Annotated in this window: 58 protein-coding genes, 1 tRNA gene and 3 pseudogenes (1 of these 62 cut by a window edge); 33 read left to right on the top strand and 29 right to left on the bottom strand. The window is 58.2% G+C overall.

From position 1 onward, the window contains the following. From F7R20_RS17910 to F7R20_RS17900, 3 genes are all read left to right on the top strand, one after another. Positions 1-991, top strand: partial view of a sensor histidine kinase gene (locus F7R20_RS17910; RefSeq protein WP_003203069.1) — the 3' portion only. 68 nt of this gene lie to the left of the window's left edge; the window shows 991 of its 1059 coding nt (coding positions 69-1059); its start codon lies off the left edge, out of view; its stop codon occupies positions 989-991. Next, entirely contained in the window at positions 978-1616 is a 639-nt protein-coding gene (locus F7R20_RS17905; RefSeq protein WP_003203073.1) for a response regulator transcription factor, read from the top strand. Before F7R20_RS17910 ends, F7R20_RS17905 begins: the two co-directional genes overlap by 14 nt. A 74-nt stretch (positions 1617-1690) precedes the next feature. Then, positions 1691-2233, top strand: coding sequence for a hypothetical protein (locus F7R20_RS17900; protein WP_003203076.1), 543 nt, complete (start codon positions 1691-1693; stop codon positions 2231-2233). Between the two features lie 231 nt (positions 2234-2464). On the opposite strand, the gene F7R20_RS17895 is transcribed toward F7R20_RS17900, so the two are convergent. Together F7R20_RS17895 and F7R20_RS17890 are read right to left on the bottom strand one after the other, a co-directional pair. Next, positions 2465-2662, bottom strand: coding sequence for an MbcA/ParS/Xre antitoxin family protein (locus F7R20_RS17895; protein ID WP_003203078.1), 198 nt, complete (start codon positions 2660-2662; stop codon positions 2465-2467). A gap of 223 nt (positions 2663-2885) precedes the next feature. Next, entirely contained in the window at positions 2886-3803 is a 918-nt protein-coding gene (locus tag F7R20_RS17890) for a DMT family transporter (RefSeq protein ID WP_003203080.1), read from the bottom strand. Between the two features lie 102 nt (positions 3804-3905). Here F7R20_RS17890 and F7R20_RS17885 point away from each other — a divergent pair, with 102 nt between their 5' ends. Together F7R20_RS17885 and F7R20_RS17880 are read left to right on the top strand one after the other, a co-directional pair. Beyond that, positions 3906-4772: a LysR family transcriptional regulator gene (locus F7R20_RS17885; RefSeq protein WP_003203081.1), complete on the top strand. Its 867-nt coding sequence runs from the start codon at positions 3906-3908 to the stop codon at positions 4770-4772. Positions 4773-5208: 436 nt separating this feature from the next. Next, positions 5209-5481, top strand: coding sequence for a hypothetical protein (locus tag F7R20_RS17880; protein WP_003203083.1), 273 nt, complete (start codon positions 5209-5211; stop codon positions 5479-5481). Positions 5482-5626: 145 nt separating this feature from the next. On the opposite strand, the gene F7R20_RS17875 is transcribed toward F7R20_RS17880, so the two are convergent. The 6 genes and pseudogenes from F7R20_RS17875 to F7R20_RS17850 all read right to left on the bottom strand — a co-directional run bounded on the left by F7R20_RS17875 (position 5627) and on the right by F7R20_RS17850 (position 9221). Next, complete coding sequence (locus F7R20_RS17875; RefSeq protein WP_033028124.1) at positions 5627-5938, bottom strand: hypothetical protein; 312 nt, start codon at positions 5936-5938, stop codon at positions 5627-5629. Between the two features lie 112 nt (positions 5939-6050). Continuing rightward, a pseudogene (locus F7R20_RS31950) lies at positions 6051-6671 on the bottom strand (tyrosine-type recombinase/integrase). 94 nt (positions 6672-6765) lie between these two features. After that, a complete protein-coding gene (locus F7R20_RS17865; RefSeq protein WP_016984859.1) occupies positions 6766-7065 on the bottom strand; it encodes a MafI family immunity protein in 300 nt (99 codons plus the stop codon). Between the two features lie 118 nt (positions 7066-7183). Continuing rightward, positions 7184-7645, bottom strand: coding sequence for a hypothetical protein (locus tag F7R20_RS17860; protein ID WP_223523108.1), 462 nt, complete (start codon positions 7643-7645; stop codon positions 7184-7186). A 438-nt stretch (positions 7646-8083) separates the two neighbouring features. Further along, a complete protein-coding gene (locus F7R20_RS17855; protein WP_033028126.1) occupies positions 8084-8482 on the bottom strand; it encodes a hypothetical protein in 399 nt (132 codons plus the stop codon). A gap of 37 nt (positions 8483-8519) precedes the next feature. Further along, positions 8520-9221, bottom strand: coding sequence for a DUF2268 domain-containing putative Zn-dependent protease (locus F7R20_RS17850; RefSeq protein WP_003203092.1), 702 nt, complete (start codon positions 9219-9221; stop codon positions 8520-8522). Between the two features lie 448 nt (positions 9222-9669). Here F7R20_RS17850 and F7R20_RS17845 point away from each other — a divergent pair, with 448 nt between their 5' ends. Next, on the top strand, positions 9670-9942 hold the full coding sequence (locus F7R20_RS17845) for a hypothetical protein (protein ID WP_003203094.1): 273 nt from the start codon (positions 9670-9672) through the stop codon (positions 9940-9942). Positions 9943-10604: 662 nt separating this feature from the next. On the opposite strand, the gene F7R20_RS32360 is transcribed toward F7R20_RS17845, so the two are convergent. Then, positions 10605-11075, bottom strand: a complete 471-nt coding sequence (locus F7R20_RS32360) for a topoisomerase DNA-binding C4 zinc finger domain-containing protein (protein ID WP_080756082.1) — start codon at positions 11073-11075, stop codon at positions 10605-10607. A gap of 185 nt (positions 11076-11260) precedes the next feature. Between F7R20_RS32360 and F7R20_RS17830 the strand changes: the two genes are divergently transcribed. Then, the gene (locus F7R20_RS17830; RefSeq protein ID WP_003203096.1) at positions 11261-12316 is read left to right on the top strand and encodes a hypothetical protein; all 1056 of its coding nucleotides are present in this window, start codon (positions 11261-11263) and stop codon (positions 12314-12316) included. A gap of 153 nt (positions 12317-12469) precedes the next feature. Here the strand turns inward: F7R20_RS17830 and F7R20_RS17825 are convergent, their stop codons facing one another. Next, positions 12470-13261, bottom strand: coding sequence for an NAD(P)H-dependent oxidoreductase (locus F7R20_RS17825; RefSeq protein WP_042956561.1), 792 nt, complete (start codon positions 13259-13261; stop codon positions 12470-12472). A gap of 84 nt (positions 13262-13345) precedes the next feature. Between F7R20_RS17825 and F7R20_RS17820 the strand changes: the two genes are divergently transcribed. Together F7R20_RS17820 and F7R20_RS17815 are read left to right on the top strand one after the other, a co-directional pair. Further along, complete coding sequence (locus F7R20_RS17820; RefSeq protein WP_003203101.1) at positions 13346-14263, top strand: LysR family transcriptional regulator; 918 nt, start codon at positions 13346-13348, stop codon at positions 14261-14263. A gap of 85 nt (positions 14264-14348) precedes the next feature. Continuing rightward, positions 14349-14603, top strand: coding sequence for a hypothetical protein (locus tag F7R20_RS17815; RefSeq protein ID WP_033028127.1), 255 nt, complete (start codon positions 14349-14351; stop codon positions 14601-14603). Between the two features lie 168 nt (positions 14604-14771). Here F7R20_RS17815 and F7R20_RS17810 read toward each other — a convergent pair whose 3' ends face one another. From F7R20_RS17810 to F7R20_RS17800, 3 genes and pseudogenes are all read right to left on the bottom strand, one after another. Further along, positions 14772-15548 (bottom strand): SDR family oxidoreductase, encoded by a 777-nt coding sequence (locus F7R20_RS17810; protein WP_003203103.1) that lies wholly within the window; start codon positions 15546-15548, stop codon positions 14772-14774. Continuing rightward, positions 15542-15874: a nuclear transport factor 2 family protein gene (locus F7R20_RS17805; protein ID WP_003203105.1), complete on the bottom strand. Its 333-nt coding sequence runs from the start codon at positions 15872-15874 to the stop codon at positions 15542-15544. The genes F7R20_RS17810 and F7R20_RS17805 overlap by 7 nt, the downstream gene beginning before the upstream one ends. 92 nt (positions 15875-15966) lie before the next feature. Beyond that, positions 15967-16230, bottom strand: a pseudogene (locus F7R20_RS17800) (response regulator transcription factor); the annotation flags it as partial. A 190-nt stretch (positions 16231-16420) separates the two neighbouring features. On the opposite strand from F7R20_RS17800, the gene F7R20_RS17795 reads away from it, so the two are divergent. Continuing rightward, positions 16421-17338 carry a LysR family transcriptional regulator gene (locus F7R20_RS17795; protein WP_003203108.1) on the top strand — a complete coding sequence of 306 codons (918 nt, stop codon included), beginning with the start codon at positions 16421-16423 and terminating at the stop codon, positions 17336-17338. Positions 17339-17361: 23 nt separating this feature from the next. On the opposite strand, the gene F7R20_RS17790 is transcribed toward F7R20_RS17795, so the two are convergent. Then, on the bottom strand, positions 17362-18801 hold the full coding sequence (locus F7R20_RS17790; RefSeq protein ID WP_033028128.1) for an HD domain-containing phosphohydrolase: 1440 nt from the start codon (positions 18799-18801) through the stop codon (positions 17362-17364). Between the two features lie 88 nt (positions 18802-18889). Between F7R20_RS17790 and F7R20_RS17785 the strand changes: the two genes are divergently transcribed. After that, entirely contained in the window at positions 18890-19663 is a 774-nt protein-coding gene (locus F7R20_RS17785; RefSeq protein ID WP_003203112.1) for an alpha/beta fold hydrolase, read from the top strand. 64 nt (positions 19664-19727) lie between these two features. After that, positions 19728-21311 carry a GMC family oxidoreductase gene (locus F7R20_RS17780; protein WP_013693647.1) on the top strand — a complete coding sequence of 528 codons (1584 nt, stop codon included), beginning with the start codon at positions 19728-19730 and terminating at the stop codon, positions 21309-21311. Positions 21312-21399: 88 nt separating this feature from the next. Here the strand turns inward: F7R20_RS17780 and F7R20_RS17775 are convergent, their stop codons facing one another. From F7R20_RS17775 to bdcA, 3 genes are all read right to left on the bottom strand, one after another. Continuing rightward, positions 21400-21825 (bottom strand): GNAT family N-acetyltransferase, encoded by a 426-nt coding sequence (locus F7R20_RS17775; RefSeq protein ID WP_003203116.1) that lies wholly within the window; start codon positions 21823-21825, stop codon positions 21400-21402. Positions 21826-22174: 349 nt separating this feature from the next. Beyond that, complete coding sequence (locus F7R20_RS17770) at positions 22175-22834, bottom strand: NADPH-dependent F420 reductase (protein WP_003203118.1); 660 nt, start codon at positions 22832-22834, stop codon at positions 22175-22177. Between the two features lie 117 nt (positions 22835-22951). Further along, positions 22952-23665, bottom strand: coding sequence for an SDR family oxidoreductase (gene bdcA, locus F7R20_RS17765; RefSeq protein ID WP_003203120.1), 714 nt, complete (start codon positions 23663-23665; stop codon positions 22952-22954). A gap of 73 nt (positions 23666-23738) precedes the next feature. Between bdcA and F7R20_RS17760 the strand changes: the two genes are divergently transcribed. From F7R20_RS17760 to F7R20_RS17720, 8 genes and pseudogenes are all read left to right on the top strand, one after another. Then, positions 23739-24326 carry a TetR/AcrR family transcriptional regulator gene (locus tag F7R20_RS17760; protein WP_003203122.1) on the top strand — a complete coding sequence of 196 codons (588 nt, stop codon included), beginning with the start codon at positions 23739-23741 and terminating at the stop codon, positions 24324-24326. A gap of 206 nt (positions 24327-24532) precedes the next feature. After that, on the top strand, positions 24533-25294 hold the full coding sequence (locus F7R20_RS17755) for an SDR family NAD(P)-dependent oxidoreductase (protein ID WP_003203124.1): 762 nt from the start codon (positions 24533-24535) through the stop codon (positions 25292-25294). Between the two features lie 123 nt (positions 25295-25417). Beyond that, a pseudogene (locus F7R20_RS17750) lies at positions 25418-25617 on the top strand (transposase); the annotation flags it as partial. A gap of 144 nt (positions 25618-25761) precedes the next feature. Beyond that, the gene (locus F7R20_RS17745) at positions 25762-26661 is read left to right on the top strand and encodes a LysR family transcriptional regulator (RefSeq protein WP_003203128.1); all 900 of its coding nucleotides are present in this window, start codon (positions 25762-25764) and stop codon (positions 26659-26661) included. A gap of 178 nt (positions 26662-26839) precedes the next feature. Then, the gene (locus tag F7R20_RS17740) at positions 26840-27175 is read left to right on the top strand and encodes a DUF485 domain-containing protein (RefSeq protein WP_003203130.1); all 336 of its coding nucleotides are present in this window, start codon (positions 26840-26842) and stop codon (positions 27173-27175) included. Beyond that, entirely contained in the window at positions 27153-29069 is a 1917-nt protein-coding gene (locus F7R20_RS17735; protein WP_033028129.1) for a solute symporter family protein, read from the top strand. The genes F7R20_RS17740 and F7R20_RS17735 overlap by 23 nt, the downstream gene beginning before the upstream one ends. 18 nt (positions 29070-29087) lie before the next feature. Continuing rightward, positions 29088-30113 (top strand): carbon-nitrogen hydrolase family protein, encoded by a 1026-nt coding sequence (locus F7R20_RS17730; protein WP_003203135.1) that lies wholly within the window; start codon positions 29088-29090, stop codon positions 30111-30113. Between the two features lie 691 nt (positions 30114-30804). Continuing rightward, on the top strand, positions 30805-31500 hold the full coding sequence (locus tag F7R20_RS17720) for an HAD family hydrolase (RefSeq protein WP_003203137.1): 696 nt from the start codon (positions 30805-30807) through the stop codon (positions 31498-31500). Between the two features lie 14 nt (positions 31501-31514). Here F7R20_RS17720 and F7R20_RS17715 read toward each other — a convergent pair whose 3' ends face one another. Beyond that, the gene (locus F7R20_RS17715) at positions 31515-32408 is read right to left on the bottom strand and encodes a LysR family transcriptional regulator (RefSeq protein WP_003203140.1); all 894 of its coding nucleotides are present in this window, start codon (positions 32406-32408) and stop codon (positions 31515-31517) included. Positions 32409-32502: 94 nt separating this feature from the next. Here F7R20_RS17715 and F7R20_RS17710 point away from each other — a divergent pair, with 94 nt between their 5' ends. Then, positions 32503-33669, top strand: coding sequence for an MFS transporter (locus F7R20_RS17710; protein WP_003203142.1), 1167 nt, complete (start codon positions 32503-32505; stop codon positions 33667-33669). Positions 33670-33733: 64 nt separating this feature from the next. Here F7R20_RS17710 and F7R20_RS17705 read toward each other — a convergent pair whose 3' ends face one another. Beyond that, positions 33734-34588, bottom strand: a complete 855-nt coding sequence (locus tag F7R20_RS17705; protein WP_003203143.1) for a LysR substrate-binding domain-containing protein — start codon at positions 34586-34588, stop codon at positions 33734-33736. A 106-nt stretch (positions 34589-34694) separates the two neighbouring features. Here F7R20_RS17705 and F7R20_RS17700 point away from each other — a divergent pair, with 106 nt between their 5' ends. Continuing rightward, entirely contained in the window at positions 34695-35339 is a 645-nt protein-coding gene (locus F7R20_RS17700; RefSeq protein WP_003203145.1) for an FMN-dependent NADH-azoreductase, read from the top strand. An 85-nt stretch (positions 35340-35424) separates the two neighbouring features. Here F7R20_RS17700 and F7R20_RS17690 read toward each other — a convergent pair whose 3' ends face one another. Both F7R20_RS17690 and F7R20_RS17685 read right to left on the bottom strand, forming a co-directional pair. Beyond that, positions 35425-35769 (bottom strand): cupin domain-containing protein, encoded by a 345-nt coding sequence (locus F7R20_RS17690; RefSeq protein WP_013693659.1) that lies wholly within the window; start codon positions 35767-35769, stop codon positions 35425-35427. A gap of 185 nt (positions 35770-35954) precedes the next feature. After that, on the bottom strand, positions 35955-36842 hold the full coding sequence (locus F7R20_RS17685) for a LysR substrate-binding domain-containing protein (protein WP_003203147.1): 888 nt from the start codon (positions 36840-36842) through the stop codon (positions 35955-35957). Between the two features lie 108 nt (positions 36843-36950). Between F7R20_RS17685 and F7R20_RS17680 the strand changes: the two genes are divergently transcribed. The 3 genes from F7R20_RS17680 to F7R20_RS17670 all read left to right on the top strand — a co-directional run bounded on the left by F7R20_RS17680 (position 36951) and on the right by F7R20_RS17670 (position 40046). After that, positions 36951-37325: a tautomerase family protein gene (locus F7R20_RS17680; protein ID WP_003203150.1), complete on the top strand. Its 375-nt coding sequence runs from the start codon at positions 36951-36953 to the stop codon at positions 37323-37325. A gap of 165 nt (positions 37326-37490) precedes the next feature. Next, positions 37491-39659 carry a TonB-dependent siderophore receptor gene (locus F7R20_RS17675; protein ID WP_003203152.1) on the top strand — a complete coding sequence of 723 codons (2169 nt, stop codon included), beginning with the start codon at positions 37491-37493 and terminating at the stop codon, positions 39657-39659. A gap of 135 nt (positions 39660-39794) precedes the next feature. Beyond that, positions 39795-40046, top strand: a complete 252-nt coding sequence (locus tag F7R20_RS17670; RefSeq protein ID WP_013693663.1) for a hypothetical protein — start codon at positions 39795-39797, stop codon at positions 40044-40046. 167 nt (positions 40047-40213) lie between these two features. Here the strand turns inward: F7R20_RS17670 and F7R20_RS17665 are convergent, their stop codons facing one another. Both F7R20_RS17665 and F7R20_RS17660 read right to left on the bottom strand, forming a co-directional pair. Beyond that, complete coding sequence (locus F7R20_RS17665) at positions 40214-41278, bottom strand: hypothetical protein (RefSeq protein ID WP_170291496.1); 1065 nt, start codon at positions 41276-41278, stop codon at positions 40214-40216. Between the two features lie 47 nt (positions 41279-41325). Beyond that, positions 41326-41437 (bottom strand) — tRNA-OTHER (locus F7R20_RS17660). Positions 41438-41587: 150 nt separating this feature from the next. Here F7R20_RS17660 and F7R20_RS17655 point away from each other — a divergent pair. Further along, on the top strand, positions 41588-42154 hold the full coding sequence (locus F7R20_RS17655) for an RNA 2'-phosphotransferase (protein ID WP_003203156.1): 567 nt from the start codon (positions 41588-41590) through the stop codon (positions 42152-42154). A gap of 83 nt (positions 42155-42237) precedes the next feature. On the opposite strand, the gene F7R20_RS17650 is transcribed toward F7R20_RS17655, so the two are convergent. Both F7R20_RS17650 and F7R20_RS17645 read right to left on the bottom strand, forming a co-directional pair. Then, positions 42238-42642 (bottom strand): acyl-CoA thioesterase, encoded by a 405-nt coding sequence (locus F7R20_RS17650; protein ID WP_013693665.1) that lies wholly within the window; start codon positions 42640-42642, stop codon positions 42238-42240. Positions 42643-42764: 122 nt separating this feature from the next. Continuing rightward, positions 42765-43514, bottom strand: coding sequence for a substrate-binding periplasmic protein (locus F7R20_RS17645; RefSeq protein ID WP_003203157.1), 750 nt, complete (start codon positions 43512-43514; stop codon positions 42765-42767). A gap of 217 nt (positions 43515-43731) precedes the next feature. Between F7R20_RS17645 and F7R20_RS17640 the strand changes: the two genes are divergently transcribed. The 4 genes from F7R20_RS17640 (at position 43732) to F7R20_RS17630 (ending at position 46700) form a co-directional block, all read left to right on the top strand. Continuing rightward, on the top strand, positions 43732-44532 hold the full coding sequence (locus F7R20_RS17640) for a DUF6630 family protein (protein ID WP_003203159.1): 801 nt from the start codon (positions 43732-43734) through the stop codon (positions 44530-44532). A 161-nt stretch (positions 44533-44693) separates the two neighbouring features. Next, a complete protein-coding gene (locus F7R20_RS31665; RefSeq protein ID WP_003203160.1) occupies positions 44694-44846 on the top strand; it encodes a hypothetical protein in 153 nt (50 codons plus the stop codon). 39 nt (positions 44847-44885) lie between these two features. Next, positions 44886-45533, top strand: a complete 648-nt coding sequence (locus tag F7R20_RS17635; RefSeq protein ID WP_003203162.1) for a VOC family protein — start codon at positions 44886-44888, stop codon at positions 45531-45533. 213 nt (positions 45534-45746) lie between these two features. Then, entirely contained in the window at positions 45747-46700 is a 954-nt protein-coding gene (locus F7R20_RS17630) for an alpha/beta fold hydrolase (RefSeq protein ID WP_003203164.1), read from the top strand. A gap of 128 nt (positions 46701-46828) precedes the next feature. Here F7R20_RS17630 and F7R20_RS17620 read toward each other — a convergent pair whose 3' ends face one another. The 3 genes from F7R20_RS17620 to gabT all read right to left on the bottom strand — a co-directional run bounded on the left by F7R20_RS17620 (position 46829) and on the right by gabT (position 49402). Then, the gene (locus F7R20_RS17620) at positions 46829-47317 is read right to left on the bottom strand and encodes an Lrp/AsnC family transcriptional regulator (protein WP_003203167.1); all 489 of its coding nucleotides are present in this window, start codon (positions 47315-47317) and stop codon (positions 46829-46831) included. A 45-nt stretch (positions 47318-47362) separates the two neighbouring features. Then, on the bottom strand, positions 47363-48019 hold the full coding sequence (locus F7R20_RS17615; protein WP_003203169.1) for an HAD family hydrolase: 657 nt from the start codon (positions 48017-48019) through the stop codon (positions 47363-47365). 90 nt (positions 48020-48109) lie between these two features. Then, positions 48110-49402: a 4-aminobutyrate--2-oxoglutarate transaminase gene (gabT, locus tag F7R20_RS17610; protein WP_003203170.1), complete on the bottom strand. Its 1293-nt coding sequence runs from the start codon at positions 49400-49402 to the stop codon at positions 48110-48112. A gap of 288 nt (positions 49403-49690) precedes the next feature. Here gabT and F7R20_RS17605 point away from each other — a divergent pair, with 288 nt between their 5' ends. The 3 genes from F7R20_RS17605 (at position 49691) to F7R20_RS17595 (ending at position 52448) form a co-directional block, all read left to right on the top strand. After that, positions 49691-50617 (top strand): 2-hydroxyacid dehydrogenase, encoded by a 927-nt coding sequence (locus F7R20_RS17605; RefSeq protein ID WP_003203172.1) that lies wholly within the window; start codon positions 49691-49693, stop codon positions 50615-50617. A gap of 224 nt (positions 50618-50841) precedes the next feature. Continuing rightward, positions 50842-51699: a GNAT family N-acetyltransferase gene (locus F7R20_RS17600; RefSeq protein ID WP_003203175.1), complete on the top strand. Its 858-nt coding sequence runs from the start codon at positions 50842-50844 to the stop codon at positions 51697-51699. Between the two features lie 41 nt (positions 51700-51740). Beyond that, positions 51741-52448 (top strand): cupin domain-containing protein, encoded by a 708-nt coding sequence (locus F7R20_RS17595; RefSeq protein ID WP_003203178.1) that lies wholly within the window; start codon positions 51741-51743, stop codon positions 52446-52448. Between the two features lie 925 nt (positions 52449-53373). On the opposite strand, the gene F7R20_RS17580 is transcribed toward F7R20_RS17595, so the two are convergent. Further along, positions 53374-54453 (bottom strand): tartrate dehydrogenase, encoded by a 1080-nt coding sequence (locus F7R20_RS17580; protein WP_003203180.1) that lies wholly within the window; start codon positions 54451-54453, stop codon positions 53374-53376. Between the last annotated feature and the right edge of the window lie 9 nt (positions 54454-54462).

The raw sequence follows: 54462 nt of genomic DNA, 5'->3' as shown, positions 1-54462 counted from the left end.
CGATACCGTCACCGACCTGGAAATCGCGGTCGGGGTCTTCCAGATCGTGGTGGTGCTGATCGCCGTGAGAATCCTGCCAGCGCGCGCCGTGGCCGGGGTCTCGGTCATCTGCATGGTCCTGACGATTCTCAGCTATCGCTTCACTCGTTTTGGCGACACAGAGGCCGGGCTGATCAACGTGCTGATCAGCCTCGCCGCCATCGCCGGCACCACGTACCTGGCGCTGCGTCTCTCGGCCGCCGTGCGCACGGTGCATCAGACCCGCGCCCACCTGGCGCACATCGCCCGCATCAACATGCTCGGCGAACTCGCCGCCTCGATTGCCCACGAAGTCAACCAGCCCCTGGCCGCCGTTGCCGCCAGCGGCAGTGCCAGCCTGCGCTGGATGGCCACCGAGCCGCCCAACCTGCCCAAGGCCCGGCAGGCGGTAGAGCGGATCATCGCCGACACCCATCGGGCCAGCGACATCATTGCAAGGTTGCGCGGCATGGCCCGGCATCAAGCGCCGACGAAGCAATGGCTGAACGTCGCCGACACGGTCCATGCCGCGCTGCGATTGTTGGCCGGTGAACTGAACGAGCAGAACATCACCTTGCGCGTACAGGTCCAGGAAGGCCTGCCGCCGATGCTGGCAGATGAAGTACAAATCCAACAAGTGCTCCTGAACCTGGCGATGAACGCGCTCGACGCCATGCGCCAGGTTGACGTCGACCAGCGGATTCTGCAGTTTCAGGTGACGCTTGAGTCGCCCCAGCAACTGCTCTTTTCGGTGTCCGACCAGGGCAATGGCTTGTCGGCAAGCGACCGGGAACGGGTGTTCGACGCCTTCTACAGCACCAAGCAGGACGGCATGGGGATGGGGTTGGCCATCAGCCGCTCGATCATCGAGGCTCATGACGGGCGGATCTGGGTCGCCAGTAATCCACAGTCCGGCTCAACGTTTCACTTCACCCTGCCAGCCGTTACAAGGGAATCCGATGAGCCAAACTGACGTTCATGACCTGGCCGATTCGATGGTCTACATCGTCGACGACGACCACTCGGTGCGTGCCTCACTGCAAGACCTGCTGACCTCCGTGGGCCTGGCAAGCATGGCATTCGGCTCGGCCCGTGAGTTCATCGACGCCCAACGGCCGGACGTGCCGGCGTGCCTGATTCTGGATGTGCGCATGCCGGGCTTGAGTGGGCTGGACTTCCAGCAGGAAATGGCGCGCTTGAACATCCTGGTCCCGGTGGTGTTCATCACCGCCCATGGCGACATCCCCATGTCCGTCAAAGCCATGAAGGCCGGCGCGCTGGAGTTCCTGACCAAGCCATTTCGCGAACAGGACTTGCTCGATGCCATCACCCAGGGCCTGAACCGCGATCAGGAACGGCGCAAGGCCGCAGCGAGCATGGACGCGTTGAAACGCCGGCATGACACCCTGACTGACGGCGAACGCGAGGTGATGGAACTGGTCGTGTCAGGGCTGCTGAACAAGCAGGTGGCCGGCCAACTGGGCTTGAGCGAGGTGACCGTGAAAGTGCGCCGCGGGTCGTTGATGCGCAAGATGAATGCGGACTCGTTGGCAACGCTGGTGAAGATGTCGGAAAAACTCAAGGAAGCAGATCGCTAGCGGCCCATGATCACGGCTATCATTGCCGCTCGCCCTGTTGACGGGCGATGTCGCAGCCCCTCAAGGACTCAGGTATGAACCTTCTGCCGTCACGCTCCACCCTCTTCGTCTCCAGCCTTTTGCTCAGCTCGCTGTGCTTCGCCGAAGGCGAGCCAACCGACGGCAGCCTCATCAAGGACTCAACCAAAGCAGCCGTCTCAACGTTCATTACCGCCGGCAAGAACCTGCTCGGCGGCGTCAGTGAAGGCGTGCTCGATGGCCGCGAATCGGCCCAAGGCACCGATGGCGCCGCGATCATTTCCTCCAGCGAGCAAATGAAAGACCGCATCGCCGTTGAAGTGCTGAAGCTCGAGCCCAGCGACGACAACGTCAGCATCACCCTCGGCTTCAAGAACAGCACCGACACCCAACTGCGCGTGGTCAACCTCGGCCAGACCGGCGTGCTGCTGGCCATCGACCAGGCGGGCTACTCCAACCGCCTCACCGGCCTGGACAACCCGGATGAAGTCACCATTCCGCCGAAGACTGCCGTGCGGCAGAAGTTTGTTTTTGAAGGCATGAACGAAGCGGTCAGCACGGTACGGGTGTGGGGGCAGGATTATCCGGTCAAGAAATAATGCACCCGCTCGTTCGGACGATCGTTCCCACGCTCCCGCGTGGGCATGCATCCCGTGACGCTCTGCGTCACCCTCCAGAAGCGGAACGCGGAGCGTCCCTGGCGACATTCCCACGCGGAGCGTGAGGAACGATCGTTCAAAGTTGTAGGCATAACGCAACCTGTGGCGAGGGGATTTATCCCCGCTGGGCTGCGCAGCAGCCCCAAAAAACCGCGTAGCAGAACACAGGATTCATTGATAAACCCCAAGCTCAACCCGGGTCAGGTAATCCTCTACTAACTTGAAACCCTGCGCATTATCGATCAGCTCCAATGGCACCTGACCGTCCAGGTACGTACAGGGCTTCCTCAACCAGTCTTCAGCCAACCGCTGGCTGCCGAAAACATTGGCGGCGTGTTCCAAGGCCTTGGCGTATGGGGCTCCAGGCATCGATCTGTCCTCACGATATAAAACCAAGCTGAGCGCGCCAGATGCCACGCTGAGCACTGAGACAATCCAGATCGTAAGGCTGGTACTTCCGAAGGCCAACCCTAAAAAGTTGTCAGAGACTTCTGTGATTTATCCCAAAGCGATCGCCTGTCTGTAGGACGGTGTTCCATGGCACTCCGTGTGGCGACAACATCCAACGTCATTGCCGACACCCACAACAGAATCAACCGACTTTTGCCCCACTCCCCGGCTCAAGCCTCAACGCCAGCACGCTCACCAACACAATCACCGCCCCCACAATAACCATCGTTGACGGGCGCTCAGCCAGCACCAAAGAAGCCATCAACATCGCCGTGGGCGGTATCAGGTAAAGCGCCATGGAAGCGCGGCTCACGTTGCTGTGCGCCAGCACGTAAGCCCAAGCAAGGTACGCCAACGCGCTGGGAAAAATACCCAGAACCAACACCGCCAGATTCACCGAAGCCGAAGCCTGTCGCGCCGCACTCAACATCCCCGGCGCAAAGATGCACAACAGAATCGTGCCCGACCAAACGGTGTAGCAAACCACGGTCAAACCGTCATAACGATGGGCATGGCGCTTCTGCAAAGCGAAATACAAACTCCAGGACAGCGCCGCCAACAGGATCAAGAGCCCATGGGCGTCCATGTCACCCAGGCCACGATCCCCCGCGACCACCACGCCAGCGCCAAGCAAGCCGCACAGCACACACCCCCACTGCCAACCACTGACCCTGTCCTTGAAGACAAAATGCGCCAGCAGCGTGCTGAACAACGGCGTGGACTGGGCCAGCACACTGGCCGCCCCGGCGCTGACGCCCCGCTGACCGTAATTGAGGGCGATGTGATGCAGGCTGACGGCAAAAAAACCCAACACCGCCAGCAACGGCAAATCCCTGAGACGCGGCCAGGAAATACCCTTCACTATCGCAACGAGGGCCATGAACACTGACGCGATGAGAAACCGCACCAACGCCAATTGACCCGGCTCATAAGCCTGCAAGCCAATGCGAATACCAATCGGTGAATAGGCCCAGCAAACGATCACCAACAGCGTCGCCAGGATAACCTTCACACCGGTTTTGCCGGAGGAACCTTCAACCAGCGCAAAACGCGTTTCCATCTAGAGTTCCTGCTCACTGGCCGATTTGCCTCGAAGTATCGAAACCACCCCACCTCAGCACAAGTGACTTAAACTCAGCCAATCATTCACTTCTGGTGAGCTATGGAACTGTCCCAACTGCGCATGCTCAAGACGGTCTGCGACACCGGCAGCATCGCCCGCGCCGCCGAAGTGCTGCACTGCGTGCCGTCCAACATCACCGCGCGCCTCAAGTCCCTGGAACGGGAACTCGGCACGCCGCTGTTTTTCCGCGAAGGTCGCGGGCTGCGGGTCAGCCCAGCGGGCGAAGTGTTTCTGGAGTACGCGACAAAAATACTGAGCCTGACAGAAGAGGCCCGCCGCGCAGTCGCCCCCACCCGCGCACCGAGCGGCCCACTGCGCATAGGCGCCATCGAGTCCAGCGCCACCGGGCGCCTGCCGCAGTTGCTCGCCAAATACCACGCGCAGTATCCGCAAGTGTCACTGGAACTGAGCACCGGCACCTGGGCGCAGCTGCTGGACGATATCCAACATCACCGGCTTGATGGCGTGATCGTAGCGGTGGACATCGAACGGCCTGGACTCAAGCGAGCCGTGATGTACCGCGAAGACCTGGTGCTCATCGCCTCCGAGTCCCACGGCCCGCTGCGCAGCGCCGCCGATTTGCAAGGCAAGGCAATCTTCATGTGGCCCACGGGCTGTCCGTACCGCTTGGCGCTGGAACAGTGGCTGCTGCGTCATGACCAAGTGCAACCGATCATCAGCATCGCCAGTTATGGCGCCATTGTTGGTTGTGTCAGCGCCGGTGCCGGCGTCTCGCTGGTGCCCCGGGGGATCTATGAGCAATATCGCCAGGGCGCTGGTTGGACAGGGTATGAGTTTCCCGAGCTGACGGGCATCGATAACCTTTTTTACTGGCATGAAAACGCCGGCCGGCATCCTGCCAGAGAGGCGTTTTTGGCGATGTTGCAGGCGGAGTTCGAAGGCTAGGTGTAGCACGCTCCCCTGTGGCGAGGGAGCTTGCTCCCGCTGGGCTGCGCAGCAGACCTGAAGCTGACACCCCGGCCTGTTGATGGTTGTGAATCAGTCGAGCCGGCCATGTCAGATCCCTCCGGCAAAAAACGATCGCAACTCCTACGAAGCTTTAGGAACCCATCACCTTCCCCACCCAATCCGGCAAAACCTATAGTGATGCCCATCGCTCAATAGCGATCAGGTTTGGCGACCTGAGGATCGAGTGCAAAAGTACTGCGTTTTTTGCGGAGGCTTTGGCACACTTGCACGGCTGCCCGTTACGGCAGTTGTGCGTGGGAGGCCTTCGGGCCTGCCGGTTTTCGATCCCGGTTCGCCAACCTGCGTACAACTGCCACCTAATTGTTTGGCGACGATTGAGTGGTTAAAACCTCATTAGATCGGAGTTTTTAACATGGAAAGATACGTCCCCATCACCGGCATCGACTGCACCCCCGCCTCCCTACTCATCGATACCGAAGCCCCGCTGGATGTCCTACATGCGACAGCCGATTACCGCATCCGAGTGGTGACCCAGGTACTGGAGAACATTGCGTTTCGCTCTGAAATCACTAGCGATACGGTAGTGCTTTCGGACTTTGCACAGCTTTTGGTGATTCCGTTGCGGGATGGGTGCGATTTGCTGGAGGTGATTGGTCGGCGGCTTCAGGCGCAGGTCGAAAGCTGATGGAACGACGGGCGCCTGAAAGCGCCCGTTTTACGTAATTAGAGGTGGTATCTGCACCGAACCTCAAATCTTGCTACCTAGTTCAAAGGTTCCAACCGGCAGAGATCGGCCAGAATCTGCCTCCCAGAAAGCTAATGCGGAGCGGTCACTCGTCAAACAAGGTCCAGCCATGGCAAATGCCGACAAAGTCCTTTGCCGTAAAAAATAATGTCAGTTCCTCTGGGTCAAATTCTTTGTAGAGCCAGTGCCCAGGAATTGGGCCTCTGGTTATCACGTATTCCAAGCGGTATTTTTGAACAGGTCCAAAACTGAAGGAGCGTGAGTTCAACTCAAACCTGTCACCTCTGTCGAGCGCCCATAGCTTTTCAACAAGGCAATCATCAAGCACCACCTCTCCCGCTATCTCAATGAGATGCTTTGAATGAAGTTTCTTTTGAAGCCTAACGCTTCTGGCCATACATCAACCTACCTATGAACAGTCCGGGCATCGGCATAATAATACTGGAACATGAAGATGACCGCTTTGGGTCGGTTAGCGACGGCTTGACTTCGACCGTCGCTATGCATAGTCAAACCTCAGTTTGTTCCGCCATCTCCAGGGCGTCATCGACCTCAACCCCCAGATATCGAACGGCGCTCTCCAGCTTCGTATGGCCGAGCAGCAGCTGAACCGCCCGCAGGTTCTTCGTCCTGCGATAGATGATGATGCCTTGGTACGTCTCATTGTGTGAGTGCCATACATGGCTGGGTCAAGGCCAACGGCTTTCACACAGTCTTTGACGATACGAGCGTATTGACGAGTGGATAGATGGTTTGAGGTATGCAGCCGGCTAGGAAAAAGACAGTCCTCGCTGCGTAGCTGGGCCTGATGTATCTAGGCCGTGAGAGACATACCGTGTCTGCTCAGTGATCTCGAATTGCACTGGCCGCTGCGTTTTCTGCTGCATCACCATGGCTCGTGATGATATGTACTCACCATGGGCAATGTCGCGCACGCGGAGATTGGTTAAGTCGTAGGCTCGAAGCTTGCTGTCGATGGCCAGATCGAAAAGAGCTAGATCCCGGGTTCTTTTTGCGATTTGAAGCCTTACTCGGATGGCCCAGTTATCTCTCAGTTGGAGTGGAGATTTCTGCCCGACCAATTTTCCTTTGTTCCACGGCTGACGGCTGCAGGTAGCGATGATTTTCATGACAAGTCCTCCACGTGTGGAAGGACAAGGATGGCTACTAAGAGCAACGGTCGCTAACCGACCCAAAGCTGACCTTCAGGTGGGTAAATTTTTGTCACCTCGTGAATGGCATCTTCAAGGACTTTGCGATCCGAGCTAAAATTTTTATGCATTTTTCAGAAACAACGAGCGGTGGTTCGTCAATCATGTAAAGCAGGTGTTCGAACGCTACTCCAGCCTCGTTGTGATCGACATAATCCAGAACTATTTCACCACCATTCTCTAAACCTGCCTGAGCTAATGCATGGTCTTCCGGTACAGGGCCGAGCTGGTCGTATGCAATGGACATCAGCGTCGAGATTTCCTCAAGTGCCTCAACGAAATCGGCCCTCAAGTCGTTGTTAAGGTGGCTCATAACAAACATTCCTTCGATTATGGTGACCTGCGTTCCGTTCCCGTCTGGTCGATTGTTGCCCAAGACCTGGTCTTTGCGCACGCGCTTGGGAAGCTAAGGTCGACTGTCCACTCTTGGGTCACGCTTTACCCATTTCCTCGTACGAAGCATCGACGAACGTGATGTGCTCATCCCAAGCAGCTTCAGCTAGATCCCGGATAATTTCAGCGAGCGTCTCAACATCCACCCCCTGAGCTTCGATGCAGGCCAAGCGTCCGGGCGACCAGTCGATGACGAAACACTGTGGATACTTCCTTAGCAGTGCGGACAGCGCTTCCTGAGGAGGCTCTTTGTGGGTATACATGAAGTCAAAGTACGGGGCACTGGCATTCTGAAGCGGGTACACCAGAGCCCAGGCATTTGATGGGCCGGGAAAGCAAATATGGACATTACGATGCGCCCATTCCGGCCCACTGTGTTTGATGTGGCGAAGTACTTCGATGATCGAATGACAATTGGCTATTCGGATCATGCGATCAGGGTCAAACGTCCAGCCAGACCCAGGCTGGGTTGCTGCGTTACTGGTCAGAGGTGCAGTCATTCTTGTTTTTCTCTTCATCGCATTACCTTAGGTTCGAACGTCTGCTCTTGGCCGATGGTTGCCTGTCGCGGAGGACAGAGAACGACCCAAAGCGCCCGATCAGCATTGGCTGAAATGAGCCGATTGTGGTCTGCTATGAAGCAGCTATCGGACCAACAAAAAGGGGACGGATCTATTTACAAGCAAATAAATCCGTCCCCTTTTTCGTTCCGTATTTCTCGATGCCAGCAGAAACTCAATCTAGATCGACTTTCTTCATCAGTGCGTCACAAACTAGCTTTCTTCACGACCTAACCGATGACTCTTCAGGTCGTGAATTTTGATCAAGGTTAAACTCACGTTCGCGTTGCCACTTCGGGCCGAAGAAGTACATTCCTCCCGTCACTACCGTCAACTACTGAAGCGACAGCGGGAGGCCCTAATGCTTCCATCTTTCTATCAGAGTCCTAGATCTTTGCTCAATTTCTGCACAAAATATTCGTTAGACAGCACGTCATTCATACTCACAGTAGAAGGGATGACCTCTTTCAGTGCAGAGAGAACTTGGAAGCCTGACACTCCAGCAATCTCGAACTTACTGAATACAAACGCGCTATTGAGAGACGGGTCTGATTCCATCAATGTTGCGATTGTTTCCAGGCCCGACAGACCTGTCGAGTGATTCTGATTATTAGCCCCCACAGGCACAAAGGCGTCGCAGATGCCTCTGCCATCAAGGTCTGAGCCCAAAGTTGCCTTGAGGATTTCAGAGCGAAGCACGCAAACTCCGTGCGGACCTGAAACAAAATTATTGATCGCTTCTCTGATGATTTTTACTCGTGCTGTGCTACTCATCATGATTGTTACTGCTCCATTTTACAAAAAGGGGACGGATCTATTTACAAGCAAATAAATCCGTCCCCTTTTTCGTTCCAGCCAACACCAAACCTTCCTCCAGCGCACTAGCCATGATGTCTGCTCCAGGTGCGCTGACCCAGGTCGAAATATCAGTTTCGCCCCTCGACGCAAGCCAGCGTCCGACCATTTGATAGCCTAACGAGTAACCAAGCCATTTGGGTTTGTCGCCAAAACCAAAGAACCACTCGTTGTGATCGTAATACCTCGACTCGAGAATTTGCAGTCCAACCGGTGAGCGTAAAAGATCGGCAGATGCGATGGCATGCTCCCAAGGCTCCGGATCGCTACCAAGCACATGCCGAACAAACTGACCGGCAAGCCCTTCGCTGACCAACGCCTCGCCTAACGTCCAGCCATAACCAGGGCCGCCCATGCGCAGGCAATGGTGAACCTCATGAACAACATGCCGACGCAGTGCGCCGGTGCGCAGGCTGGAAAAGAAATTCGGATTGTCGGGATCAAGGGTCATGGTAAACATGGAGCTGCGATACGCCCGTCCTACCAGGCCCATTTCTGGAATGGTTTCGCCCGGTAGCCGCTGAATCAGGACATCGAGTCGCGGCGGGGGCATCAGGCGAGCAATGGCTTCGTAGGCGGCGTCAAACTCATCAACCAGCTCGCGGCGAAGCTCGGCAAGACTCCCCGAGGCCTCCAGCCAGTGCAGCGTCCATTTCTCCATGTCCCCCTCTCCTTTATTAATCAAATCACCAGGCTCGATGACTCCGGGCCGCTCGCGACGGTAGATCCCCGCCGGGCAACTGTCCAGCGTCGACCAGATTCGACTGCTCCTTTGTCTGCCCGGTTATCTCTGGCAAAAAACTGTCTCGACTCCTACAAGGCTATCGGAAGCAGGTGCCTTGCCTGTCCAATCTGGTGAAATCTATAGTCATTCCCATCGCCGCAGAATGGCGATCAGGTTTGGCGACCTGAGGGATTGGGTGCAAAAGTACTGCGTTTTTTGCGAAGGCTTTGGCACACTTGCACGGCTGCCTGTTATGGCAGTTGTGCGTGGGAGGCCTTCGGGTCTGCCGGTCTCCAATCCCGGCTCGCCAACCTGCGTACAACTGCCGCCCAATTGTTTGGCGACGATTGAGCGGTTAAAACCTTATTAGATTGGAGTTTAGAACATGGAAAGATACGTCCCCATCACCGGCATCGACTGCACTCCCGCTTCCCTCCTCATAGATACTCAAGCTCCGCTGGACGTCCTGCATGCAACCGCTGATTACCGCATCCGTGTGGTGACGCAGGTACTGGAGAACATTGCGTTTCGCTCTGAAATCACCAGCGATACGGGGGTGCTTTCGGACTTTGCACAGCTTTTGGTGATTCCGTTACGCGATGGGTGTGATTTGCTGGAGGTGATTGGTCGGCGGCTTCAGGCGCAGGTTGAAAGCTGATGGAATGACGGGCGCCTGAAAGCGCCCGTTTTACGTAATTAGAGATGTGTATCTGCAGCGTGCCTCAAATCTGGCCACCTAGTTTAAAGGTCCCAACCGGCAGAGATCGGCCAGGAGCAGACCTTCCTTAAATCTCCAAATAGGTTTACAAGCCAGATACGTTCACAAGTTTAGGCAAGACGGCATGACACTTTCCAAGGGCAGTATCATAAAACTGATCACTATTGACCGGGCGGCGGCGGTACTCAGGGACTGGATGAGTTCTCGGGAGGCGGCTCCTGGAGATATCGCCGTGGTGGAAAGGGTTTCAATGGGGGAGGCTGGATGTACCGTTCTCTTGTTGTGCGAGCCAGAAGTAGGATTCCTTGAGTGGAGAGCATCATATTTTGAGGCTGGGTTGACCTATGAGGTGCTTAGTAGCAGTCCCACTGACGTCGCCTCTTGAATGTCTGCTCAAGGCCGATTTCTACCTGCCGCCACCGTCAGCTTTGGGTCGATAGCGGCCACTTGCGAACGGCTCTTTTGCCCAATTACGGACCGCCAGAACGAGAGCGCTAACCAGTAGCCCACGAGTTGTACTTCTGGAGTAGGGTAGCTTAACCAGTGCCAACTGCAGAGGTACTCCCTACCAGTCATGCGAGAGTGGCTGGCGAGAAATTAGCTTAGCTAGGCTTGGATTGAGAGCCTCCGGGCTTTGAAGCTCCCTTCACGATCTTTCGCGTTCCTAAGCAGCGAGGGTAAGAGGTGCAGCCGAGGAATTGCTTGCCTCTGTTCCGACCCGTCTTGGCGGTTCTAGTCACCATAGGACTCCCGCAAAGCAGACACAGGGAGAGAGCATCCCAATGTTCTTTCGGAGGCTTTGCTCTCTCAATGGCCTCAAGGCGGGCTGTTTCAGCGGACTTTCTCTCAGCCTCTTTTTTAGCCTCCTTTCGCCCACTGAGCTTGACGAGGGCAAAAAAAACTCCGCCGATGCCGAGGAGCCATAACAGCCCTTTCCCGGACAGTGAGCCTCCTCGGCTGCCTGAGTGACCTCCTCTGCCGCGACCACCTCGTCCTCCTCGTGCAGAAGCGCTATTAGCCAGCAACAGCAGTGGACTGAGGAGAAGCAATCGTCGTGAAATTTTGTCAGCCATTGTCAGCAGTCCTTGCCACGTCGGTGTTCAAGGTAAACGGCCCCGGGAGCCCGAGCCCACCTCATTGCCACGAGAGCATTATCCCAATGGTCGGCTAGCGACCTCATGAGTTTCTCAATCTACACGATGCGGAAACCATAGCTATCATTCTGACATCCTTGTTCGATCATTTGGATGCGCATCGTATGAAATTAAAACGGGAAGCCAGGACGCTCAAGAGCAAAGCCATTGCTTCCCTTCGGCGAGGTCTGGAGGTGTTCAATGGTCACGACGACCACGGCCGTACTGAGGCAGTGCTTCTCCACCTTCAGCACAGCAGCGAAATGCTGACCAAGGCACTCCTGGTCCAGAAATCAAAGGAGGTCTTCGACAAGCAGAAAGGGCTCGCTATCGGGCTCGATAAAGCTCTCAACGTAGCGACCTCAAGCGGTTTTATTAGCGCTGCTCAGGCTGGCTCTATTCGTGCACTAGATACAATGCGGAATGCTGCACAACACTGGATGATTGTTGTGCCGGAGGATGCGTTGTTCGTCACTACTCGAGCGTTGATCACCACGCTGGATGAGGTGCTAGCGCAGCACTTTGCGGATACGCTGGCGAATAACCTTCCACTCCGGGTGATGCCACTGTCCACAACGGCGCTTCCAAGTTTCGATATTTTGGTGGATCGCGAGTTTCGGCACATTGCTGAGCTGCTGGCGCCGAACAAGCGTGCACGAGATGAAGCCCGTGGGCGTATCCGCACGCTGCTGGCGATGGAGGCGCACACGAGTGAAATCGTCGAAGTGTCCGAGCGTGACATTAATCGTATTGAAAAGGCCATCAAAGCGGGTAATCAGGTAGAACAAGTCTTTCCGAGGCTCGTAGCGCTCTCCAGTCAGATTACTGGGGAGGGGCCGACTCTCCGTGTCCATTTCAGCAAGAAAGACGGTGCTCCTGTTCGGTATGTGTCAGGTGATGATCCAGAGGCGGCGGGAGCGATCCGTGAAGTGGACCTCCAGAAGAAGTATCACTTGAGCCCCTCGGTGCTAGCTGAGCGAGTTGGGCTGAATCCCAGCAAGTGCAAGGCTCTTCGCGAAATGCTGAGGGTGGATGAGGATCAAGCGAACATGATGGTGTTCGAGTTCGGTAGCCAAAAGCACCCGCGCTTTTCAGATAACGCCCTGCGCATCCTGCTTGAGAACAATACGCCAGAGCAGGTCGAAACCGCTTGGCAGGCACGCCGAAGACGGGGCCGGTGAAGAATATCTGTCGATCGCGGGTCGAGGGACCACATGAGGATCCCCCCGCGGAGGCCATAACGTTCTGCGTGGTGCCGGACTTGTTCCGGACTATGGGCACCCTCCCCTCCCTGCGTCCAGATCATGGGCTATATAACCGGTTTCTCTATTACCTTAAACACTCTCACCATCACTGATATGAATACCAAGATCACAACGACCCGACGCAAGATGCGATTTAAGCGTCAACGCCGGAATTTCGTAATCGCCGTGATTCTGGCGACGAAATGGCAAGGGTTGATCACTGAAGAGCGTATTCAAGCGAGCGGCATAAGCCGTGCAAATGGATTGGAACCGGGTGGCGTCCATTTTGCTGGTCTTATAAATTGGGAAGGCCGGCATGACCGTGAAGCCAGGATAGAAAAGCACCCCATGCTGGATGGGAAATAGCAGGTCATCCAACGCGCCGTTCACCCCTCGGCCACTGTAGTGGGATTCCCAACCGCCCATTGTGACCACCAACATGGCGCGCTTGCCTGCCATGCTGCCTTCGCCGTAGCGATCGCCCCAGTGGTTTTCGCTATGTTCGCCGACCCCATAGGCAAACCCGTAAGCGTAGACGCGTTCGATCCAGCCCTTGAGAATCGCGGGCATCGAGAACCACCACAGCGGAAATTGAAAGATGACGGCATCGGCCCAGCGCAATTTGGCCTGCTCTGCCTGGATGTCCGCCGGTTGGCTGTCAGCGGCAAATACACGCTGGGATTCAAGCGCTGGGTTGAAAGGCGTTTCTGCGTCATAACCTGGGGCGTCGTCCGGATCGAGAGACGCTTTCCACCGCATGTCGTAGAGATCTGAGACTTCGACCTCGTGGCCTGCTGTTTCCAGGTGAGTGATTGCAAAATCCTTGAGCGCGCCATTGAGCGAACGAGGTTCGGGGTGGGCGTAGATCAGTAGTATTTTCATGAGGGCTCCGCGTTGAATGTGTCCCTCAGCGTAAGCATGCATCCGCTATGATAGAAATGAATTCCCGAAACACATGGTATTTGCATGCACAATAGCTTGCGCCGCCTGGATCTTAATTTGCTGGTCACATTGGATGCCTTGCTGGCCGAGCAAAATGTGACGCGGGCCGCGCGCTTGCTCAATCTCGCGCAACCGACCGTCAGCCTGCAACTGGGCAGGCTGAGAGATCTTCTTGATGATCCGCTTTTACTGCCTGGCCCCCGAGGGATGTCGCCCACCGAGCGTGCTCGCGAATTGCAGGGGCCCCTGCGTGACGCGTTGGCCGCGCTGGAAAGCGCACTGAGTCCTGTTGCCGCTTTTGAACCCGGACGGTCCCATCAAACGTGGAAGATCGCTGCCAGTGATTATGCGACGACTGCCTTGATCTGGCCGTCGCTCTCGCGGCTCAGGCGCCTGGCGCCGTATACGCGGTTGGCGCTTGTGAATAAACCGACTGTCGACTTTGCCAAGGATCTGGAAAACGGCCTTATCGATCTGGCGCTGCATACCCGCGATGAAGCGCCGCCCAAGTTGCGTCAGCGCTCCTTGATTCACGAACGCTATGTGCTGGCGGCGCGGCGCGGCCATCCCGCGCTGGCAACCAGGCTGTCGCTCAAAGCGTTCTGCGCGCTTGAACATGCCGTCATGTCACCTGATGGCGCCGGCTTCGTTGGCAGTACCGACCACGCGCTGGCAGCTGAAGGTCTGGAGCGGCGAGTGGTATTGTCCGTGTCCAATTTCAACTCGCTGGTCTCGGCATTGGTGCACAGCGATTTGGTTGCGGTGGTGCCGGAACGGCTGGTGAAACATGAGCCAGCGCTTCACGTCCAGGCACCTCCGCTCGCCATTCCCGGGTTTGAAATGCTGATGTTATGGCCCGAGCGACTGCATCGCGATCCTGCCCATATGTGGCTGCGCGACCTTATCGCTTCGACGTTGGAAACAACCGGCGCGCAGAAATAAATGGACCGGACCATGAAACGATGACGACGCCCCCCTGCCCCCGTGTCCCGTTAATAATGTCCAATTCACTCCAAGGAAGAAGCTAATGTCCTCCGATCCCCTATGCCTGGTTTTCGTACCCGCCCTTGCAGCTGTACTCACAGCAGCCGAGTCCAAAAAAGGCACCCCACTCACCGAACTCGAAGTCTGCAACATCCGAGACCAAGCCACCTGCATTGCAGTCACCTTTGCCACCGCGCTGGCGATGGAACAAGAGCGGGGCTATGCGGATATCGTTGCCGAGGATTGCTGGAATGAGTGGCAACGGTTACGTCGCTCGATTCAACAAAGCCCACGTTGAGGGGCTGACACCTCCGCCCCCCCAGGGCTCAAGAATTTGAGAAAATTACAGCACGTTTAGCGTTATGCAGGTGGTCAGCTCCATCCGAAGTAACGGGTTGCTTTCGGCCAGAAGCGGCCAAACGATGACCGCTGGGGCTGTATTTTGCGCCTTCCTGCAAACAGATGGCTAAACCGTTGGTACTGTTCCGCCGTCGATCACAAACTCACTTCCCGTGATAGATGCCGCTCGCGGCGAAACCAGGAAACCGATCAGGTCAGCCACTTCGGAAGGTGTCGATGGACGGCCGAGCGGGATACCCCCAAGTGCTTTCATGATGATCTCTTTACCACCTTGATAGTCAGTACCTGCCTCCTGCGCGAGTCGCTCGGCTAATGCGACCGACGCTTCGGTTTCAACCCAGCCCGGCGAAACCCGAACCACGCGGATGCCTCTGGGCGAAACCTCTTTCGATAAACTTTTGCTGTACGTCGAAAGCGCGGCCTTGGCCGCCGCGTAAGCTGTTGTCGCTTGCGGCAGTGGCAGCCGACTCTGGATGGAGGTGACGTGGATGACGACCCCTTCCTTGCGCTCCAGCATACCCGGGAGCAAGGCGCGGTCGAGGCGCACCGCCGGCAACAGGTTCAGGCTGAGCTCTCGTTGCCACTGTTCCTCGTCCAGTGCAGCAAAACCACCGCCGGGTGCCGACGAACCACCCAGGACATGGATCATTATGTCCACGCCACCCAGCCGCTGTTGGATCGCGGCGATCAGCACGTCACAACCTTCCCGGGTCGAAAGATCAGCCGCAATCAGAATAGCGCCCGGCATTTCAACGTCCACCTGCCTGGCCGAGGTAATGACCTTCGCGCCCTCGGCCAGTAACAACTCGACGACAGCCTTGCCGATGCCTTTGGTGCCACCGGTGACGAGGACCCGCTTGCCAGTCAAACCTAGATTCAGCATGGCGTGATCTCCAGGGAACGGATTCGACCGCCCTCCAGCGTGAAGACGTGACTCAATTGAACCGGGCTACCGGGGAAATTCCCAACAAGGTGCGCAATGACAGTCAGCCTGCCCTGCCCCTGCAGGGCATGCAGTGGTTGGACCTGATAGATAAAGGCTCTACGTGCCTCCTGTTGCCAGGCTTCGATGGCAGTTGTTCCTTCGTATGTTTTTCTCTCATCCGAAACCGTGGCGTCCGAGCGGAAGCAGCTCGCAAGTTGCGCTGCATCGCCACCATTGGTGACCGCAAAGTACGCCTGCACGACGTCGGGAAGCTGAAGGGTCATGTTTTCGCTCTCCAGAATCTGGTTGTATGAAGCGATCTTGTGCACTTTTGTACGCGAACCTGATGCAATGCGGCATCCATCCGGGCCGGGCATCAGGAGATCAACCCCAGTTTCGCTGCCTTGAAGGTGGCGGCCGCTCGAGTCGAGCATTCCAACTTTCGGAAGATGCTTTCCACGTGCGTGCGAACGGTGCTAGGACTTATTTCCAGCAACCTCGCCACTTGCTTGTTGTTGGCGCCAACGCTGATCTCCCTGAGGATGCGACACTCTCGCCCAGTGAGTAATAGCCCACCAAGCTGCTGGATCTGGTGCTCGCCGTGTGCGGCCAGCCTCAGCAATGCATCACATGCTTGAGGTGGCGAGCATTCAGCAGTAACCCAATCGCTTCCACTGCCGATGTCAAAGTACGTCTCAACAACGCTGACACGCTGAAGGCTCATTTGCTGATCTCCTGGATAGATTTCCTGGAGCGATCTTGCTGCCTGACGGATAGTTTGTTCAACTGGGACAAACCCTTATGACCAATCCCGAAATTCAGGACAATCCATGTCACAAGATCGTTTAGGCCTCAGTGATCTGGACGCTGTCATAGCGGTCGCACGCAGGGGTTCGTTTCGGCAAGCCGCTATCGATCTCGACGTCTCCGCCACCGCATTGAGCAACACCATTGCCCAACTGGAAGCCCGCCTCGAATCGCGGCTGTTCAATCGCACTACCCGTAGCGTGGCCATCACCGAAGCGGGCAGGATATTTCTGGAGCAGGTGGGGCCAGCCTTGCAGGATTTGCGTGCTGCACTCGATGCAGTGCGATCGCATAACGCCGGCCCCTCGGGCACGCTGCGTATCAATGCGTTCGCCAGCGCTGCCCGATCGGCGCTCCTGCCACTGGTGATGGAGTTCCTGCAGCATCATCCGAAAGTACACATCGACCTCGTAACCGAAGGCCGTCTGGTGGATATCGTTGCTGACGGCTTCGATTTCGGCGTGCGTTCAGCAAGCCTCGTTCCGAACGACATGATTGTGATCCCTCTCGGCCAGCCGCAACGGTACGCTGTGGTCGGCTCGCCGGCGTACTTCGAAAAACACGGCAAACCGCGAACGCCATCCGAGCTGCTCCAGCATCGATGCATCCGCGTTCGACTACCGAATGGGGCGATTTTCCCGTGGCATTTCGAGCGGGACGCAGAAGTGACTCGTCTCGATGTGAGCGGGCCGCTTACGCTGGATGAATCCAGCGTGGTCAAAGTGGCAGTGCAGGAAGGCATGGGGCTCGGCTTTTTCATGGAGCAGGACGTTCACGAGGAAATCCGCGCCGGACAGTTCGTGCGGACTCTCGAAGACTGGACACCGCCCAGAGACAAGCTGTGCCTGTACTACCCGAACCGCCGCAACCCCTGCGCGGCAGCCAAGGCATTCATCGACCTGGCACGCGCCAGTCAAGCCGATCAGGACGGGCTCGCATGATTCAGGCTTGACCCGGACCTGGCTCAGGCAATCAATCCCAGTGTCAGTCCCTTCAAGGTAGCGGCTGCCCGGGTCGAGCATTCCAGTTTGCGAAAGATGCTTTCCATGTGCGTGCGAACCGTGCTCGGACTGATGTCCAGCAGCCGCGCCACCTGCTTGTTGCTGGCGCCACGGCTGATCTCCAGCAGGATGCGGCACTCGCGAGTCGTGAGTACCGAAGCCTTCGGTTGACGCATCCGACGCTCGCCACCTGCGGCGGCAATTACTGCTTCGCAAACATCGTTGTCGAACAAGCCACTGCCAGCATCCTGTTTGAGTAGCCTGGCTGCATCCGCTTCGCCGTGGGCCGATCGCCATGGCCTGGCTTCCCTTAGCGCGACCCAGGCTACCGATGTGGCGAACAGGCGATGCTCGGCACACAGCGCATCACCCGCCACGCCTCGAAAATAGCCACTGCCGTTGAGCCGTTCATAGGCATGGGTTGCAATCTCTGCGGGCACGGCCAGTTCAGTGATAGGTCTAAGCGCCTGTTGCGTCCAGTAAGGGACAAGGCGCACCCGCTCCGCAGCGCCGTATGGCAACCTCCCTGCGGTATTCCAAAGGTGGTTCGAAACGGCTGCCCGGCCGAGACCGTAGATGAGCGCGGACTTGCCAATTTCTGTCAAAGTGGGCTCACGCAGCCCCCACAGGCGCGCCGCTTCCACGGCGACATGCGCTACCTGCCGCGAATGCCCTGCCAACCACGGGAGCTTCAAGTCGATGATGTCTCCCACCAACGTCAGTGAGACGCAACGCTGCTCATGCGCGTGGTCAACCGTTTTCGAAAGCGTTTCCAAATCCGCCAGCCAGTCCTTTGCGTTCCCCAGAAGCAACGATACTAGCGACGCGGGATAGCGCCGATCCGACTGCTCTCTGATCCAGCGCAGCGCCGCGTCGAGGCCGTGTGCACGACTGAGAATATCCAGATCACCTGCAAGTACTACTTGATAGGCGACCTCCGGAATGTGCTCATGGGTCAGGCCCAGCGGCCGGCCAGTGCCGTCGTAGGTTTCGAACACGCGACACAAGCCCGCCTCGACGGCGGCACCGAGCTGGAGGGTTTTGGCGATTGCTCCAGACACCTCACAGTGCACGACGGCAAGCGGGGTTGCCTGATGCACCGCGTTCATTTGCTCATTGCCCAGCGTCAAATCGAGCATCGCGCGGCGGCCATCGACGTCGTCGCCCAGCAGATCCGCAAAGCCTTCGGCATTGGCGGTGCAACCGGACCAGCGCAGCAAGGCAACCTGTTCCGCTACCCTCAGGTGCTCACCGTCGCCGTGCTGGGCCTGCGCCAGCATCCGCGCCAGTGCGGCAACACGCCGGGAATGACCGAGTGGTTGTCCCATGCTGAGGTCACCGACCTGGGCGATCGTCGCCAGTGCCCCGCCCAGGGAGATATCCAGTTGCAACACTCTATCCATGAAAAATGTCCCGGGGTCGGATAATTGACCGATGCCCACAACGCAGGCTAGTCAGCAGAATTTGAACTCCCGAACAGGAGCTCATCCAATGAAAACATTCAAATCGAAAATCGCTACCGTCGCCTTTGCCCTAGCCGGTACCTTCATCGCAAGCGCCAGTCACGCGCAGGATACAACGCCCTCCGTGGTGATCGTACACGGCGCGTTCGCCGACGGCTCCGATTGGGCCAAAGTGGTGCCACTGCTCCAAGCCCAAGGGGTGGCCGTTACGGTTGTGCAAAACCCGCTCACCTCGCTTGCCGACGATGTTGCCGCTACGCGCCGCGCGTTGAGCAACCAGCAGGGCAAGGTGATTCTAGTCGGGCACTCTTGGGGCGGCACTGTGATTACCGAGGCCGGTAGCGACCCGAAGGTCAGCGCGCTGGTGTATGTCGCCGCCTTCGCGCCAGAGGCCGGGCAAACCAGCGGCGAACAAGGTAAAGGTGCGCCCACGCCCCCTGGCATCAGTCAGATCAAGGCAGACGGCAACGGTTTCCTCTATTTGACGCCGGAAGGCATGGCCAAGGACTTCGCCCAGGATCTCCCGGCAGCGCAGACCGCCGTCATGACCGCCACGCAAGGTCCCATCAAGGCATCTGCCTTCGAAGATAAAACGACCGTGTCGTCCTGGAAGGCCAAACCGTCCTGGTATCTGCTTGCCACAGAAGACCGGATGATCCACCCCGACGTCCAGCGCTCTGCCGCCAAGCGTATCGGTGCCACCCTTGCAGAGGTGCACACCAGCCATGTTCCCCAGCAGTCACAGCCCGCCGAGGTCGCCGCAGTGATTCTTAAGGCAGTGCACAGCGTTGGCGAACAATGATCGTAGGGAAATGACGCCACTGATAACCGCAAATTCAATCGCTGCATCGATACGGAGCGTCCGCATGAATCATCTGCATGATCAACACTATGATTTCATTGTGTGCGGTGCAGGTACGGCGGGCTGCGTGGTCGCAGCCCGTCTTGCCGATCAGAAAAGCGCACGCGTCTTGCTGATTGAAGCTGGCGAGGGGTACTCGGGCCCCGAGGTTGCCGAACCGGCACAATGGCCGATGAACCTCGGTTCAAAGCGCGACTGGGCATTCGAGGGGCAACCCAACCCACACCTCAACGGTCGACGACTATCCCTGAGCATGGGTAAGGGACTCGGCGGTGGCTCCAGCATCAATGTGATGGTCTGGTCGCGCGGGCACCGCTCCGATTGGGACCATTTCGCTGCCGAGTCCGGCGACCCGGCCTGGGGCTACGATTCGGTACTCAATTACTACCGCCGGATCGAGAACTGGCAAGGCAGCCCTGATACCACTCGGCGTGGTTCAGGTGGCCCCGTGCATGTCGAACAGCCGGCCATGCCTCAACCCCTCGCGTGGGCAACGCTGGAGGCGGCAAGCCGGCTGGGTATCCCCAGATTCGACAGCCCCAATGGCGAGATGATGGAAGGCCCGGGCGGGATCGCTATTACCGACCTGCGCATCAACCAGGGCAAGCGCGAATCCGTTTACGACTCCTATATCCGGCCACGGTTGCACTATCCGAACTTGACGGTTCTGACAGGGGCATTGGTGACCCGCGTATTGCTTATCGGTACACGGGTTATCGGTGTCGAAGCGGTGATCGCAGGCGAACGGCAGTGCTTCTATGCCGCAGCCGAGGTCATCCTGTCCTTGGGCGCGGTGCAGACACCCAAGGTGCTCATGCAATCGGGAATCGGCCCGGAAGAGGAACTGCGAAACCACGGCATCGCACCGACCAATCACCTTCCCGGCGTGGGCCAGAATCTTCAGGACCATCTCGCCTTTGGCTGTACGTGGGAGTACCTGCAACCCCAGGCAGTCGGTAGCGGCGGGTGCGAAACCACCTTGTACTGGAAAAGCGACAGTCGCCTGGAGGTCCCGGACCTGTTGCAGTGTCAGCTGGCGTTTGCGGTACCCTCTCCGCCTGAGGTCGCGATTGAGCCGCCACAACATGGCTGGACAATGTTCGCTGGACTGGCCAGGCCTGCCAGTCGAGGACGCTTGCGCCTGTCGGGTGCCGGGCCACTGGATGCCCCACTCATTGAGCCGAACTCGCTGAGCGCGCCCGAGGATATGACAGCGGCGTATGCGTCGATCGACCTGTGCAGGGCCCTCGGTAACAGCGAAGCCTTCAACGGGCTGGTCAAACGCGAAGTTGTGCCCGGGCCGAAAGAACATCGCGCTATGGAGCAGTTCATCCGCAACTCTGCCGTGACTTACTGGCACCAATCCTGCACCGCGAAAATGGGTCGAGATACGATGTCGGTGGTCGACCATCAACTGCGTGTGTATGGCATCGATAAACTGCGCATCGCTGATGCCTCGATCATGCCGCGAATTACCGTTGGCAACACGATGGCGCCGTGCGTCGTCATCGCCGAACGAGCAGCAGATCTTGTCCTCGCTGCGCATGGTGTGACGGCTGCGGCCATAGCGCTGACCGGTAATTCATAAGAATACTGATACAACCCATGCTCGCTGGCAGAAACTGGCCGATTGCTGCCCGCTACGAAGCACAGTCGGCCCAAGATCCAAAACGCGGTCAGCACAACGACTTCTGGTAATAGAGCCGGGTATGCCCCGGTGGATAGTCTGCCAGGCGCCCGAATTCGGAGTAACCCAGTTTTCGATAAAACCCGGGAGCCTGAAAGCTGAAGGTCTCCAGCCAGATACCAATGCAATGTTTTTTCTGCGCAACTTCTTCAGCCATACGCATTAGCCGTTCTCCGATACCCTGACCACGCACCGACTCGGGAACGCTGATAAGATCGATGAGCAGCCATCGATAAGAGACCTTGCCGTACAGCCCGCCAATCACTTCATTGCTGTCAGCGTCTCGTAGCAATAGAGCAAAAACCTCATAGGCGTCGTCTCCACCGTTGGCCAAGTTATGGGCAAGCAATGGGGTCAAAATTCCTATTCGCTCTGCTTCAGTCGCATTTTCCGAAAGCTGGATTTCTACAGGCATGGCGCTCTCCCTGAGCAGTGAGTAACTGGGTCAACAAGGTATCCCATTCAGTGGATACAACAAGTCCAGGCAGTTGGGCAGCCCCACTTATCCAACAGAATCGGCCGAAAAGCCATTTGACCCTGAGGGATTCCCGAATTTTCTTACGCGCGACCTTATCGCTTCGACGTTGGAAACAACCGGCGCGCAGAAATAAATGGACCGGACAATAAAACGATGACGACTGGCCCCCTGCCCCCGGCGCAAAAGCGCTTTTCAAGCCTCTTCAAGCGCTCTCGAAACCAGCCCATCTGGAACATCGCTGCTAATTAGCCACCGCTTCGAACGCACCCAAGACCGCACCCGTAAATTAACCCCTCGCTGGCAGGCTCGGACGTTGGGCGCATAGTAGATTGGCTTTCAACTCTGCCCTGCTCTGCCGCTCCTGCTTCCAGGCCGGTTGACCTGGAGCGCTGCGCCAAGATTCGTTAAGCGGGCTATTATCGACAGTGTCGAATCCAAACTCATTATAGAGCCGGGTCACAAATTCGATTGCCTCTGGGAAGTCGCTGGAGGCCGCTAGAGCTAGCCGATCTGGTGACCCGGCCGGCTTGCCCCAAGTAGTGATTCGTGGGGCCTGAATATGCGTAAAGGCCTTGACTACTTTGGCTTTGGGAAGATGCTCCTGGCGAAGTTCGTGAATGGTTTTCTGGCCGGTGTCCACGAGGTCGAAAGCGCCGTCACGCCAAGCCATATAATTGTTGGTATCCAGCACGATCTTACCTGCAAGCTCCTCAACCGGTATGTCGTTGATCCTTTTCAGCGGGACGGCGACAACGATGACCTCGCCAGCCATCGCGGCACCTGCCGCAGTTTCCGCGCGCGCTAACGGGCCCAATTCGTTGATCAGATCTACTAGGGTGTCCGGACCGCGAGAATTGGCGATGACGATGTTATAGCCGCACGCAATGGCTGCTCGGGCAATCTGGCTGCCGACCTCGCCTGCCCCAATGATGCCGATGGTAGTCATGAAGAACTCACCTGATGTCTGCTATCAAAACTATCCGCAGGTTATGAACGCCTGACGCTAACGTGGTGCACGAGTCCGACGTGGGCCGGGCAGTGGAAAAACCTGCCCGGCTATGTGTCAAGCGCCGAAGGCACCGTCAATTGTATGCATTGCTCCGGTCACAAAACCCGCTTCCGGACCGGCCAACCAGGCCACCATTCCCGCGACCTCTTCAGAACGGCCATGGCGTTTGATCGCCATGAAGCTATGCATAAGGTCTTTCATCGGACCGTTCGCTGGATTGGCTTCGGTATCAATCGGCCCCGGCTGGACGATATTGATCGTAATTCCACGCGGGCCGAAATCACGGGACAGCCCTCGCGCCATACCTTGCAGTGCGGACTTACTCAAGGCGTAGGACGCCATGCCGGGAATGGGCATGCGGTCGCCGTTCACCGAACCGATCACGATAATCCGACCGCCTGCGGGCATCTGTCGCGCCGCTTCCACCGAGGCATGGTAGGGCGCTTGCACATTGATGCGGAACAGACGATCAATCGCGTCCGGGTCCTGCTCTAGCGCGTCGCCGAAGATGGCGATGCCAGAATTGACGATCAGTATGTCCAGCGGACCGCTGTCGCGGACACGAGTAATGACTGCATCACGGTCGGCGCTGTCCGTTGAGTAGGCACTGGCGCCGGTTTCGGTAGCCAGAGAATGTGCCGCTTCCGGCGAACCCGAGTAAGTAAAAGCAACCTTGGCACCATCGGCAGCAAAGCGCCTGACAATCGCCGCGCCAATTCCACGGCTGCCGCCAAGTACCAACACCGACTTATTCTTGAAATCCGACATGAACGTACCCTCCTGATTAATGTAGCGCATGATACAATTATCCAGAACCTCCCTGTCAAAGGATTTTGTAATAGTGACTACAAATAAGTCAGTGCGTGGGCGTCCTCGGCGGTTCGATCCGGATCAGGCAGTAGCCACCGCCCAGCGCTTGTTCCATGCCAAAGGCTACGACGACGTAAGCGTTGCAGATCTCACGACAGCATTCGGTATCAATCCGCCCAGCTTTTATGCGGCATTTGGCAGCAAGGCCCAGTTGTACAAGAGGGTCCTTGATCGGTATGCCCAGACTGGGGCCGTCCCGTTATTACAGATACTCGGGGCAAACCGGCCGCTCGCTGTCTCGCTTGCGCAGGTGTTGGAGCAGGCCGCGCGCGCCTACGCTGCCGATCCTTCAGCCACTGGCTGTATGGTTCTGGAGGGCACTCGAAGCAACGACGTGGAGGCGCGTGAGGCCGCTTGCGCCTTCCATGTCGCTGCGCAAGAGGTGATTAGAAACGCCATTGCCGAGCGTTACCCACTTGAGGCCGACCGGCTAGCGGATTTCGTCAGCACCACGATGGCTGGCCTTTCGGCCAGCGCGCGTCACGGACAAAGCTTGGACCGTCTGCTGGCCACCGCACAGCTTGCCGGCGTGGCGCTCGCCCAGGCTCTTCCGGGCTGAGGTATCAATAAGGGGACGGAACTGTTTTCAAGCAAATAAATCCGTTCCCTTTTCCGGACGGCTCAATAACAAGCGAGCTTTGCGCCACAGAATAAGCGCCAACCTGATTTGAAAATGGATAACTGCCTATCGTGACCGCCTGACGCCGACGTTGCCTGCTTGGTGCTACGGTGATGGCTTTCTAGCAACCCATTCGAGATATCCATATGAAACCCGATCCGACGATCGATAACGTATTACGCGTCGCGTTGGTTACAGGATCCACTTCCGGTATCGGCGCAGCCATTGCGCGTGTACTAAGCCGGGCAGGCTATGCGGTGGTGCTCCATTCGCGAAATTCTGCTGATACGGGACGCGCTATGGTTGCCGAAATGAAGCAGGCTATTTACGTGCAAGCCGATCTTGCTTTCGAAGCTGACAGGGTCAGGCTTATTAACGAGGCGATCGCTGCGTGGGGGCAGCTCGACGTACTGGTCAATAATGCCGGTATTAGCAGAGTCATTCCGCACAGCGACCTTGCCGCGGCCAACTCGACGGTGTGGCACGAACTTAACGAGGTTAATGTCGTGGCGCCGTTCCACCTGGTCGCATTGGCCGAGTCGGCATTGCGCGATGCCGCCCGTTACCGTCGAGCCGGTTGCGTCGTAAACATCAGTTCCCATGCCGGCATCCGTCCTAAGGGCGCATCGATTCCCTATGCGGTAAGCAAAGCTGCGCTTAATCACATGACCCGCTTGCTCGCGGTATCGCTGGGGCCAGAAATTCGCGTAAACGCTGTGGCGCCTGGCTTGGTCGACACGCCTCTGACCGCAGAATGGACAGATGCCCAAGAGTTGTGGCGAACTCGCGCACCCATGCGCAGGGCCGCTAGCCCAGACGACATCGCAAAAGCTGTTGTCATGCTGGTCGAGTCGGACTACTTGACCGGCGAGATACTCCTCTCAGACGGCGGGTTGAATCTGACCTAGGCGAGCGTGCTCCGGTGTAGCAGGTGAGAAGACGGGTCACTCTGTTTCGCCGGCTCACCCAAAGGACGGGCAGCATAGCTTCTCAGGACGGACTAGGGTTTGTCTGAAAGTCGCTTTGACTAAAAGCCTCGACCAGGCCTGCCGCGTTTGTGTGACGGGTCTCAGTACAAAAAAGCAACGTTATTGAGCGGTTGTTCAGCTGGCTCAAGGAAAAACGTCGGCTCTGTACGCGTTACGACAAACTTGCCAGCAGCTTTAAAGCCATGGTCACACTGGCCTGCATCGAGAGATGTTTGCGGGCTGACTTTTCATACAAGCCCTAGGTCGCCTGCACTCATTTGTGCCATATTCATTTCCGAAAACTGCAGAGTAATCTTTCAAATCGGCAGCGCCGTACGTGTGCGGATGGCTAAGGCTGGCTACGTTACCGCTTAGAATGAGCCCTTCCATCAGCCAACGAGCACGCCATGAAGCCGGACAATCTGAGTTGGGATGATCTGCGGATCTTCATGCACGTCGCCAGGTGCCAGAACCTCTCCCGAGCGGGAAAACAGCTGAAGATCGACCAGTCGACGGTAAGCCGCCGGATCAACCAGCTGGAATACGCCCTTGGCTTTAGCGTATTCGAGCGCAGCAGTTCCGGCTTGCAGTTGAATGACCAAGGCGCTCGCTTGCTGGCGCAGGTGGAAGTGATGGGCAACGGTTTTTCCGGGCTGCTTGAGCAGTTGTCCTCGGGCACCAACACGGTTTCCGGCAGGGTCCGGGTCGGTACCATGGAAGGCCTGGCCTCGCTCTACCTGACCCAGCAGGTGCCAAAGCTGCAATTGCTGCACCCCAACGTCACCCTGGAGTTGGTCACTTCGACCCACCAATTGCAGGTGACCCGGCGCGAGGCAGATATCTTCCTGGGCTTCTTCGAACCCTCGGGCCAGGGCTTTCACACCGAACGAGTCGGGCAGTTCGAATTGAACCTGTACGGTAGCGACGACTACTTGCTATCTCACGGCACCCCTTCGCTGCAGACATTGGAGAACCACTTGTTCGTCGGCTACATCGAAGAGTTGGTGCAGATCGAGGCGGTCAAATGGCTCGATGAACTGATTTCAACGCCTAAACTGGTATTCCATTCCAACAGCATGCTCGCGCAGATGTTTGCCGCCAGCGCCGGCGCAGGGCTGGTAATGCTGCCCTCCTTTGCCCATGCCGAACGCTTTGGTCTGCGGAAAATCCCGCTGAATGGGCCCAAGGTCACCCGCGATCTATGGCTGAGCGTCCATCAGGACCTGCGTTATGTGCCGCGAATCAAAACCATGCTGGAGCACCTGTCGCGGCTGTTTCGTAACGACGAGTTATTCACCATCAACTAATACCACGCGACATTCAAAGTTGATAATTGCGCACTTTTGCACCATATCGCAGCACTTCTTCATTTCAAGCACCGTTTCGGCGATGCAGCTTTGCAATAGGCGTTGTTGCATTACGGCTTGGCAGTCTGGGCCCGTACTTTAAACTGAGTTCGCCACCTACCCGACCGAGGCGCACTCAATGAAACAAGACTCCATCTGGAGTGCCATTTTCGAGCACCCAAACTTTGCAATACTGGTTAAACGACGGCGCCGGCTGGTCTCCACGCTGATGCTGATCAGCATGGTGGTGTACTTCGCCATTCCATTGTTCTCTGCATACTTCCCCGAATTTCTTTCTTATAAGATTTATGGCGCCATCAATGTTGGCCTGGTGTATCTGGTCGGGCAATATTTCTTCGGTGCTGCGATTGCCATTTTTTATGCCTGCCGCTTGAAGAACATCGACGCGATGTCCGTCGCCCTGGTTTCCGAAGCTTCCGTGAGCGTCAATCATGACCCAAACCAACCGCACTAACCGCTTGGCCACCCTGCGCGGCTCGACAGCATTCAAAGCCTGCATGGGGCTGGCCGCCTTGCTCACGGCCAGCCAGGGCAACGCCGCCACGCTGGTCTCCGAAGCCAACCGGCCACTGACCTTCGGCGTGTTTGCCGCGCTGTTCCTGATCACCCTTGGGATTACCTTCTGGGCCGCGCGCAAGAACAGTTCGGTGAAGGATTTCTATACCGCGGGCGGTGCATTGTCCGGCCGGATCAACGGCCTCGCCATTGCCGGTGATTACCTGTCAGCAGCCGCATTTCTAGGGGTCTCCGGCCTTATCGCCATCTATGGGTTGGACGGTATAACCTACGTCATCGGCTTCTTTGTATCTTTCATACCGGTGCTACTACTGATCGCCGAGCCTTGCCGCAACTTGGGTAAATATACCTTGGGCGATGTGTTGGCGTTTCGTAATAACTTCCGCGCCTCGAAGTTCGCAGTAGCGATTTCCAGTGTATTGGTCGCGCTCTTTTATATGGTGCCGCAGATCGTTGGCGGCGCCGTGATCATCGCTGCACTTATCGGTATCCCATTCGAAATATCGGTGGTGTCGGTGGGCGTGCTGATGCTGGTCTACGTGCTGTTTGGCGGCATGCGTGCCACCACCTCGGTGCAGATCCTCAAAGCCACCTTGCTGATTGCCTTCTGCTTCCTGTTGGTGGTACTGAGCTGGGCCCCTTATGGCTTCAACATCAGTGCCTTTTTCAGCGACCTGGTAGGCAGCTCGGCCGTGCAGAAACACGTGCTCGGCACCTTGCTCAACGGCGTGTCCCAACTCTCGGCGGAACAAGCCGGGCAACGCTTCATGGAGCCTGGGCTGTACCTGAAGAATCCGCTGGAACAGATCTCCCTGAGCCTGGCGCTGGTGCTCGGCACGGCGGCCATGCCCCATATCCTGATGCGCTTCTTTACCGTGCGCGACGCACAAAGTGCCCGTACTTCGGCGCTGACCGCCATGCTGCTGATCGGCCTGTGCCATCTGTTCATCATCGTCATCGGTTTCTCCGCCGCGCTCCACCTGGGGCCCTTCGCGATTACCACCATGGACAAGGGCGGCAACCTCGCCGCCCCGATGCTGGCCCAGTTCCTGGGCGGTGGCGCCGATAGCCTGCTCGGCAACCTGATGCTCGCGTTCGTCGCGGCCGTGTCCTTCGCAACCATAGTCGCAGTGGTCGCCGGGCTGACGCTGGCAGCAGCCTCCACACTCGCCCATGACGTGTATGTAGGCGCCGTGCGCCAGGGCAAGGCCACCGAGGGCGAGCAGGCCACCGCAGCCCGCCTGGCGACATTGGCGATCGCCGTCATCGCCATCTGCGTGGGCATTTCGGCCAAGGGCCAGAACGTCGCGCAACTGGTCGGGCTGGGCTATTCGGTCGCCGCGTCGGCCAACCTTCCGGCACTGCTGCTGACCCTGTACTGGCGCCGCTGCAGCACCGCTGGCGTGATCGCGGGCTTGCTGGGCGGCACGGTGCTGTCCATCGGCCTGGTGCTGGTGTCGCCGAATATGAGCTACCCGCTGCAGCAAAAACAGGTGGCGCTGGCCGCAGCCGCTAAATCCCAAGCCAAAATCGAATTGATCGACAAGGGCGCATTGGTTGCCACCGCCACGGAGCGCGAGCAATTACTCAGCGATGTGACCAAGCAACAGGCAACCGCCAGCCTGATCCCGGACTCGGCCACCAGCCTCATCGGCCTGCGTGAGCCATGGGTGCAGCTGCGCAACCCGGGGTTGATCTCTATCCCGCTCGGCTTTGCCCTGGTCATTCTGTTTTCGCTGCTGTTCCCCAGCCAGCTGTCGCTGTCGCGCTGGGTGGAGTTTTCCGTGCGCCGCGAGACCGGCCTGGGCGTCGCACAAGCGGCTCAACACTAATTCGTCAAGGTTTCCATCATGTCCCTGCCTACTGTAAAAGTCGCCGCCGCCCACGCCGCGTCCGTGTATATGAACAAGGCCGCCTGCGTAGACAAGGCCTGTTCCTTCATTGCCGAAGCGGCCGCCAATGGCGCCGAACTGGTGGTGTTTCCGGAGTCCTTCATCCCAGGTTTTCCGGTCTGGGCGGCGCTGTGGGCGCCCATCTATAACCATGATTGGTTCAAGCTGATGGTCGAGAACAGCGTGATGATTGACGGCCCGGAGATCACCGCCATCCGCTCCGCCGCACGGCGCCATGGCATCCTCGTTTCCTTGGGGTTCAGTGAAGCGACGCCGGCCAGTGTCGGCTGCATCTGGAACTCGAACGTACTGATCAGCGAACAAGGCACCGTGCTCAACCACCATCGCAAACTGGTGCCTACCTTCTATGAAAAGATGGTGTGGGCACCCGGCGATGGTCACGGCCTGCGTGTGTCCGATACCCGCATCGGCAAAATAGGCACCCTGATCTGTGGCGAAAACACCAACCCCCTGGCCAAGTACAGCTTGGCGGCGCAAGGCGAGCAGATCCACATCTCCGCCTGGCCGGCGATCTGGCCGACGCGCAAACCCGGCGGCCAGAATTTCGACAACCTCGCGGCCAACAGAATTCGCGCAGGGGCGCAGTGCTTTGAAGCCAAGGTATTCGGCATCTTGAATGCAGGCTTCATGGATGACTCGATGCTCGACATGCTCTCGGCCAGCAGTGATGAGCAAGCCATCGAAGTGCTGCGCAACAGTCCACGTGCCGCTACGCAATTTCTCGACCCGGCGGGGGCCTCCATTGGCGACCTGTTGCAGAACGAGGAAGGCCTGGCGTACGCCACTTTCGATTTGAACGAATGCGTGGAGCCGAAGCAGTTTCATGACATCGCCGGTTATTACAATCGCTTCGACGTATTTGACTTGACGATAGACCGGCGCCGGATTACCCCTGCCACCTTCAACGACCCTGTGGACTCTAACTGCAACCGGGAATTACAGGCGTTGCCTGAGCTGGACTGATTGCTGGAAAACGCAATGAGCTTCTGCTGAAGGCCGGTGTGGCAGTTGTGGGGCAGACAGTATGCACTGCCTATTCGCCACTATCGAGAAAGGCAGTAGGAATGGCTTATCCTTCAGCCAGCTGAAACCGCAGGGTATGGGGATAGCCCTCCTGATTGGTGCCTCAAGGTATCCAGTATTCGAGCGTTAAAATCCATTGCCGGAGCAACATCGTGGCCCTGCGACTCACCTTGTTGGTTCATGCCCGTGCAGCATCTGCACGCTCGGGCAGCTTTTCTAGTGACGAGCCCCTCGAAATGGATGGGCCTATGGATGGATTCACTGGACGGTAGGGGGAGAGTCATCGCGATCACCCAGCGGACTGACCACCAAAATATACCTCGCCTGCGACACCCATGGCTTCCCGCTGGCCATAATGCTCTCACCCGGCGAGAACGTTATTGAGCGACTGTTCAGTTGGCCCAAAGAAAAACGTCGGATCTGTACGCGTTACGACAAACTGGCCAGCAGCTTTAAAGCCATGGCCACACTGGCCTGCATCGAGAGATGCTTGCGGACTGACTTTTCAGACAAACCCTAAGGGCCCTTATCGCATCCGGCAGATCGCGTTCTGCTGTTTCAAAAAGGTTCTTCAAGCGAAAGTCTGTCTGTAATCAAGTTAGCCAATGCATCGTGATCGCTGGGAGGGAACTTGGCACCGAAAGCTATTCTGTTCGATCTGGACAACACACTCACCCATCGCGCGCTCAGCATTGACCGCTACGCTGAGCGATTTCTGCATGAGTTCAAGATTGAAATCGCTGAGGCAGACAGCCGTCAGATCTCTCATCTGATCGCGCGCATCGACAACGGTGGATATCTACAACCGGGATCGGAATATTCTTCCATCCGCGAGGCGATTGGGTACACGCTAGCCCAGGAGCTGAAGTGGACTGGGCCAGTCGATCCCAAGCGATTAATTACACACTGGATGAATCACTTCCCGAGCGCTGCGGTTGAAATGCCAGGCGCTAGCGCGATGGTTCAAGCGCTTCATCGCAAGGGTATTGGCATGGGCGTCATCTCCAACGGCGCCGAGCATTCGCGACGGCAGACCTTGGAGGCACTACCTTTCGGCGAAACAATTGAAACGATGATTTGCTCCGAGGCGTGCGGCATTGCGAAACCGACGCCTGAGATATTCCATCTGGGAGCGCAGGCGTTGGGAGTTCGTCCTGAGCATTGCTGGTTTGTCGGTGATCACCCACAGAACGATTACCTGGGTGCTACAGCAGCCGGAATGCTTGCCGTCTGGTTGAGTGGATTCCATCCATGGCCAGCGAGCATAACGCCAGCGGAGCGTTCCATTAAAACATTGGAAGGACTCCTGGACATGCTTACAACCTAGCAACGGTCCACCGCTTACATCCGATGATGCTCCACCAAGAAATCCACAAACAACCGCACCCGCGCCGGCATTGCCGAGCCCCCTACGAACACCGCATGAATCGGTTCCCGGTCGCCGGGGTTCCAGGCTTCCAGCAGCGGTATCAGGTCGCCGCGCTGCAGGTCCTCGCTCACGGTGAACTCGCCGATACGCGCAATGCCGGCACCTACTCGCGCAAGTTGTGCCAGCGCTTCACCACTGCTGCATTCGATGTTGCCGCTGACCTTCAGGGAGAACTCTCGTCCGTCGCGGATGAACGGCCAGTTGGGTTCGGCACGTCGGAAGTTGAAGCGTAGGCAGTTGTGCCGGAGCAGGTCTTCCGGTTCCTCGGGGGTGCCGTGGCGCCGCAGATAGTCGGGCGATGCCACCACTACCTGGCCGGTGTCGCCGATCCTGCGCGCGGTCAGCGGGCTGTCGGGCAGATGGCCAAAGCGTACCGCTACGTCGGCCTGGCCGCCGAGAATGTCGACCACTTCGTCGCCGAGAGTGAGGTCGACGACGATGTTCGGGTAACGGGCGCTGAAGGCGGCCACCAAGGGAACGATGGCCAGCCGCCCATGGCCAAGGGCGGCGCTGACGCGCAAGCGACCCCTGGGTACGCCCTGGTCGGCGATGGCTTCTTCGACTTCGGCCATGTCGGCCAGGATACGCCGGGCGCCGCGCAGGAACGCCTCGCCCTCGGCGGTGAAGGTGATCGCTCGGGTGGTGCGCAGCAACAGGCGGGTGCCAAGGCGTTGTTCGGTACGCGCGATGATCCGACTGACCGCCGAGGGTGTCAGCCCCAGTGCACGCGCGGCGGCTGAAAGGCTGCCTTCTTGCGCCACGGTGGCGAACACGCTCATTTCACCGGACCTGCCGTTAAAGTCCATTTGTGCCTCTTACGCAAAGGTGATTGCCAAAAATGCTATCTACCGCCTGAAAAAGTTGGATCGTAGCATTGGCGGCATAGATAAGGAGCCTTCCATGCGTATCAATCCACCACTTGTCGCACTCGCCATTGGTGCCTTCGGCATCGGCGTTACCGAGTTCGCCCCCATGGGCATGTTGCCGGGCATCGCTGCGGATCTCGGCGTCTCCATTCCCGCTGCGGGTCTGTTGGTCAGCGCTTACGCCCTGGGCGTTCTGCTCGGCGCGCCGCTGATGACCCTGACCACCGGCAGGATTCCCCGGCGCTATCTGCTGATCGGACTCATGGCGATTTTCACCTTGGGTAATCTGATGTCAGCCTTGGCGACCGATTACTACAGCCTCATGGTCGCCAGGGTGGTGACCTCACTGAACCACGGTGCGTTCTTTGGCGTTGGTTCCATCGTAGCCGCCAGTGTGGTCGCCCCAGAGAAGCGTGCCGGGGCGGTCGCGGCCATGTTCATGGGTCTGACCCTGGCGACCATCGGCGGCGTGCCGCTGGCCGCCTGGTTTGGCGAACTGTTCGGCTGGCGCACCGCTTTCTGGGGTATTACCGGCCTAGGCGTGGCGACCATGGCCGCGTTGTGGTTCGCCCTGCCCAACCTGCCGGCGCCGCAAGGCGTCGGTGTACTGGCCGAAATTCGGGTACTGGGCCGCGGACCGGTGCTGGGAGCGTTGGCCCTGACCGTCGTCGGCTCGGGTGCCATGTTTACCGTCTTCACCTACATCGCGCCGATCCTCAGCAGCGAGACCCATGCGTCCACCGCCTACATCACGGCCATGCTGGTGCTGTTCGGTGTGGGGTTGACGCTGGGCAACATGTGGGGCGGCAAGGCCGCCGACCGCTCGATAGACCGCACCCTGATCGTTTCGCTGAGCGTGCTGATTCTTGTCTTGCTGGCGTTCACCGTACTGATGCGTTGGCCGCTGCCGGCCGCCGTGGCCATCCTGATATGGGGTATCGCCAGCTTCGCCCTGGTGCCGCCGCTGCAGATGCGCGTCATGGAAGCAGCCAAGGACGCGCCCAACCTGGCCTCGGCGGTGAACATCGGCGCCTTCAACCTCGGTAACGCGATTGGTGCGGCGCTGGGGGGGGCGGTGATCAATGCGGGGCTGGGTTATCCGGCGATTTCCCTGGCCGGAGCGGCAATGGCGGGGCTGGGGCTGTTGATGGTGTTGGCTTTTGCCTGGCGTTCCAGAGCGATTGCGGCTGCGGTGGTGTGAGGATGATGTGAGGGGGGCTGTTAGTCGCCATTGAGGCGCTCAAGCAGCCCCTTTGAAATGACAATCAAGCCCTGCGCTTGGCGCAATACTCCAGCATGAGCTGAGTGACCGCTGCCACAATCGTCTGATCCGCATCAGGCGAGGTGAACAGCCGACATTGCGCATCCGGCAAATCCGGCAACCCATGTTCTACCCCAATGACCGCCAATCCTTGCCCCAACTGACTCAGTGGCATGGGCGCTACCGCGAAGCCTGCCAAGGCCGACGCCCGTAACCCGGCCGTGCTGCTGCACAACATCACTGTGCGTTGGGCGATCCCCGCCTGCGCCAGCCTTGTCAGCGCGGCCTCGCGATAAGGGCACGGCTCGGGGAACAGGGCCAGCGGCAACGGCGTGGGTAACCGGGCGACGGGTTGCGCCGACCAGGCCCACACCAGCGGTTCTTGCCATAGCAACAGCCCCGCTTCGCTGGTTTCGCACAGCGAACCGATGACCACCTCCAGATGCCCTTGCTTCATCAGCGCCAGTAACGTCCCCGGAATGTTCACCTGCACCTCGATCTCCATTCCGGGGTACTGCGCGGCGAAATCCTGAACAGTGCGCAGTAATCGAGCCTCGACAAAATCTTCGGACACTCCGATCCGCAACCGTCCATGAAACGGCGTGCGTGTCAGGTCTGTCCAGGCATCACGGTTCAACGCAAGGATCGTGCGCGCATAAGAGACCAGGCGCTCGCCATCGGCCGTCAGTTGCTGGGAACGGGTGGTGCGCGTCAACAGGGGTTTACCAATCTGTTCTTCCAATCGCCGCACGTGGCCACTGACCGCAGACTGCGTCAGGTGCAGCTTCTGGGCGGCGCGGCTGAAGCCGTCTTCATCGACGACCGTGACCAATGTCTTGAGCAGCAGAGCATCGAACATAGTTTTATACGTGATCAATTGAGCTTTAATTTACGATTTATATTTCAATTACAACTATGTTGCAATGCTCCCACCTGCCCTGCCTTCCTCTCATTCAAGGTGTGTCATGACGACTCTTCTCCATATTCAGTGTTCTCCACGCAAGCACCGCTCGGCTTCCCTTGAAGTCGCGCGCAGCTTCATTGCGCGTTATCAAGCAAACACCCCGGACACCGAAATCATCACCCTCGACCTCTGGAACATGGCCCTGCCGGAATTCGATGATCTGGCCATGGAGGCTAAATACGCCGGGCTCAATGGCACGCCGTTGACCACCGCACAACAAGAGGCCTGGAACACGTTAGAAGCGTTGGCAAGTCACCTGCACCGTGCGGATGTTCTCGTGATGTCCGTACCGCTGTGGAATTTCAGCATCCCGTACAAACTCAAGCACTTCATCGACCTGGTATCGCAGAAAGACATCCTGTTCAGCGTTGACCCGCAACGCGGTCTGGAAGGCATGCTGCACAATAAACTCGCCGTGGTGATGTACGCCCGCGGCCTGGATTTTTCGGCGCAGTCGAGCACTCCGGCGGAGCGCTTCGACTTCCAGAAACCCTACGTGGAAGCCTGGCTGAAATTTATCGGCATCACGGATGTGCATTCGGTGATTGTGGAGAAAACCATCCTGGGAGAAGACGTCGATCGGCACGCGCGTGAGGCCGCGACTCAGCAGGCCAGGAACCTGGCAGACAGCTTTATCAGCACCTGATGATCGATGAGAAGAAGGCAGAAGATCCGGCGTGTGGGCGTTTGAAGGATTGGCTGGTTGCTCAGTTCAAGTAAAGTCAACGAACTTAACCTTGCCTGACAATATCGACCGAGATCTCCACCGCCGCAATCGTGCCTCTGTTCTCAAGCCAGTGCGTGGTGTTCCTGTCCTCGGGCCAGCCCACTCCCGGCCCGTAATCCGTGGCGACGCCATTTCGATGGTCAGTGATCGTTCCTTGCAGGATGTAGACGGTGCCTGGTCTGTCGACATGGTTGTGAATCGGCCCGAAGACGCCTCCAGGCTCGATGGTCACCCTGCGCATCCTGAGTTGGCGCCCGGCCATACCCTCGATCTCAGGCCCCAGGTCAATCGTTGACAGTAACGTCACCGTTACCCCTTTCGTCTCAGGCGCCACCTGTTCGTTGCTCATCGCGCGCTCCCAACTTTACTTACAGGGCCTAACTGGAAGTAAAGACCCTGAAAGGTGTGATCCGTTGGAAGGCGACAAAGGGTCGATTGCCGGCCTTCGCGACAGGCCGTTGTAGACCCAGGCTGTGTAAAAACGTATCCCTGCTTTTTGACCTATGTATCAAAATCCCAATCTGACACCTCCCACTACTGCGCAACCGCAAAACCGAACGTGTGCTCTTGCAGGCTCGTTTTGATCAACGCGGCCAGTTGCCGGATGGCGGGCGTCGGGTCTTCTCCACTGCTGTGAAGCACATAGCCAAGGCTTGGTACGGCCGGCAAGCCGGAAACGACGGCGAGATGACTCGGCAGCCCGATGCGAGTTCGCAGCGTCAAGCCCAAACCGGCAGCGACGGCCGCCCAGATACTCGCGACGCTGGGGCTGGTCAGGGCGATTCGCCAGGGAATTTTCGCGGCATCCAGTGCCTGTGTGGCAGCGCTACGCAATACGCAAGGCGCGTCGAACATGATCAATGGCAGCGGTGAGTCAGCAAGGCGGGTAAGTGACGGCATGTCACGAGCCCCGATCCAGTGCATCTGCGTTTCGCCCAGCCGCGTGGCATAGGGCGACATATGCCCTGTGTCCCATGTCAGGGCCAAGTCCAGGCCAGCACTTTCGACCAACGCAAGCAGTTCGGCGTTACGCGCGATCCTGACCTCGAGAATCACCATCGGGTAAGTCTGGACGAAGCGTCGAAGAATCTCGCTCAGTAAATGTTCCCCAAAGTCTTCTTGAAGCCCGAGGCGAATTGTCCCCGCGGTTTGGCTTTCATGCAGGGTCTGGAAAATGCCGTCGTTCAGTTCCAGCAACCGACGGGCATGACTGAGCAGTGATTCACCTGCGGGCGTCAAGACTAACCCTCGACCGGATTTGGCCAGTACCGGAGTACCGATCTGCTCCTCAAGTTTCTTCAATTGAGCGCTCACGGCAGAAGTCGATCGACCGAGACGATCCGCCGCTTTGGCAAAGCTGTTGAACTCCACGCCGGTGACGAAAGTACGCAATACATCAAGATCGAAGGTCGGACGGCGCATTGAATAGTCCACTAATTTGGGATGATCACCTCTATTAAATCTGATATTCGGAACTATCGCGACTTGATAGTTTTCCCCCCTGTCGCTTTAGCCATGGGAATAACTGTTATGCCGTTTTCACGTATTTCACTGCACCGGGGGAAGTCGGCCGAGTATCTACAAGCATTGTCCCAAGGGCTGCACGACGCCTTGGTTGATAGCTTCGAGGTGCCGAAGACCGATCGCTTCCAGGTCATCCACCAACATGAAGTGGGCGAGTTGATATTTGATCCCGACTACCTGGGTGGGCCGCGTAGCCATGACTTTGTGCTGATCACGATTACCGCTGGCCGCCCTCGAAGCGTCGAGACGAAACAGCGTTTCTACCGCGACCTGGTCGAGAAACTGACGCGAGCTCCAGGTCTCGACGCGGAGGATGTAATGGTGGTGATCACCACTACGGCCAGCGATGAATGGTCGTTTGGTGGTGGCCGGGGCAACTAGCCTTCAAGTTTGTGCGGGGTACGACGGCCATCGTGGATGACTGTACGGTGGCGGTGCACCCTGCGCACCGCCTACTCCAACCGCAACAAACTTTATCGCTTAGATGAATCCTGTGATACTTAATGCAAATTACTCTCACAAGCATTAGCATCTAAGGATCTATCCATGTCGACTTGTGCCACCCCGCCACGTCACTTCACCCCTGCCCGCAATCTTCTGGCCATGGCAATTTGCATGGCCACCCTCGCCCCAGCCTTTGCCGATGACAACAGCACCACCCCACCCGCCACCCTGGAACTAGACGCAACCGAGGTCTCCGGGAGCGGCCAACTGGGGAGTACCACGGAAGGCACCGAGTCCTACACCACCGGCGCGATGTCGACCGCGACCAAACTCCCGCTGACGATGCGTGAAACCCCACAAGCCGTCACCGTCATTACGCGCCAGCGCATGGATGACCAGGTGATGACCGACATCAACGACGTGGTCAAGGCGACGCCCGGTTTGTTCCTGGACTTTTCCTCTGGTCCTGGTCGGCAGATCTACAAGGCACGCGGTTTTGAAATCGACAACTTGATGTATGACGGCATCCCGAGTGGCTACAACGGCGTTAACGTTGGCGCCCAGCCTAACTTGGCCATGTTCGATCGAGTCGAGGTGGTGCGCGGTGCCACCGGCCTGGTGACAGGTGCAGGCAACCCTTCGGCCGCCATCAACCTGATCCGCAAGCGGCCATTGGCCGAGCAGAAAGTCACCCTGACCGGTGCGGCCGGCAGCTGGGACAACTACCGCGGCGAGGTCGATGCCTCCAGCCCGCTCAACGACAGTGGCACGCTGCGCGGCCGGGTCGTGACCTCTAACCAGGCCGCCAACAGCTTCATCGACAATGTCGAGGAGGACCACGGCCTGTTCTATGCCGTCACCGAAGCGGACCTGAGCGAAGACACCACCCTGACCCTGGGATTTTCCCATCAGAAGGACAAGACCAATTACTTCTGGGGCTCTTCGATGATCGGCCAGGACGGCCATCATCTGGACCTGCCACGTTCCTACAATCCGGGGACGGATTGGGAGAACAAGGATCAGGAGATCAACACCGTATTCGCCGAAGTCCGTCATCGCCTGGCCAACGACTGGAACGTTCAGGTCAACGCCAACTACTCCGAACAGAACGCGTTGTTCTCCGGCTCTTACCAATCGCGCTGGGTCAACAACACACTGGCCCGCACGGTCTACCAGGCCGACTTCGATGAAAACCAGGCCGGAGTAGACGCATTCGCCAGCGGGCCCTTCGAGGCGTTCGGACGCAGCCATGAACTGGTGGTGGGCGCCAGCAAGCGCATCTACGACATGACCACCCACAACTACAGCCCGTACGACACCAACTGGCCGTTCAATGCGGGTAAACCGGACTTCGTCCACACCAACAACCAGCGCGAAGTGACCACTCAGGATGGCGTCTACCTCACCACACGCCTGAGCCTGGCCGACCCGTTGAAGCTGATCCTCGGCGGGCGCCTGGACTGGTACGACTACGATAACCGGGATGGCGATGGCGACTACAAGGTCACCCGTAACCTCACCCGTTACGCCGGCTTGATCTACGACCTGGACGAGCATCACTCAGTCTACGTCAGCTACAGCGATATCTTCACGCCGCAGAGCTCCAAGGATACTTCCGGTAGCCCGGTCAAGCCGATCGTCGGCAAGAACTACGAGGTCGGCATCAAGGGCGAATATTTTGATGGCGCGCTGAATGCGAGCGTGGCGCTGTTCCGCGTCGACCAGGAAAACCGCGCCGTGCAACTGTTTACAGCAAACTGCCCACAGGCAACCTGCTACGAAGCCTCCGGCGAGATTCGCAGCCAGGGTATCGACTTCGAACTGCAAGGCGCCTTGACCGAAAACTGGCAAGTCGGCGGTGGCTACACCTACGCACGAACACACACCATCAAGGATGCCGCCAACCCGCAGAACGTAAACAAACAGTTCGACACCGACACGCCGGAGCATCTGTTCAAGCTGACCACCAGCTACCACTTCCAGGGCCCGCTGGAAAAACTGCGCGTGGGCGGCAACGTCTCCTGGCAGAGCCGCATGTACAACGACATCCTGCTGGCTGATGGCAGCAAATACCGCCTCGAACAGGGCAGCTACGCGATCACCGACCTGATGGCCGGCTACCGGGTCAGCCAGAACCTGGACTTGCAGGTCAACGCCAACAACATCTTCGACCGCAGGTACTACTCGACCATCGCCAACTCCGTGAGCTATGGCGGTGACTCCTACGGCAACCCTCGCAATATGATGCTGACCGCCAAGTACAGTTTCTAGAAAGCAGAAAAAAGGGGACGTAACTTGGAGCGTCCCCTTTTCAACCCATAGCAATGCACTTGCGACCATCCTCATGGTCTACCGGAAGCCGCAAATTTCACCTCCCGCACACATCTGCGCTAGAGAGACAAGTACATGAAAATGGCTGCCATTTTTGCACTCACCTGGATTGGCTTCACCTCAGCGGGTGCATTTGCCGGTGATCGGAACCAGGACTATCGAGAGGCAAGCAGGCGCCACTGGGAGCAGCAGCGGGAAATGGATCGAGCCGCAGACAGGAAACACCGCGAGCGCCATCAAGAGAGGGAGCGGGAAGAACGCAAGCATTATGAGGAAATGGAGCGGGAAGAGGCCAGGCGTAGAGCGCAGTACTATCAAGAGCGGTAGAACGTCTGCCGCGATTGGCTTCATCAGGCGCCTGATTCTGTCACTGCCTATATATCCGGAATTGAACTGGCCTGTAGCATGCAGAGACCTATGCCTCAGCAGAAAATCCGGATCAGACTATAACTTGACAGCCGTGGTCTGACCCGACTCTGCGATTTTGGCGCGATCTAGTTACCTTTACAAATATCTGGAAAAACCAAGCTTGAAAGTTCCTTGAAATTATTAGCATCAAGAAAACTCATGTCCTGCTTCGCGATCACGCGTCCAGGATAGCTTTTTTTCTTTCTGTCAAAAGTTGTGGAAACGAAGCCATGGTTACCGACCATTCTAAGCGCCTTTGAAATACGCTCAGGATAGCTCTTGCCTGCCCACTTCCGCAGGGTATCTTCTGGCGCACCACGCAAGTTCAGCTCCTCGCAAACGGCCTCTTGAACAAATCTACCAAGATCACAGGATGCGATTAGCCGAGCATCAATTGCGGCTAGATACCGCATGAGTATGGAGACGAGTGTAGAAATATCCTTAAGAGATGGCTCGCTCTTAGAACTGTATCGCTCAAGGGTTTTTTCGAAGTCTATACCGGCATGCTCGGCAGCCAGATACTCCTTATCCGCGATCAAGTCCGAAACGACCTTGGGATCTAGCGGATCCGTATCCATGTCGTGTACGAGTACATTGCGCCATGCAACCAATAGGACCACAGCCGAGTGATAGGACGGTCTTAGAGGAATGGCGGAAATGGCAGGTCCGTTCAAGGTTTGAGCGTGGGAAAAAAGCCCACCACAACGAGCATTCAACGATAGCGTTTTTTGTTTGCCACAGAACTTTTCCGAAAAATCACGCAGGACAGACTTGATCTCGGATGGGCGATCGATGACTTCATTCAGTCGCGTCTCGAGCATTGATATGCCGCTTGGCGTGAGCGCCTGGCCCCTTTGGATAATCTGAGGCTCTTTTCTCAGCACTGAACGTAAGGTCATATCAGCCAATGGGCTCGGACCAACGCCTAAGTCTTCAAGGTAATGATCCAAGGCATCACAGGCCGTTACCATCAAAGACTTTATTGCAAACCCTCTTGCCTCACGCTCAGCCTGGATGAGATCACCAGGAGCCCAACTAACAGCAAGATCCTTGGGTTTCAACGCGATTCCTGCACCGACCCCGCATAAACCGATCACGACACTGTTCAGGTTTCGCACCGGATTGCCAAGCTTGGTACGGAACAGCTTCAAAGCTCGCGTACGTAAAATTATAGTGCTCGTCATATTGCTGCTTAACGTGAAGTAGGCCGGATTCGAACCGGCATGGAGAAAACTTCTTCTCCCCCGCGGATAATGTAAAGCCGAAGCTTAAGTAAAGGGCGGGTGAGCTTACCGATGCTCAACTACTCCGTCGCGGATAGTACCAACGCAACTGAGTGATATCAACTCAACATCACTCAGAATGAGCCCGCTTCGGCCTCCGGGTAACGTTCGTTTGAGTGCCTCCATGCCGCCAAGCACAGTACTATCTGTAATCAGCCAATGAAAAAGGACCTTTCCTTGAACAAGAAACAACGTGACGACATCAGCAAGCTCCTCAGCTACGTACTACGCCATGCCCCCGAATCCATGGGGCTCGTCCTGGACCGCGACGGTTGGGCCGACATTGATAATCTGATTTCGAACGCCAACCAACATGGCCATACCTTCGACTACCAGATGCTGCACGAGGTGGTCGAGACCAACGAAAAGAAGCGTTTCACGCTCTCTGAAGATGGTCAACGCATCCGAGCCGCACAAGGTCACAGCACCGGGCAGGTCCAGGTGCAACACGTCGAAAAAACACCACCTGCCCAGCTCTATCACGGAACCGCCAGCCGCTTCATGGCCTCCATCGAGGTGCAGGGCTTGATGCCAGGCAGTCGGCACCATGTCCATCTGACTGAAAGTCCCGAAACAGCAATGGCCGTTGGCAAGCGCTATGGACAACCTGTACTACTCGCTGTTGATGTACAGGGTATGAGAGAGGCAGGGGTTCGGTTCTTTCAGGCGGACAATGGCGTTTGGCTGGTGGAGTCGGTACCTGCGGCCCACTTGAAGACGGTAGAGGACAAAACTCACACATGAATGGGTCCGTTTTTTACCGTGGTCTGACCCCGATTTCCTATGACCCCGATTTCTCATGTCCGGACGAACATCTTTCCAGCGGATTATGAAAGAAGCGCTCTCAGTTGCGCGGGAACGGCTACAACTTCTTTGGTTTCCGGCGAGACACATACATGAGTGACATTCGCCACAAAAGATAAGGGCCCATTAACAATGAACCCTTCGACCAAAAACGTGAACGAATGAACGCCCAACTTCGCCACGCTGACTTTGATAGACAACTCATCATCCCACGTCAAAGGCATCAGAAACTCCATTGACATGGCGCGTACGGGCGGCAATATCTCAAAGCCCATCAGGGTTCTAAGACCGGGCGTGCCCAGCCATTCATCGAGTGCCACATAGATAGCCTCTACTGAAAAATATGAAAATCGCGGTGTGTAAACCACTCCTGCCGGATCACAGTCGCCAAACAAAATAGTTCTACTGACGAAAACCGCCTTGGGCATTGGTCTATTTCCCTTTAGTTTTCAGAGCCTTGGTACATATTTTGTCACTCAAGGATGATAACCATTATGAGCGTAGAAAGCCGTATTAATACCTGGGACCGGCTTTCGCCGGTTCCGTGCGTTCATTGTCCAACCGCCCCCTCATACCGCCGCTGAATCCGCTCCAACTCCCCGGAACGCCGCAACTGCTCTAACGCACTGGCCCACGCCGCCACCACTTCATCGTCACTGTCAGGGCTGAAGGCGATGTACAGCGACGAGCGATACAGTTCGATAGGAATTCGCCGCAGCGTGCCCGGCGCGATGTTCAACTGACGGCTGTAGTAAGCCACGCCCGCATCGGTGTCGCCGATGATGATGTTGGTGCGTCCGGCAAGCAGCATGCGGTAAAGCAGCTTGCTCTCGGTGGCGCTTTTATCCAGGTTGTTGAAGCCCAGCGACTGCAACATCTGCGGCACCAGGCCGGCGTGGCGGGTGGTGATCTGCGGGGCACGCAGCAGTTGTTCCAGGGAGTTCACCGGCGGCGTACTGGCCAGTTGATAGGGATGGATGGACTCTTCCACGATCGGTCCGACCCATTTGTACAATGGCTCGCGCTCCGGTGTGCGGAACAGTGAGTACATGATGGTCTTGGGTCGCGTCTTCAGTACCTGGGTGGCTCGCATACTCGGCTGCAACAGCACCTCGAAGTCATTCCCGGTGAGCGCCATGATGGCCCGGACGATCTCGGTGGTCATGCCGGTGAGCTGATTGTTTTCCTGATAGTTGTACGGTGCCCACTCTTCGGTGATGACTTGATACTCCTCGGCCCCGGCATCAACCGTGCCGAGCAACAGGCAGAGCAGCGCTGCAGCCGGTGTCGAATGTCTCACGTGTTCTCCCGCCGGATTGTTCGGTGTTTGTACATGGATGAAGCCTGATTCAAGGGGGCAAGGTAAGCATAGACCCAAACACACGCCCAACAGTTGACGCAGTCCACATTCCGCCCCTTAGCAACCCCCAGGCCTTGGTGTACGATCAGCGCGATCCGGATATCGGCCAGCGTACGCGGCGCTCCCCTTTCGCCCTTCTCCCTGTGACCCCGCCCACATGAATCCAATCGACCCACTGTCGTTTCAACGCATCATCACCGCCCATGGCAACGTCGAAGGCGCGGCGTATTTCGACGCTGAGGAAAGCCTCGTCCATGACGTGTTTGCTGACCGCATCGTTTTCCAGACCAACTACCTGGATTACCGCAGTTATGAGGTCGATCTCGCCGAGGGCAGCGTACGCGTGCGCAAGACGCGGCTGGATAACTACTCGCGCGGCCATAAGGCACAGGTGATCGATGACGACATGGACGACGAGGACTGGGCCGAGCTCGGTAGCCTGTGGCAGCGCTTGAGCCACGACCTGGACACCCAGGAGCAAGGGCCTCAGCCCGATTTGGCCGAGACCCTGGCCGATCTGTTTGATTGCCTGTTCGACGAGGCGCGCGCGCAGGCGCTCATTCAAAACATCCCGGTGCCTACCGGGCAGTGGGATTGGGCTTGGACGCAGGTTGAGTCAGCGCTCACCGAGGCCAATCAGTTGGCGGGGTTCGAATGGAAGGAGTGGTCGTCCTACGGGGTCGATGCCGTCAATGCCCTCGCCCCGCTGCGGCAACTGGGCATTGAAATCCCTGCGCCTGAGCGTAAAGCCATCGATGCTATCAACCGCGCCAACGATTGGGAGCGTGCGCTCCTGCAGTATTTCAACGCCCAGCTGGAGGCCCATGACTTGAAGTTGTTGGCCATCGGCACGCACTTCGATGAATACCAGGCCTTCGCCTGCCTGCCCATGAACGGTCTGGGCCTGATCAACGCCCTGGAGATCATGGGCAGGCTGGGCATCGTCTACAAATATTAAGCGACTGACGCCACGCGCTTTCGGTCCGTTTTAACAAGCCCATAAAGGGCTACCCCTCCTTTGAGCCTCGAAGTGACGACATGACAAACTGTGATCAATGCGGGTTCCTCCTCCCTTACGACACTGCTGCTTGCCCGCGATGCGCCGGGGAAATTCAGTACATGGTAGAGGCACACGCGCCAAGGTCCCAGCCGTCGAAAGGGCAGAAAATCCTGAAATGGGTGCTGATCGGTATTGTGGTCGCAGTGCTGGCAGCGGTGGCGGCGGTCATGTGGATCTTGCACTCGCTGGGGCCGATGCCTTCTTTTGGTTGATGGCGACAGATACTTCCCAACCCACGGATGGATGAACACATGAAAACCACCATCGATCACCTCGTCATCGTGGCAACGGACCTCGATACCGGCTGCGCGTTCGTGACTGACGCATTGGGCGTCGCCCTTCAACCTGGCGGAGTCCATTCACGCATGGGCACCCATAACAGGCTGCTGCACCTTGGCCCCGGGCTCTACCTCGAAGTGATTGCCGTGGACCCGTCCGCCATACGTCCGGACCGGGCACGCTGGTTCGGCCTTGATCAATTGGCCCCCCATTCGCCGGCACGCCTGGCGACCTGGGTGGCACGCACCGATGATATCCATGCGGCTCGTGATGCCTGCCCTGGACTTGTCGGGGATGTCGAACCCATGACGAGAGGAACATTGAATTGGCAAATAACCGTACCGGCTGATGGAAGCCTTCCCATGGATGGATCAATCCCCACCCTCATTCAATGGGCACCTGGGCCTCATCCGGCGGACATGCTCCAGGACAAGGGCTGCACGCTATTGGCACTGGATGTCTTTCATACGAATCCGGAAAAAATCAAAGCGATCCTGACGGCCATGAACTTTTCTGGCCCGGTCCATCTTCATGCACTGCAAGCGCCTTCGGCACCCTACCTGGTTGCGCATATTCAAACGCCAAATGGCCTGAAGACATTGCCGCTTTTACACGTGTGACCGTTTGGGGCGGCTTCGCCACCCAGCGGGAGCAAGCTCCCTCGCCACGAAGACTCACCTCGCAACCGAAGCGAAACGCAGCTATTGGAATTTTCCAATAGTTGCTATCGATACCGGCGCCGTTCTCGTCCACGGCCTCTCTCTCTAATCTGCCCACCAACGCGATCGACGACGATCGCCGCAGATCAAACCGACCTTATGGAGAGAGAAACGATGAACACATTCAACCGCACCCTCGCTGTCGCCACCCTGGCATTGGCCACCCTCAGCGCCGAGGCCGCGTCGCCTGTCCAGGCCGCTGCCAGTGCGTCTGCTGTCGGCAGCGTGGTCCAGTCCGCCAGCTACATCACCACCAAGGATGGTGTCCAGCTGTATTACAAGGACTGGGGCCCGCGCGATGGTCAGGTCGTGACCTTCAGCCACGGCTGGCCACTGGACTCCGACAGCTGGGAAGGCCAGATGATGTTCCTCGCCTCGAAGGGTTATCGCGTGGTGGCTCACGATCGTCGCGGTCACGGTCGCTCCAGCCAGCCTTGGGAAGGCAACGACATGGATCACTACGCCGATGACCTGGCGGCGGTGATTGAAGCGCTGGACCTGAAGGACGTCACCCTGGTGGGCTTCTCGACAGGGGGCGGTGAAGTGGCTCGCTACATCGGCCGTCACGGCACCGCTCGAGTGAAGAAAGCCGTGCTGGTGTCCTCTGTCCCGCCGTTGATGCTCAAGACAGACACCAACCCTGGTGGCTTGCCTATCGAGGTGTTCGATGGCCTGCGCAAGGCGTCCCTGGAGAACCGCTCGCAGCTGTACCTGGACATCGCCTCGGGCCCGTTCTACGGCTACAACCGCAAGGGCGCCAAGCCATCCCAAGGGCTGATCCAGTCGTTCTGGGTGCAAGGCATGCAGGGTGGCAGCAAGAATACCTATGACTCGATCGCGGCATTCTCGGCGACCGACTTCCGCGGCGATCTGAAGAAGTTCGATGTGCCGACACTGGTGATTCATGGCGATGACGACCAGATCGTGCCTATCGACGCTTCAGGCCGAGCCTCGGCGGCGCTGATCAAGGGCGCTCGACTGATCGTCTACCCTGGCGCGCCGCACGGCCTGACCGAGACGCACAAGGATCGCCTCAATCAGGATCTGCTGACCTTCCTCAAGGAATAAAAGCCCAGATCCCTTGTGGGAGCGAGCTTGCTCGCGATGGCGGTAGATCAGCTTGCCTCAATGCTGAATCTGCCTACGCCTTCGCGAGCAAGCTCGCTCCCACAGTTGCTCCAGGATGGATCTCGGGTTCAATGCCGCAACAACTTACGCAATGGAATCTCATCCTTGCGCACCGGTGACTTGATGACGATGTAGCTGAAGTACTTGGAGATGCCGATGTTTTTGTCCAGCAGGCTTTCCATCACGTCCTGGTAGTCCTGGATGCTGCGGGTCATGAAGCGCACCAGGTAGTCGTAGCCGCCACTGATGAGGTGGCATTCGAGTACTTCATCCACCAGGCGGATGTTGGATTCGAACTTGGCGAAGTCCTCACGCTTGTGGTCGCTCAGGGTGACTTCGGTGAAGACCGTTACCGAATCGGTAATCTTGGCCAGGTTCAGATGGGCCTTGTAGCTGGAAATGTACCCCAACGACTCCAGTCGTTTGACCCGCTGCAGGCACGGGCTGGCGGACAAGCCCACGGCATCGGCCAGGCTGACGTTGGTCATGCGGCCATCTTTTTGAAGCTCTACCAAAATGCTGATGTCGATCCGGTCCAGTTTCGCTAAACCTTCCATCGCATACCTCTTGCCTGCCGTTTGTAAGACAATCTTCTAACAAAATCAGCGTCGTAAGGACAGCTGATGCTGAGCGACCAGATCAGCCATGCTGTTGATGCAGTAGTCCGCCGCACAGGGCGCGGGAGACATGTCGGCGTTGCGGCAGATCAGGCAGACAGCCCCAACCGACCGTGGGTGGGCGCCGGGACGGGTCACCTGGAGAATCGTCTCGGCGCTCAGGCCATTGGCCGCCAACCAATCGTGATCCTGCAACGGGTCGCTCGCCAGCGAAATAAAATCATCAGGCTCGATGCCCAGGCGCTCGCACAACACGCCCCGGTCCTCGGCATCGCGATCCCCCTGCACCAACAACCGATAGAACTTGCGCAGGTAGAGCATCGCACCCGGCGCATCCTCGAACAGCGTCCAACCGGCAGCCGAGCGGGCGAAGCTCATGCCCTCCTCCCAACTGACCTTGAGCTTCCAGCGCTCGGCCAATTGACGGTGGGCGAAACACAGCAAGCCGCTGAAGCCCAATTCGCCGAAACGCGGGTACAAGGCTTGCAGCACCTCGTCAAAATCGGCGAGCACCTGTGCTTTGTCCAACGGCTCGCCATGGTTTTCCAGCAACGGTTGCAACGCCGTCCAGACGCCGGAGTCCCGATCCACCAGGACCTCATCGCAGTCGATCAACAACGCCCGATATTCAGTCAGCCTCATCTGTAAAGCCTCCGATGATGTCCCATCGATCAACGCTCCATTAACAACCGCCACTGACGCTCGCCCAGGCAAACGTCATGAACGCGGGCGTCAGCCCAGGACGCGTGCCAAGGCGCCGTCGAGAATCTGCAACGCTTCGTCGATCTGCGCCTCGCTGGTCACCAGCGGCGCCAGGAAGCGCAAGACGTTGCGGTACACCCCGCACTTGATCACCAGCAAACCACCGGCCCGGGCTTCGTCGATCAGGCGTTGGTTCAGGTCGGCGTCCGGGGTGCGCGCGTCGTCATGCTTGATCAGTTCGATCGCCAGCATGAAGCCGCTGCCGCGCACGTCGCCGATCTGCGGGTAACGGGTTTGCAGATGCAACAGGCCCTGGCGCAAGCGCTCACCCAGGACTTCACCACGGGCCAGCAGCTGTTCCTGCTCGTACGCCTCGATCACCGCCAGCGCCGCCGCGCACGACAGCGCATTACCGCCGTAAGTACCGCCCAGGCCACCCGGCAGTGGAGCGTCCATGATCTCGGCCTTGCCAACCACGCCCGACAGCGGCAAGCCACCGGCGAGGCTCTTGGCGACCGTGACCAGGTCCGGCTGGATGCCGGCGTGCTGGAAGCCGAACCATTTACCGGTGCGACCGAAACCGGTCTGGATTTCATCGAGAATCAACACAATGCCATGCTTTTGCGTCAATGCGCGCAGGCCCTGCAAAAACTCGACGGGGGCCGACAGGAAACCGCCATCGCCCTGCACCGGCTCGATGATGATCGCTGCGACCCGTTCAGGTGCCACTTGAGTGGCCAGCAGCTCGTCCAGTGCCTGGAGCGCCATCGCGCTGGTGACGCCGCGATAGGCATTCGGATACGGCGTGTGGAAGACCTCCGGGGCGAACGGACCGAAGTTCTGTTTATACGGCTGGCTCATGCCGGTCAGCGTGGTGCCGAGCAAGGTCCGGCCATGGAACCCGCCGCGAAAGGCAATCACGGCCGAGCGGTTGGTGTGGGCCCGGGCGATCTTCACCGCGTTTTCCACCGCTTCGGCACCCGAGGTGAAAAATGCGGCTTTATAGGCATGCTGGCCGCCGATCATTTCGCACAGGCGCTGGGCCAGGTCCAGGTAAGGCTTGTAGGCCACGACCTGGAAGCAGGCATGGGAGATCTTCTGCAGCTGGGCCTGCACGGCCGCGACGACCTTGGGGTGATTGTGGCCGATGTTCAACACACCGATGCCGCCGACGAAGTCCAGGTAGCGCTTGCCGTCCACGTCCCATAATTCCGAGCCCTGGGCCCGATCGATCACCAACGGGTGCGCGGTGACCAGGCCACGTGGCACGAATTGATCACGCTGACGGAGCAAACTTGGGGTTTCTTCGACTTTACTGTTCATTGGCATTTCCCATCGTGAGCCTCGCAGCCAGGAAGCGGCTGCGGTGTGTTCACAGGTTAAGCGTTCGACGCGATTGTCTAAGCCGAACTTGGTCGTTGAGAAATTCGGATCGACTGTTTACACCCCGGCAAACAGCAGAATCCTCCAGAGGCATTCCAGCCCCATGGAATCTGCCGCAAGAGGCACCTTGCAACGCAGCGTGATGCTGCTACACCGGCCCTTTCGACAGATCCTGCTCTGGCATTGAGGCATGCTAGGGGCTCCTTGATTTCAGGCGAGAAGTGACCCATGGCCCTGCTCTATAAAGCTGACCCGGTACGCGGCGAACACTGGCGGCGCCTGTTCGCCGAACACGCGCCGGACATCGAATGGCGTGCCTGGCCAGACATCGGCGACCCGCGGGATATCCAGTACCTGGCGGCCTGGCAGGCACCGGACGACATCGAAACGCTGTTGCCGAATCTGCGAGTGCTATTCGCCTTGTCAGCCGGCGTGGATCAACTCGACCTAAGCCGCTTGCCGACAACGCTGCCGGTGGTGCGCTTGCTCGACCCCGGCATCAGCCAAGGCATGTGCGAGTACGCCAGTTTCGCCGTGCTCAGCCTGCACCGGGACATGTTGCGCTATCGCCAGCAACAGGCCGAACGGTGCTGGCAAGCACACCGGCTGGTGCCCGCCGGGCAACGCCGGGTGGGCGTCATGGGCCTGGGTTTGCAGGCACGGCAGATACTCGCCACCTTGAAGACCTTTGGCTTTGCCTTATCCGGTTGGGCCCGCAGCGAACATCACATCGACGGGGTGGCGTGCTTTGCTGGCGACGAGCAATTGCCGGCCTTTCTCGGCCAATGCGAGATTGTGCTGTGCGTCCTGCCGTTGACCGAACAGACCCGAGGGATCCTCAACCGCCAGCTGTTCCAACACCTGCCCAAGGGCGCAGCGTTGGTCAACATGGGCCGAGGTGGGCACCTGGTGGAAGAGGACCTGCTTGAAGCCCTTGCCGACGGCCAACTCAGCGCCGCGGTGCTGGATGTCCTCGAGCAGGAGCCAGCGCCAGCGGACCATCCCTTCTGGCACCATCCCCACATACTGTTGACCCCGCACATCGCGGCGATGACTCAGCCTGAAAGTGCCTTTGGCGTGTTGCTGGAGAACATCCGCCGGCATCAACGGGGTAAATCGATGCTGGGCCTGGTTGATCGTGAGCGCAGCTATTGAGCCCTGACGGCCTCTGGTTTCGATCTGAACAGCGAAAAAACGACCCGGTATTTACTGCTGGCCAAGCGTCTGATTTGAGCAAGAAATGTGGCCGGCAGGGCCGTTGCTTACGCAAGATACCGAATCGATGTGCCGCCCTTGCCAGGCCCGGTGGCAGGTGAGATACAAAGACTTTCAGCGCACATATCCATCCGATTTCGTCCCTTATTTTATGGTGATCAGCCATGTCCATTTCGCAACGCCCTACTTATTTCTATCGTGCCATGACCACCACCGACGTGCCTTCGGCCCATGCCTTGTCCGTGCAGTTGAAATGGCCCCATCGCCTGGAAGACTGGGCGATGTTGCAGCGCGTCGCCCAGGGGTTTGTCGTGGAAGACCAGGGTCGTTTGATCGGAACGGCGTTCACCTGCGCCCAAGGGGACTACGCCACCATCGGCCTGGTGATTGTCGACGATGAGTACCAGGGCCAGGGAATCGGTCGCAAGCTGATGGAACTGGCAATCGAAGCTTGCGGCTCGCGAACCGCCATCCTCAACGCGACCCTGGCCGGTGCCCCGCTGTATGCCAGTCAGGGGTTCGTTGATTTTGGGCATATCCAGCAGCACCAAGGGCAAGCGCTGGTTCCGGCCCCACTGGAACTGGCCGCCGGCGAGCGCTGCCGCGAGCTGAGCGCAGCCGATCACGCCGAGCTGATCAAACTGGCCAATGCCGGGAGCGGGCTGGAGCGGAGCGTTGTGCTCAATGACCTGTTCGAGGTCGTTGAACATTCAGCGGGTATCGAGCGCGACGGTCACTTGTGCGCCTTCGCCCTGCTGCGCCCCTTCGGCCGTGGCCGCTGCATTGGCCCGGTCATCGCCCAGAACCTGGAACAGGCCCAACACTTGATCGCCGTGCTGCTGGCTCAGGTGCCGGACGCATTCGTTCGCATCGACATCCCTTCAAGCAGCGGCCTGGCCCCTTGGCTGGAAGAGGCCGGGCTCAAGCAGGTCGACACCGTCGCCCAAATGGCACGGGGCACGCCCCCGCAGGCGAGCGGTGCGGTTCGACAATTTGCGCCGGTGACCCAGGCCATTGGCTGAAACCCACACTCCCCTCAACGCTTCCCTGGAGAATCATCTTCATGCTCGAACCCACTGCAGTGCTGTTGGCACACGCCGATGGCCGCCTTGCCTCAACCCCGTTCACCCCGGGCTCGCTGGGCGCCAACGATCCGTTCGACCGACTCATCGCCTATGCCGGGGCGGATGGCATGGCTGCCGGCGTGGTCCGGGCGAACGGGCTGTTCAGCGTCGATGAATACCCCTTCAGTGAGACGCTCGTGGTGCACGCCGGCGCAGTGACGCTGCGCAGCCAGGGGCAGACGCTGCAGCTCAAGCCGGGTGAAAGCGCGGTGATCGGTCGGGGCACGGCACTTGAGGTCGAGGCGCAGCCCGGCTCGCTCTGGGCCTTCTGTGCCGAGACCCAACGCATCGAAGCGCACCTTGCCGGGCTGACGGCACTCCCCGCCCACACCCTGCTCTCGCCTTCTGCTGCCCCGGATGACGAGATCCTGCTCAGCCCGCCGCCGCAATGTCGCTCGCACAATCTGTTTGTCGAAGAAGCGAGCAACCTGCGCATCGGTATCTGGGACTCGACGCCCTACACCCGCAAGTCACGACCGCACAAACTGCATGAGCTGATGCACCTGCTCGAAGGCAGCGTCACCTTGCAGGCAGCCGATGGCAGCGACTTGACGGTCAACACCGGCGACACCGTTTTCGTCCCGCTGAATGCACCGTGTGCCTGGAAAAGCAGCGTCTATGTGCGCAAGGTGTACGTCGTCAAGTAATCCGGTGTATGGCAGCACTTGCTCGCGATGGCGGCGGCACAGCCAACATCACCACTAGCTGATCCACCGCTATCGCGAGCAAGCTTTGCTCCCACAACGGGTTGCGGGTGGATGTGAAATCTGCGGCCAACCGAGAACCCAATGTGGGAGCGGGCTTGCTCGCGATGGCGGCGGCACATCCAACATCACCACTAGTTGATCCACCGCTATCGCGAGCAAGCTTTGCTCCCACAACGGGTTGCGGGTGGAGGTGAAATCTGCGGCCAACCGAGAACCCAATGTGGGAGCGAGCTTGCTCGCGATGGCGGCGGCACAGCCAACATCACCACTAGCTGATCCACCGCTATCGCGAGCAAGCTTTGCTCCCACAACGGGTTGCGGGCGGAGGTGAAATCTGCGGCCAACCGAGAACCCAATGTGGGAGCGGGCTTGCTCGCGATGGCGGCGGCACAGCCAACATCACCACTAGTTGATCCGCCGCTATCGCGAGCAAGCTTTGCTCCCACAACGGGTTGCGGGTGGAGGTGAAATCTGCGGCCAACCGAGAACCCAATGTGGGAGCGGGCTTGCTCGCGATGGCGGCGGCACAGCCAACATCACCACTAGCTGATCCACCGCTATCGCGAGCAAGCTTTGCTCCCACAACGGGTTGCGGGCGGAGGTGAAATCTGCGGCCAACCGAGAACCCAATGTGGGAGCGGGCTTGCTCGCGATGGCGGCGGCACAGCCAACATCACCACTAGCTGATCCACCGCTATCGCGAGCAAGCTTTGCTCCCACAACGGGTTGCGGGTGGAGGTGAAATCTGCGGCCAACCGAGAACCCAATGTGGGAGCGAGCAAGGTTTTTTGGCGGGTGGCGGCGGATCAGCAAAAAAAAGCCCGCAGTGTGAGCGGGCAAAAGGTGTCGCAGGTTAGATCGAGCCTCAGAGCACGGCGGCGATGGCCCGGCCAACATCCTGGGTCGAACCTTGTCCACCCAGGTCGGGGGTGATGGGGCCTTCGGCGATTACTTGTTCGATGGCCTTGAGAATCCCATCATGGGCCGCGCGGTAGCGTTCATCGCCGTTACCCAGGAAGTCGAGCATCAAGGCGCCGGACCAGATCATCGCGATCGGGTTGGCGATGTTCTGCCCATAGATATCCGGCGCCGAGCCATGCACCGGTTCGAACAGCGATGGGTAGCGGCGCTCCGGATCGAGGTTGGCCGACGGTGCGATGCCAATGGTGCCGGCACAGGCCGGGCCCAGGTCGGAGAGGATGTCGCCGAACAGGTTCGACGCCACCACCACATCAAACCGGTCCGGCTGCAAAACAAAGCGAGCGCACAGGATGTCGATGTGTTGCTTGTCCCACTTCACATCCGGGTACTGCTCGGCCATCAATGCCGTGCGCTCGTCCCAATACGGCATGCTGATGGAGATGCCGTTGGACTTGGTGGCCGCTGTCAGGCGTTTGCGCGGTCGGGTCTGAGCCAGGTCGAAGGCGAACTTCAGGATGCGGTCGACGCCTCGGCGGGTGAACACCGACTCCTGCAGCACGAACTCATGCTCGGTGCCTTCGAACATCTTGCCGCCGATGGAAGAATATTCGCCCTCGGTGTTTTCACGGATCACCACGAAGTCGATGTCCCCCGCCTTGCGCCCGGCCAGGGGACACGGCACGCCCGGAAACAGCCGCACCGGGCGGATATTCACGTACTGGTCGAAGTCGCGGCGGAACTTGAGCAACGAGCCCCACAGGGAAATATGATCCGGCACCTTGTCCGGCCAACCCACGGCGCCGAAGTAGATCGCGTCGAAGCCCTTGAGTTGTTCGAACCAGTCGGCGGGCATCATCTGCCCGTGCTCCAGGTAGTAATCGCAATGGGCCCAATCGAGCACTTCGATGTCCAGCGACAACTGCCACTTTTTCGCGGCTTGCTCCAGTATCCGCAGCCCTTCCGGCAGGACTTCCTTACCGATGCCATCGCCGGCAATCGCAGCGATTCGAAATGGTTTGCTCATCAATCGTGG

Origin of the sequence: Pseudomonas brassicacearum subsp. brassicacearum (assembly GCF_008801605.1) — a bacterium.
Classification (GTDB): Bacteria; Pseudomonadota; Gammaproteobacteria; order Pseudomonadales; family Pseudomonadaceae; genus Aquipseudomonas; species Aquipseudomonas brassicacearum.
Note: the sequence above shows the minus strand (reverse complement) of the source record. Positions and strands in the feature narration are given on the sequence as shown.

What these genes read in the sequence shown, in the direction of transcription:
- F7R20_RS17820 (WP_003203101.1), top strand. Translation starts at nt 13,346, where the DNA reads ATGCACAATAGCTTGCGCCGCCTGGATCTTAATTTGCTGGTCACATTG.
- bdcA (WP_003203120.1), bottom strand. Translation starts at nt 23,665, where the DNA reads ATGTCGGATTTCAAGAATAAGTCGGTGTTGGTACTTGGCGGCAGCCGT.
- F7R20_RS17685 (WP_003203147.1), bottom strand. Translation starts at nt 36,842, where the DNA reads ATGCGCCGTCCGACCTTCGATCTTGATGTATTGCGTACTTTCGTCACC.
- F7R20_RS17790 (WP_033028128.1), bottom strand. Translation starts at nt 18,801, where the DNA reads ATGGATAGAGTGTTGCAACTGGATATCTCCCTGGGCGGGGCACTGGCG.
- F7R20_RS17880 (WP_003203083.1), top strand. Translation starts at nt 5,209, where the DNA reads ATGGAAAGATACGTCCCCATCACCGGCATCGACTGCACCCCCGCCTCC.
- F7R20_RS17635 (WP_003203162.1), top strand. Translation starts at nt 44,886, where the DNA reads ATGAAAACCACCATCGATCACCTCGTCATCGTGGCAACGGACCTCGAT.
- F7R20_RS17700 (WP_003203145.1), top strand. Translation starts at nt 34,695, where the DNA reads ATGACGACTCTTCTCCATATTCAGTGTTCTCCACGCAAGCACCGCTCG.
- F7R20_RS17850 (WP_003203092.1), bottom strand. Translation starts at nt 9,221, where the DNA reads ATGGAGAAATGGACGCTGCACTGGCTGGAGGCCTCGGGGAGTCTTGCC.
- F7R20_RS17885 (WP_003203081.1), top strand. Translation starts at nt 3,906, where the DNA reads ATGGAACTGTCCCAACTGCGCATGCTCAAGACGGTCTGCGACACCGGC.
- F7R20_RS17600 (WP_003203175.1), top strand. Translation starts at nt 50,842, where the DNA reads ATGTCCATTTCGCAACGCCCTACTTATTTCTATCGTGCCATGACCACC.
- F7R20_RS17730 (WP_003203135.1), top strand. Translation starts at nt 29,088, where the DNA reads ATGTCCCTGCCTACTGTAAAAGTCGCCGCCGCCCACGCCGCGTCCGTG.
- F7R20_RS17620 (WP_003203167.1), bottom strand. Translation starts at nt 47,317, where the DNA reads ATGGAAGGTTTAGCGAAACTGGACCGGATCGACATCAGCATTTTGGTA.
- F7R20_RS17875 (WP_033028124.1), bottom strand. Translation starts at nt 5,938, where the DNA reads ATGGCCAGAAGCGTTAGGCTTCAAAAGAAACTTCATTCAAAGCATCTC.
- F7R20_RS17740 (WP_003203130.1), top strand. Translation starts at nt 26,840, where the DNA reads ATGAAACAAGACTCCATCTGGAGTGCCATTTTCGAGCACCCAAACTTT.
- F7R20_RS17755 (WP_003203124.1), top strand. Translation starts at nt 24,533, where the DNA reads ATGAAACCCGATCCGACGATCGATAACGTATTACGCGTCGCGTTGGTT.
- F7R20_RS17825 (WP_042956561.1), bottom strand. Translation starts at nt 13,261, where the DNA reads ATGAAAATACTACTGATCTACGCCCACCCCGAACCTCGTTCGCTCAAT.
- F7R20_RS17785 (WP_003203112.1), top strand. Translation starts at nt 18,890, where the DNA reads ATGAAAACATTCAAATCGAAAATCGCTACCGTCGCCTTTGCCCTAGCC.
- F7R20_RS17650 (WP_013693665.1), bottom strand. Translation starts at nt 42,642, where the DNA reads ATGCCCAAGGCGGTTTTCGTCAGTAGAACTATTTTGTTTGGCGACTGT.
- F7R20_RS17845 (WP_003203094.1), top strand. Translation starts at nt 9,670, where the DNA reads ATGGAAAGATACGTCCCCATCACCGGCATCGACTGCACTCCCGCTTCC.
- F7R20_RS17770 (WP_003203118.1), bottom strand. Translation starts at nt 22,834, where the DNA reads ATGACTACCATCGGCATCATTGGGGCAGGCGAGGTCGGCAGCCAGATT.
- F7R20_RS17865 (WP_016984859.1), bottom strand. Translation starts at nt 7,065, where the DNA reads ATGAGCCACCTTAACAACGACTTGAGGGCCGATTTCGTTGAGGCACTT.
- F7R20_RS17855 (WP_033028126.1), bottom strand. Translation starts at nt 8,482, where the DNA reads ATGATGAGTAGCACAGCACGAGTAAAAATCATCAGAGAAGCGATCAAT.
- F7R20_RS17775 (WP_003203116.1), bottom strand. Translation starts at nt 21,825, where the DNA reads ATGCCTGTAGAAATCCAGCTTTCGGAAAATGCGACTGAAGCAGAGCGA.
- F7R20_RS17815 (WP_033028127.1), top strand. Translation starts at nt 14,349, where the DNA reads ATGTCCTCCGATCCCCTATGCCTGGTTTTCGTACCCGCCCTTGCAGCT.
- F7R20_RS17680 (WP_003203150.1), top strand. Translation starts at nt 36,951, where the DNA reads ATGCCGTTTTCACGTATTTCACTGCACCGGGGGAAGTCGGCCGAGTAT.
- F7R20_RS31665 (WP_003203160.1), top strand. Translation starts at nt 44,694, where the DNA reads ATGGTAGAGGCACACGCGCCAAGGTCCCAGCCGTCGAAAGGGCAGAAA.
- F7R20_RS17630 (WP_003203164.1), top strand. Translation starts at nt 45,747, where the DNA reads ATGAACACATTCAACCGCACCCTCGCTGTCGCCACCCTGGCATTGGCC.
- F7R20_RS17605 (WP_003203172.1), top strand. Translation starts at nt 49,691, where the DNA reads ATGGCCCTGCTCTATAAAGCTGACCCGGTACGCGGCGAACACTGGCGG.
- F7R20_RS32360 (WP_080756082.1), bottom strand. Translation starts at nt 11,075, where the DNA reads ATGGCTGACAAAATTTCACGACGATTGCTTCTCCTCAGTCCACTGCTG.
- F7R20_RS17805 (WP_003203105.1), bottom strand. Translation starts at nt 15,874, where the DNA reads ATGACCCTTCAGCTTCCCGACGTCGTGCAGGCGTACTTTGCGGTCACC.
- F7R20_RS17780 (WP_013693647.1), top strand. Translation starts at nt 19,728, where the DNA reads ATGAATCATCTGCATGATCAACACTATGATTTCATTGTGTGCGGTGCA.
- F7R20_RS17745 (WP_003203128.1), top strand. Translation starts at nt 25,762, where the DNA reads ATGAAGCCGGACAATCTGAGTTGGGATGATCTGCGGATCTTCATGCAC.
- F7R20_RS17735 (WP_033028129.1), top strand. Translation starts at nt 27,153, where the DNA reads ATGACCCAAACCAACCGCACTAACCGCTTGGCCACCCTGCGCGGCTCG.
- F7R20_RS17615 (WP_003203169.1), bottom strand. Translation starts at nt 48,019, where the DNA reads ATGAGGCTGACTGAATATCGGGCGTTGTTGATCGACTGCGATGAGGTC.
- F7R20_RS17675 (WP_003203152.1), top strand. Translation starts at nt 37,491, where the DNA reads ATGTCGACTTGTGCCACCCCGCCACGTCACTTCACCCCTGCCCGCAAT.
- F7R20_RS17580 (WP_003203180.1), bottom strand. Translation starts at nt 54,453, where the DNA reads ATGAGCAAACCATTTCGAATCGCTGCGATTGCCGGCGATGGCATCGGT.
- F7R20_RS17860 (WP_223523108.1), bottom strand. Translation starts at nt 7,645, where the DNA reads ATGACTGCACCTCTGACCAGTAACGCAGCAACCCAGCCTGGGTCTGGC.
- F7R20_RS17715 (WP_003203140.1), bottom strand. Translation starts at nt 32,408, where the DNA reads ATGGACTTTAACGGCAGGTCCGGTGAAATGAGCGTGTTCGCCACCGTG.
- F7R20_RS17640 (WP_003203159.1), top strand. Translation starts at nt 43,732, where the DNA reads ATGAATCCAATCGACCCACTGTCGTTTCAACGCATCATCACCGCCCAT.
- F7R20_RS17900 (WP_003203076.1), top strand. Translation starts at nt 1,691, where the DNA reads ATGAACCTTCTGCCGTCACGCTCCACCCTCTTCGTCTCCAGCCTTTTG.
- F7R20_RS17595 (WP_003203178.1), top strand. Translation starts at nt 51,741, where the DNA reads ATGCTCGAACCCACTGCAGTGCTGTTGGCACACGCCGATGGCCGCCTT.
- gabT (WP_003203170.1), bottom strand. Translation starts at nt 49,402, where the DNA reads ATGAACAGTAAAGTCGAAGAAACCCCAAGTTTGCTCCGTCAGCGTGAT.
- F7R20_RS17830 (WP_003203096.1), top strand. Translation starts at nt 11,261, where the DNA reads ATGAAATTAAAACGGGAAGCCAGGACGCTCAAGAGCAAAGCCATTGCT.
- F7R20_RS17905 (WP_003203073.1), top strand. Translation starts at nt 978, where the DNA reads ATGAGCCAAACTGACGTTCATGACCTGGCCGATTCGATGGTCTACATC.
- F7R20_RS17890 (WP_003203080.1), bottom strand. Translation starts at nt 3,803, where the DNA reads ATGGAAACGCGTTTTGCGCTGGTTGAAGGTTCCTCCGGCAAAACCGGT.
- F7R20_RS17895 (WP_003203078.1), bottom strand. Translation starts at nt 2,662, where the DNA reads ATGCCTGGAGCCCCATACGCCAAGGCCTTGGAACACGCCGCCAATGTT.
- F7R20_RS17795 (WP_003203108.1), top strand. Translation starts at nt 16,421, where the DNA reads ATGTCACAAGATCGTTTAGGCCTCAGTGATCTGGACGCTGTCATAGCG.
- F7R20_RS17670 (WP_013693663.1), top strand. Translation starts at nt 39,795, where the DNA reads ATGAAAATGGCTGCCATTTTTGCACTCACCTGGATTGGCTTCACCTCA.
- F7R20_RS17710 (WP_003203142.1), top strand. Translation starts at nt 32,503, where the DNA reads ATGCGTATCAATCCACCACTTGTCGCACTCGCCATTGGTGCCTTCGGC.
- F7R20_RS17810 (WP_003203103.1), bottom strand. Translation starts at nt 15,548, where the DNA reads ATGCTGAATCTAGGTTTGACTGGCAAGCGGGTCCTCGTCACCGGTGGC.
- F7R20_RS17705 (WP_003203143.1), bottom strand. Translation starts at nt 34,588, where the DNA reads ATGTTCGATGCTCTGCTGCTCAAGACATTGGTCACGGTCGTCGATGAA.
- F7R20_RS17690 (WP_013693659.1), bottom strand. Translation starts at nt 35,769, where the DNA reads ATGAGCAACGAACAGGTGGCGCCTGAGACGAAAGGGGTAACGGTGACG.